Source organism: Micromonospora sp. MP36, from assembly GCF_008119785.1.
Lineage (GTDB): Bacteria > Actinomycetota > Actinomycetes > Mycobacteriales > Micromonosporaceae > Micromonospora.
In genome coordinates this window covers 1-57,671 of sequence record NZ_VSFA01000027.1, presented here as the reverse complement: position 1 = coordinate 57,671, position 57,671 = coordinate 1, and the positions used below count along the sequence as shown (strand labels likewise).

Genomic DNA, 57,671 nt, shown 5'->3' with positions numbered 1-57,671 from the left:
GCCGACGACGTCACCCCGGACGACCTGATCGCCACGGTGGAGAAGACCGGCTACACCGCCGCCGTGCCGCCGCCGCCCGCCCAGGCCGCGGCCGGGGCGGCCGCCGAGCCCGTGGACGAGCTGCGCGGGCTGCGTACCCGGCTGTGGGTCTCGGTCGCGCTGGCCGTGCCGGTGATCCTGCTCGCCATGGTGCCAGCCTGGCAGTTCACCTACTGGCAGTGGCTGTCGCTGACCCTGGCCGCCCCGGTCGTGGTCTACGGCGGGTTGCCGTTCCACCGGGCCGCCTGGATCAACCTGCGGCACGGCGCGGCGACCATGGACACCCTGGTGTCGCTCGGCACCCTCGCCGCGCTCGGCTGGTCGCTCTGGGCGCTCTTCCTGGGCGACGCTGGGATGCCCGGGATGACCCACCCGTTCCGCTTCGACATCACCCGCGGCGACGGGGCCGGCAACATCTACCTGGAGGCGGCGGCCGGGGTGACCGCCTTCATCCTCGCCGGCCGCTACTTCGAGGCCCGGTCCAAGCGGACCGCCGGTGCCGCCCTGCGCGCCCTGCTGGAGCTGGGTGCCAAGGACGTCGCGGTGCTCCGCGGCGACCGGGAGATCCGGATCCCGGTGGACCAGCTCGCGGTGGGCGACCGGTTCGTGGTCCGGCCCGGCGAGAAGATCGCCACCGACGGCCTCGTCGAGGAGGGCACCTCGGCGGTCGACGCCAGCATGCTCACCGGGGAGTCCGTCCCGGTCGAGGTCGGGCCGGGCGCCACCGTCGTCGGCGCCACCGTCAACGCCGGCGGCCGGCTGGTCGTCCGGGCCACCCGCATCGGCGGGGACACCCAGCTCGCCCAGATGGCGAAGCTGGTGGAGCAGGCGCAGACCGGCAAGGCGGCCGTGCAGCGGCTCGCCGACCGGATCTCCGGGGTCTTCGTGCCGATCGTGATCGCCCTAGCCGTCGGCACGCTGGGCTGGTGGCTCGGCACCGGGTCGGGGACGACGGCCGCGTTCACCGCCGCGGTGGCCGTGCTGATCATCGCCTGCCCGTGCGCCCTCGGCCTGGCCACCCCGACCGCGCTGCTGGTCGGCACCGGGCGGGGCGCCCAGCTCGGCATCCTGATCAAGGGTCCCGAGGTGCTGGAGTCCACCCGCCAGGTCGACACGGTGGTGCTGGACAAGACCGGCACCGTCACCACCGGGAAGATGACCCTGGTCGACGTGCTGCCGGCCGCCGGCCAGGACGCCGACGAGCTGCTCCGGCTGGCCGGCGCGCTGGAGGCGGCCTCCGAGCACCCGATCGCCCGGGCGATCGCCGACGGCGCGGCGGAGGCGGGGCCGGTGCCGCCGGTGACCGGCTTCGCCAACGTCGAAGGGCTCGGCGTGACCGGTTCGGTCGACGGCCGGGACGTGGTCGTCGGGCGGCTCCGGCTGCTGCGGGAGCGCGGTCTCGACGTACCCGAGGCGGTCCTGCGGGCGGCGACCGACGCGGAGGCCGCCGGCCGGACGGCGGTGCTGGCCGGTTGGGACGGCCGGGCCCGGGGTGTGCTCGCGGTGGCCGACGTGGTGAAGCCGACCAGCGCGGCGGCGGTCGCCCGGCTACGCGACCTCGGGCTCACCCCGGTGCTGCTCACCGGCGACAACACCACGGTCGCCCGGGCGGTGGCCGCCGAGGTCGGCATCGACCAGGTGATCGCCGAGGTGCTGCCGGCCGACAAGGTCGACGTGGTGCAGCGGCTCCAGGCCGAGGGGCGGACGGTGGCCATGGTCGGGGACGGCGTCAACGACGCCGCCGCGCTGGCCCAGGCCGACCTCGGGCTGGCCATGGGCACCGGCACCGACGTGGCGATCGAGGCGTCCGACCTGACCCTGGTCCGGGGTGACCTGATGGCCGCCGTGGACGCCATCCGGCTCTCCCGGCGGACCCTCGGCATCATCAAGGGCAACCTGTTCTGGGCGTTCGCCTACAACGTGGCCGCCCTGCCGCTGGCCGCCGCCGGCCTGCTCAACCCGATGATCGCGGGCGCGGCGATGGCCTTCTCGTCGGTGTTCGTGGTGGCGAACAGCCTCCGGCTGCGGCGCTTCCGGCCGGTCGGCTGACCTCCGCACCCGCCGGCGGTCCCGGGCGCGCCCGGGACCGGCCGGCGCCTTGCTCGCCGGGCCGGCCGATCGCCGGCCCGGCGTGCTGCGCGCGGACCGCGCGTCCGGCGGTCGGGCCGGATCCTTGGCACACTCGACTCCGTCGCCGCTCGATCTGCCGGGGCGCGGACGGCGGCCCAGGACGGAGCCCCGGTTGACCACGGGCCGTCACCGACGGCCGACAACCGTACGGGGAGAACCATGTCCGGTACCGCCGCGATCCGTGCCGCCGCCCTGGTGATCATGACGGCCCTCGCCACGGCCTGCCAGCCGTCCGCCGAGGAGGACACCGGAGCGCCGGCCGGCAACTGGGTGGGCACGCCGACCGCCACCGCACCGGCCCCGACCGTCACGGCGTCGCCGTCGCCGGTGACCGCCGCGAACACCGCCGCGGTCTGCGCCGAGGTCGACAAGCTCATCATCGCCAAGAGCAGGCAGATCGCCACCGACTCCGCCGCGGCGACCCGTCGCGACCTCACCCCCGAACAGCTCAACGACCAGGTCAAGGCGAGCCTCGCCGACCTGGCCACCGACGTACGCCGGCAGGCCGCCCGGGCGCAGGACCCGGAGATCAAGGCGCTGGTCACCGACGCCGCGCGGCGGATCGACGCCGGGGCGAGGTCGTCGGCCCCAGTCAAGTGGCTGAGTTCCAGCTTCGTGGCGATCCCGCAGCGGCTCGCTCGGGAGTGCCGCGCCTGACCGACGTCCGTCCCCTGTGACGTGTGCCACCGTCCGCATCGGAGGGTGGGCCCGAGCTCACCATGGGTCACCGCCGCTCGCATTCACCGCTTAGGATGCGAAGCGACCTCGACCCCGGAGGGAGCCACCCCATGGCCCACCCTGTCGACCCGTCCGGCCTCGACCGCGTGCTGTCCGAGACGATGTCCGCGCTCGGGCAGTTCACCGCCGGCGCCGAGACCGACGCACCACTCCCCGAGGGCCACGGCGAGGCGGCCGACGGCCTGGTCCAGGTGACGGTCGGCCCACCCGGCCGGATCACCGCGCTCACCCTCAACCCGCGGGTGATGCGCCTGGCGAGCGAGTCGCTCGCCGAGGAGATCACCCAGGCGGTCAACGCGGCGTTCGCCGACCTCCAGGAGAAGGCCACCGCCGCCGTCCCCGGGCAGGTCGACCTCGGGTCGCTGGGCGACCGGCTGCGCAAGATCCAGGAGGACGCCGGCCGGCAGCTCACCGCGTTCACCGACGCTCTGGTCGAGGCGCAGGATCGGCTCGCCCGGCAGGGCGGCAAATGACGGCGATCGAGGTCGACCCGGACGGGCTGAGCGGGTCCGGCCGCGCGCTGGAAGGGGCGGCCGTCCGTTTCGGCCAGGCGTTGGCCGCGTTCCAGGCCGAGCTGGCCGCCTTCGGCCGGCCCTGGGGCTCGGACGACATCGGCTCGCTGATCGGGGCCGCCCACGACGAGGTGTCCGCCTTCGCGTTCGAGTGCTTCGACAGCGCCCTCCAGGAGATCGCCGCCGCGGGGACGGACCTCACCGGCATGGCCACCCGCTACGCCGAGATCGAGGCCGCCATCAAGCAGGGCTTCGACGGTCTGCACCAGGCCCTGGGCGGCTGACCGTGGGCTTCGAACTCCCCGGCGAGCTGCGCTCGCTGCTCGGCATCCTCGGCTACACCTGGCCCGAGGCGGACGAGGTCAAGCTCTTCGAGATGGGCAACGCCTGGATCCGCTTCTCCGGCACCCTCGCCGGCGTCGTCAGCGAGGCCAACACCGGGGCCACCACCGTCTGGTCCAGCCACACCGGTCAGGACATCACCGCCTTCCAGTCCTGGTGGAACCGGGAGGACAGCCCGGCCGAAAGCCTGCGCGACGGGGTGACCGCGGCGGTGCTCACCGGCACCGGGCTGATCATCTGCGCGGCGATCGTCCTCGCCCTGAAGATCGCGGTGATCGTGCAACTGGTGCTGCTGGCCATCGAGATCGCGCAGGCGATCGCCACGGCGGCGGTCACCTTCGGCGCCTCGCTGCTGGAGATCCCGATCTTCCAGCAGCTCGCCCGGACCATCGTCGGCAACCTCATCCAAGAGGTCATCTGGAAGCTCATCGACGGGTGACGCGGGGATGAGCGGAGGTAAAGCGGGCGGCCGGTTGATGCGGGCCGCGTTGCGCTTCCTGAAGCGGACCAAGGGACGCAACCGCCCCGACCGGATGAATCCGCACTTCACTGAGCACGTGATCGGCGGGGGGCATGTCAAGCCGGGCATGCCCAAGGGAACCGGTTATCACTACCGCCCGGGTGGGCAGGACTTCCCGGGACGCAGGCTGAAGCCGGGGAGCATCGTCAAGGATCCGAAGACCGGGGCGTACACCGCCAAGCCGGAGTTCTTCGATCCGACGCTCAACCCCCCGCACGGGGCGTGGAAGCCGAAGAAGGGACCAAACGGTGGGGAGAGTTCCTTCTTTCCCGATGACTGGACGCCCGCACAGGTGGACAACGCGATCAGTGGCGCCTTCCAGAACGCGAGGCCCGTGCCGAACACCAACCTGTGGCGTGGGAAGCACAAGAACCTCGTGATCGAGGGTTTCTACAATGGCTCGGGCGGGTTCACCCACGGATGGCCTGTCGTCGTCCCCTGATCCGAAGGACCTCTGTTGGCGTTCATCAGTTTCTCGCTCGACGAGTACCGCCTGCCGCTGTTCGAGGTGACGGATCAGCGTTACCGAGCGCTCGGCGCGTGGTTGATCACCGACATCTCGGTCTATCACTCCGTGTGCCTGGACGCGTTGGCGATGATTGACGACGTGTCGCACGGCCGGGCGCTGGAGGACGAGTGGGACAGCGACAAGTACAACGTCAGCTTCACCGCCCAGGGCATCGAGTTTCAGAACGAGTGGGTTGAGGGTGAACGGGGCCACTACTCGCTCGACGAGGTACGCGAGGCGGTCGAGGCATACTGGCGGTTCCTGGCAAGCCGCCCGGAGAACCCCGATCTCATCCGCGAGTACCGGCCGGATCTGCCGCGGTGGCAGGCGGAGCTGTTGCAGTGGGAAGAGACCTGGGGGCGACCGCATCCGTATCGGGGGCGGCTCTTCTGATCAGTCGGCGGCGAGGCGGGCGGCGCGTACCTCCAGATAGCGCTGCTCCGGCAGGCTGGTGGTCGCCCGGGCGGCGGCCAGGTACGCCTCCCGCGCCTCGTCGCGGTCGCCGGCCAGCTCCAGCAGATGGGCGCGGACGGCGGCGAGCCGGTGGTGCCCGGCGGTGCGGTCGTCCGCGTCCAGCGGCGCGAGCAGGGCGAGCCCGGCCCGGGGGCCGTCCACCATGGCCACGGCGGCGGCCTGGTTGAGGGTCACCATCGGGTTCGGCGCGATCCGGGCGAGCACCCGGTAGAGCGCGACGATCTGCGGCCAGTCCGTCTCCGCCGCCGACGGCGCCTCGGCGTGCACCGCCGCGATCGCCGCCTGCACCTGGTACGGGCCCGGCGGCGACCAGGTCAGCGCCTCGGTCACCAGGGCGACCCCCTGCTCGATCTCGCTCCGGTCCCAGCGGGTGCGGTCCTGCTCGGCCAGCGGCACCAGCTCCCCGGCCGGGCCGGTCCGGGCGGCCCGGTGCGCGTCGGTGAGCAGCATCAACGCGAGCAGGCCGACGACCTCGCCGTCGTCCGGCAGCAGCCGGTGCAGCTCCCGGGCCAGCCGGATCGCCTCGCCGGTCAACTCCGCCCGGTGCAGCTCACCGCCGCTGGAGGCCGCGTAACCCTCGTTGAAGATCAGGTAGAGCACGTGCAGCACGGCACGCAGCCGCTCGTCGCGGTCGGCGGCCGAGGGCAGCGCGAAGCGGGCGCCGGCCGCCTCGATCCGCTGCTTGGCGCGGCGGATCCGCTGGCTCATCGTCGCCTCCGGCACCAGGTACGCCCGGGCGATCTCCGCGGTGTTCAGGCCGCCCACTGCGCGCAGCGTGAGCGCCACCTGGGCGGAGACGGTGAGCGCGGGATGGCAGCAGAGGAAGAGCAGCTTCAGCGTGTCGTCCCCGCTCGGCGGCTCCTCGTCGGCGGCCGGGGCGACCGCCCCGTACGCGGCTCGCGGACCGCCACGGCGACCTCGCGGTCCCGGCGGGCCCGTTCGCTGCGCCACTCGTCGGTGAGCCGGCGGGTCGCCACAGTGACCAGCCACGAGCGGGGGTGGTCCGGCACACCCTGCTCCGGCCACTGGGTGGCCGCGGCGAGCAGCGCCTCCTGCACGGCGTCCTCGCAGGCGTAGAACTGGCCGTGCCGGCGGACGAGCACGCCGAGGACCTGCGGCGCGAGGGTGCGCAGCAGGTCCTCGACGACGGGCGACGTCACATCTCCGCCCCGGCCTCGTCCATCACCGGACGCACCTCCAGCACCCCGACACCGCGCCGCACGTCCGGCCAGTTCGCCGCGATCTCGGCGGCCCGCTCCGGGGTCTCGCAGTCGACCATCAGGTAGCCCGCGAACTGCTCCTTGCTCTCCACGAACGGCCCGTCGGTGATCTCGACGCCGGCCGTGCCGGCCCGCACCGTCCGGGTCTGCGACGGGTGCGCCAGGGCCTCACCGCCGACCAGCTCCCCGGACTCGGACAGTTGCTTCATGATCTCGTCGACCTCGCCGAAGATCGCGTTCCGGTCCGCCTCGGACAGCTCCTCGACGAAGCCCGGCCGGTTCCAGATCAGCAGCATGTACTTCACGGTCCACTCCTCGGATACGGGCCACCGGCGGTGGCGCCTCTCGCAGACGGGTCGGAGCCGGGACGTCCGATCCGACATCCGCCCCGAGAAAAGTCAGCGACCCCGGCGTACCGACCGGCGCGCCGGGGCGCCGACGTCGAGCGAGGCCCGGTCGGCGGCCGACGTGCCCGAGGTCCAGCCCTCGGCGTCGCGCACCTGGAGCCGGTGCCGGGTGACGCCGGGAAAGAGCTGGTCGACGCGTTCCTGGACGGCCTCGGAGCGGGCGGCGAGCACCGGGAGCAGCGCGTCGCCAGTGCGCTCCTCGGCCGCCGCCCGGTCCGCCGCCGCGGTCACCGCCCGCAGCCGCTCGCCGATCCGCAGCGCGAACGCGTTGAGGAAGGACTCGTCGTAGCCCTTGGTGCGCCGGCCACTGCCCGCGCGCCGTTCGCCCCGGCCGCGCAGCATGGCCGCGGTGGCCTGCACCAGCAGCGAGGTATGCAGCAGCTCGACCGCCGCCAGGTCGGTGGGGAAGCCGAGCACGGTGGCGAAGCCGAGATCGTCGGACCACACCGACTCGCACCGGTTCGCCGCCGCCACCTCCTGGATCAGCAGCGCCTTCGCCGCCGCGTACGGGGCGTCGGTGCCGAGGCGGATCCCACCGGGCCGGTCCGGGCGCTCGGCGGTCGCGTCGAGCAGGGCGGCGTCGATGCTGTGCCGGGCCATCAGCTCCTGCGCCTTCCCGGTGAGCGCCTCCGCCTCGGCGGGGAAGGTGGTCGACTCGGCCTTGGCCAGCAGGGCGCGTACCCGGTCCAGCATCCGCGAGCCGGTGCCCGGCGCGGTGGTGCGCGGGGCGGCGGCCGGCCCGCCCGGCGGCGGGCGGAGCACCGCGATCGGCGGCAGCCCCTCGACCAGCGCGAGCGCGTCGACCGCGTCCCGCAGCGCGGTGATCCGGTCGCCCCCGGCCCGGCGGTCCAGCCAGCCCGCGTCGCCGTCCCAGCGCGCGTCCAGCTCGGCGAGCTGGTCGTCGAACCACTGCGGGACCGGGCCCGGCTGCTCCCGCCGCTGGGCCGCCAGCACGTCCCGGAGCAGCCGGCCGCCCCGGGGTTCGAGCCGCCGGGTCGCGATCCGGTCCAGGTCGGCCGGCTGCCAGCCCCGCGGCCAGAGCCGCCCGACGCCGCGGACCAGGCGGGCCAGCAGCGCCGCGTCCACCGCCGGGCCGTCGCCGACCACCAGCCGGTCGAGGGCGCGTTCGGCCGCCCGTACGTCGGTGCCGCGTGTCGCCGCGAGGGCGTCGGCGAGCAGCTGCTCGGCGTCCGGCACGGGTGGGCCCTCCTCTCCTCGCGGTCGTCGCGTGATCCACTCGGGGCGCGGCACTTTGCGCCGCCCGGTCCGTCCCCGAGGCGGCCCGGGCGTCCGGGCCCTCGCCGGTACCCGGACAGCGCGAGATGCCGCATCCGGTCGGCGCGGGCGGGTCGCGCCCCGAGGAGGGACGGTACCGGCGGTCCGGCTGCCGCCGCTCGTGAGCGCGCTCACCCGGGCGTGCGATCGAGCTGCTGGTGAAGCTCCGGCCGGGCGGCCGAAGCCCGGGCCTGACCAGCCGGTCAGCGGGGCAACGAGGCCCGCAGCGCGTTGCCACTGCACCTCGATCGAGTCCGCCGACCTCGAAGCGCGCCAGTTCGGTGGCGATCCGGACCACCACGCTGAGCCGCGCGAGTCGGACCGACCGGGGCGGAAGGGACGGCCGGGCCGGTCCCCCCGGTGAGGGGAACCGGCCCGGCGACGGTCACCGCCGGAGCAGGGCGAAGACTCCCCAGCCCAGGTACTCCCGCTGGTGGCGGACGTGCCGGAGCGGGTCCTCGGTCAGTTCCCGGCGCAGCTCCCCGGCCAGTTCGTCGTCGGGGTGGGCGTCCAGCCAGCGGCGCAGGTTGAGCCAGTGCGCCGCCGCGTACCGGTCCCAGCTGTCCTGGTCGGCGAGGACCATCTCCACCAGGTCCCAGCCGTACTCCCCGAAGAGGCCGACCAGCCCGGGGAGGTCCCGAAACTCGTCCCGGGACCGGGCGTGGCACCCGGCCACCGTCTCCTCGTCGGGCGGGTCGAGCCGCCAGTAGGGCTCCCCGACCAGCGCCATCCCGCCGGGGCGCAGGCTGCGCCGGAGGATCTCCAGGGTGCCGGGGACACCCCCGCCGATCCAGGTGGCGCCGACACAGGCGGCCAGGTCGACGGGCTCCTCGGGTACGAAGGTCGCGGCGTCGCCGTGCACGAACCGGACCCGGTCGGCGACGCCCAGCTCGACGGCGCGCTCCCGGGCCGCGGCGGTGAAGGCGGTGCTGATGTCCACGCCGGTGCCGGTCACCCCGTGGTCCCGGGCCCAGGTGCAGAGCAGCTCGCCCTTGCCGCTGCACAGGTCGAGGATCGACGTGCCGGGCGCGAGCTTGATCGCCCGACCCAGGGTGGCCAACTTGCCGGCGTCGAACGGATTGAGGATCCGGAGGTCGCCCTCGCGGATGACGAAGCTACGTGGCAGATCCAATGCGGTCACTCCTGAAGGTGGTCTGGTGGGGCAGGTCGATTCGCTTGATCGCGCTCGGCACGGGCACCAAAACACCCTCTTCGCATCTCGGAGTGACGTCGCGGCGACGTTAGCCGTCATCCGGCGGAGCACCAACCGAAATACCCGGTGGGCCGCCCACACCGGCGCCGGCCCCGAGGTGTCGGCCGTACGGATATCTGCTGTGGTCAATGTCACGTTAGCGTCTCCGCACGTCGGCAACCGCGCCGGCGCTCCGACGGGAGAACGCCATGAAGACACCATGGAAAGCCGCCGCCACCCTCGCCGCGGCCCTCCTCCTGGTCCTGCCCGGTGGCACCGCCGCCCGGGCGGCGGGCACGCCGTACACCAAGACCCCGGTCGCCGGCTCGCTCCGCAGCTATCCGGTCTCCGCCGTGTACGTCGCCGGGGTCTCCTCCGGCGGATACCTGGCCACCCAGTTGCAGGTCGCGTACTCGGCGCGGATCCGGGGCGCGGCCGTCTTCGCCGCCGGCCCGTACTACTGCGCCCAGAACAACGTCGCCCAGGCGCTCTACGGCTGCGGCGACAACATCTACCCGACGTACGTCTCCACCCTGGAGAGCTACACCCGCACCTGGGCGTCGTACGGCTGGATCGACGGGACCGGCAACCTCTCCGGCCAGCCGGTCTACGTCTACCACGGCGGCAACGACAACACCGTGAAGAAGTCCGTCACCGACGACCTGGTCCGCTACTACCAGGACTTCGGCGCCAGCGTCCGCTACGACAGCGGCAGCGCCGCGGGCCACGCCTGGGTCACCCCGTACGGCACCGTCGGCTGCACGGCGACCGCCTCGCCGTTCCTCAACGACTGCGGCACCGACCCGGAGGGCAGCTTCCTCGGCAAACTGCTCGGCTCGGTCTCCGCCCCGAACACCGGGCCGCTCGGCGGCACGCTCATCCGGTTCAGCCAAGACACCTTCGCCACCAACGGCTGGGCCAACGGGCTGAGCATGGACGCCAACGGCTTTGCGTACGTGCCGAGCGCCTGCGCCGCCGGCCAGACCTGCCGGCTGCTGGTCGCCCTGCACGGCTGCGCCCAGGGGTACGCGAAGGTCGGCACCGCGTTCGTCGACCGGGCGAACCTCAACCAGTACGCCGACACCAACCGGCTGATCGTGCTCTACCCGCAGGCCATCGCGACCGGGGTGAACCCGAACGGCTGCTGGGACTGGTGGGGCTACCTCGGCGCCACCAACTACCCGATCAAGGGCGGCTACCAGGTCGAGACGATCATGAACATGGTCCGCCGCCTGGACGGCTGACCCCGTCCCCGGCGCGCTCGGGCCGGACCGCCCGGATTCGCGGAAAGAGTGGCCATGGCACGTGCCATGGCCACTCTTTCGGCGAAAGTGCGGCCAACCGAGGCGGACCGGGCCTGCGTGAAGAGCGCGTCAAGAAATCGGGTGCCGCCGTCACGGTTCCGTTATGACCCCTGTCCGTCCGGCCGGTGTGGCGTTGTGATTGCCCGGCGCGACCGGGAGGCGGTCGCGGGGACGTCCGCAAGGGGAGTCAGCCGTGTCTGACCTGGTGTTCGTGCTGATCACGGTGGGGCTGTTCGCAGCGCTCGCCCTCGTCGTACGCGGGGTGGAGAAGCTGTGAGCGTGGTGAACGCGGTCGGTCTGGTGCTGGCGATCGGCCTCGGCGTGTTCCTGGTCGTCGCCCTGCTGTTCCCGGAGCGCTTCTGATGACCACGACAACAGCCGGTGTTGTCTTCCTGCTGTCCCTGGCGGCGGCGCTCGTCGCGGTCCACAAGCCGTTCGGCGACTACATGTTCCGGGTGGTCTCCGGCGCCCGGCAGTCCCGCGTCGAGCGGGGGATCTACCGCCTGGTCGGGGTGAACCCGGCCGCCGAGCAGACCTGGGCCGTGTACGCCCGCAGCCTGCTGGCCTTCTCCGCGGTGTCGATCCTGTTCCTGTACGCGTTCCTGCGGCTGCAGAACCACCTGTGGCTGTCGCTGGGTTTCCCGCCGGTGATGACCCACGGCGCCTGGAACACCGCGGTCTCGTTCGTGACCAACACGAACTGGCAGTGGTACTCGGGTGAGTCGACCATGGGCCACCTGGTGCAGATGGCCGGGCTGGCGGTGCAGAACTTCGTCTCCGCCGCGGTCGGCATCGCCGTGGCGGTCGCCCTGGTCCGCGGGTTCGCCCGCAGCCGGACCGGCGAACTCGGCAACTTCTGGGTCGACCTGACCCGGATCACGCTGCGGATCTTGCTGCCGATCGCGGTGCTCGGCGCGCTCGCCCTGATGTTCGGCGGGGCGGTGCAGAACCTCTCCGGCGGCACCGACGTCACCACGCTGACCGGCGGCACCCAGACGATCACCGGCGGGCCGGTGGCCAGCCAGGAAGTGATCAAGGAGCTGGGCACCAACGGCGGTGGCTTCTACAACACCAACAGCGCCCACCCGTTCGAGAACCCGACGACCTGGACGAACTGGCTGGAGATCTTCCTGATCCTGGTGATCCCGTTCAGCCTGCCCCGCGTCTTCGGGCGGATGGTCGGCCAGAGCCGGCAGGGCTACGCGATCGCGGCGGTCATGGCCATCCTGGCGCTGGCCAGCGTCACCCTGACCAACGTCTTCGAGTTGGCCGGGCACGGCACCGTCCCGCAGGCGGTCGCCGCCGCGATGGAGGGCAAGGACGTCCGGTTCGGCGTCTCGAACTCGGCGACCTTCGCCGCCGCCACCACGCTCACCTCGACCGGCGCGGTGAACTCCTTCCACGACTCGTACAGCGCGCTCGGCGGGATGATGACCCTGGGCAACATGATGCTCGGTGAGGTGGCTCCGGGTGGCGTCGGTGCCGGCCTCTACGGCCTGTTGATCCTCGCGGTGGTCACCGTGTTCGTGGCCGGCCTGATGGTGGGTCGCACCCCGGAATACCTGGGCAAGAAGATCGGCTCCCGCGAGATCAAGCTCGCCTCGCTGTACTTCCTGATCACGCCCGTCCTGGTGCTGGCCGGTACGGCGGCCGCCTTCGCCACCGGCAACAGCTCGACCGCGTCGAACGTCGGCCCGCACGGCCTGTCCGAGGTGCTCTACGCGTTCACCTCGGCGAGCAACAACAACGGCTCCGCGTTCGCCGGCATCACGGTGAACACGCCGTGGTGGAACACCGCGCTCGGGCTGTGCATGCTGCTCGGCCGGTTCCTGCCGATCATCTTCGTGCTCGCGCTGGCCGGCTCGCTGGCCCGCCAGAAACCCACCCCCGCCTCCGAGGGCACCCTGCCGACCCACCGACCGCTCTTCGTCGGGATGGTCGTCGGCGTCACCGTGATCCTTGTGGCGCTGACCTTCCTGCCCGCGCTCGCGCTCGGCCCCCTCGCGGAGGGGCTGTGACCACCATGAGGAACAAGGACATGTCCGTCACGCCCGTGACATCCGGCACCGGCGAGGAACCGGTCGCCGGTACCCCGGCCACCCAGGGCGACCGGGTGGGCGGGGGCCTGCTCGACCCGAAGCAGCTGATCCGGTCCCTGCCGGACGCGCTGCGCAAGCTGGACCCGCGCACCCTGTGGCGCAACCCGGTGATGCTGATCGTCGAGATCGGCGCGGTCTTCACCACCGTCCTGGCCGTGGCCGACCCGTCGGTGTTCGCCTGGGCCATCACGGTCTGGCTGTGGCTCACCGTGATCTTCGCGAACCTCGCCGAGGCGGTCGCCGAGGGGCGGGGCAAGGCGCAGGCCGCGACGCTGCGGCAGGCGAAGAAGGACACCATCGCCACCCGGCTGATCGGCTGGACCCCGGGCGCGCCGGCCAACCGCTACCGGGACGAGGCGGTGCCGGGGCCGGAGCTGAGGCAGGGCGACATCGTCCTGGTGGAGGCCGGGCAGATCATCCCGGGCGACGGCGACGTGGTCGAGGGCATCGCCAGCGTCGACGAGTCCGCCATCACCGGCGAGTCCGCGCCGGTGATCCGGGAGTCCGGCGGTGACCGCAGCGCGGTCACCGCCGGCACCAGGGTGCTCTCCGACCGGATCATCGTCAAGATCACCCAGAAGCCGGGCGAGAGCTTCGTCGACCGGATGATCGCCCTGGTCGAGGGCGCCAACCGGCAGAAGACCCCGAACGAGATCGCGCTGAACATCCTGCTCGCCGCGCTCACGATCATCTTCCTGCTGGCCGTCGTCACCCTCCAGCCGCTGGCGATCTTCGCCAAGGGCTACCAGGCGGCCGCCCCCGACACCGGCGCGATCACCGATGCCGGCGTCACCGGCGTGGTCCTGGTCTCCCTGCTGGTCTGCCTGATCCCGACCACCATCGGGGCGTTGCTGTCGGCGATCGGCATCGCCGGCATGGACCGGCTGGTGCAGCGCAACGTGTTGGCCGTGAGCGGCCGGGCGGTCGAGGCGGCCGGCGACGTGAACACCCTGCTGCTGGACAAGACCGGCACCATCACCCTGGGCAACCGGCAGGCGGACGAGTTCCTCCCGGTGACCGGCGTGACCGCGGGCGAGGTCGCCGACGCGGCGCAGCTGTCCAGCCTCGCCGACGAGACGCCCGAGGGCCGCTCGATCGTGGTGCTCGCGAAGAACGAGTTCGGGCTGCGCGAGCGGGAGTCGGGTCTGATCCCGCACGCCACGTTCGTGCCGTTCACCGCCCAGACCCGAATGAGCGGCGTCGACCTCGCCCCGGACGGCACCGCCGCCGGCGGTGCCACCGGGCCGACCCGGCGGATCCGCAAGGGCGCCGCCGCCGCCGTGATGAAGTGGGTCCGGGAGAACGGCGGCCATCCCACCGAGCAGGTGGGGCAACTCGTCGACGAGATCAGCGGCATCGGTGGCACCCCGCTCGTCGTCGCCGAGCACGTCGCGGGCGAACCGGCCCGGGCGCTCGGCATCGTCCACCTGAAGGACATCGTCAAGACGGGGATGCGGGAGCGGTTCGACGAGATGCGCCGGATGGGCATCCGGACCGTCATGATCACCGGCGACAACCCGCGTACCGCCAGGGCGATCGCGGAGGAGGCCGGGGTGGACGACTTCCTCGCGGAGGCCACTCCGGAGGACAAGCTGGCCCTGATCAAGAAGGAGCAGGAGGGCGGCCGGCTGGTCGCCATGACGGGGGACGGCACCAACGACGCACCCGCCCTCGCCCAGGCGGACGTCGGCGTGGCGATGAACACCGGCACGTCGGCCGCCAAGGAAGCCGGCAACATGGTCGACCTCGACTCCGACCCGACCAAGCTGATCGAGATCGTGGAGATTGGCAAGCAGTTGCTGATCACCCGGGGCGCGCTGACCACGTTCAGCATCGCGAACGACGTCGCGAAGTACTTCGCGATCATCCCGGCGATGTTCGCCGGCATCTACCCGAGCCTGGACGCGCTGAACATCATGCGCCTGGCCAGCCCGGAGTCGGCGATCCTGTCGGCGGTCATCTTCAACGCGATCGTCATCGTCGCGCTGATCCCGCTGGCCCTGCGCGGCGTGCGCTACCGGCCGGCGAGCGCGTCGCAGCTGCTCAGCCGCAACCTGTTGCGCTACGGCCTGGGCGGCATCATCGTGCCGTTCCTCGGCATCAAGCTCATCGACCTGCTCATCCAGTTCGTTCCGGGGATCTCGTGATGCGCCTCCCTAGCTGGCTCGCCCAGCATCTGGCCGCGCTGCGCGCGCTGCTTGTGTTCACCGTCCTGCTCGGCCTCGCGTACCCGTTGGCGCTGGTCGCCGTCGGCCGGATCCCCGGCCTCGCCGGCAGGGCCGACGGCTCGCTGGTGAGCGTCAACGGCAAGACCGTGGGCAGCTCGCTCATCGGGCAGTCCTTCACCGACGCGGACGGCAACCCCGTCCCGCGCTACTTCCAGTCCCGGCCGTCCGCGGCCGGCGACGGCTACGACCCCACCGCCACCGCGGCCAGCAACCTGGGCCCGGAGAGCGTGGTCGACACCATCGCCACCAACCCTGACGACGCCAGGCAGAGCCTGCTCACCCAGGTCTGCTCCCGCAGCAAGGCGATCGGCGACCTCGACGGGGTCGACGGGCGGCGCCCGTACTGCACCCCGGACGGGGTGGGCGCGGTCCTGGCCGTGTTCCGCGCCGACGGGCTGACCGGCCCGGTCACCCGGGTGGTGAGCGTCAACCAGGTCGCTCCGGCCACCCCGTTCGTCGCCAGCTATCAGGGGCTACCGGTGGAACTGGCCCAGCCCGGCCACGACTACGTCGCCGAGGGCGGCGTGATCACCCCCATCCGGGGTGACGCGCCCGCCGAGCCGGCGGTGCCGGCCGACGCGGTCACCGCCGGCGGCAGCGGCCTCGACCCGCACATCAGCCCGGCGTACGCGGAGATCCAGGTGGCCCGGGTGGCGCGCGAGCGGGGTGCGGACCCGGCGGCGGTCCGCCGCCTGGTGCGGGAACACATCAGCGGCCGGGCGCTCGGCTTCATGGGGGAGCCCGCGGTCAACGTGCTCGAGCTCAACCTCGCGCTCGACCGGGAGTTCCCCGCCCGCTGACACGATTGAGAAGGGGCTCGCCAGGCGCTGAGAAGGGCCCCTCCTTTCAGCAATCAGGGAGGATTGTTCCCGTGCCAAGGGGAGAGCTCCGCATCCACCTCGGGGCCGCCCCCGGCGTCGGCAAGACGTACGCGATGCTGGAGGAGGCCCAGCGGCGGGCCGACCGGGGCACCGACGTGGTGATCGGCCTGGTCGAGACCCACGGCCGGCCGCACACCGCGGCGATGATCGGCGATCTCGAGGTGGTGCCCCGGCGCACCGTCGGCTACCGGGGCGTCGAGTTCACCGAGATGGACCTCGCCGCGGTGCTGGCCCGCCGGCCGGAGGTCGCCGTGGTCGACGAGCTGGCGCACACCAACGTGCCCGGCTCCCGCCACGAGAAGCGCTGGCAGGACGTCCAGGAGCTGCTCGACGCCGGGATCAGCGTGCTGACCACCGTCAACATCCAGCACCTCGAGTCGCTCAACGACGTGGTCGCGCAGATCACCGGCATCACCCAGCAGGAGACGGTGCCGGACCAGGTGGTCCGGGCCGCGGAGCAGGTCGAGCTGGTCGACATGACCCCGGAGGCGTTGCGCCGGCGGATGGCCCACGGCAACATCTACCGCCCCGACAAGATCGACGCGGCCCTGGGCAACTACTTCCGGGTCGGCAACCTGACCGCCCTGCGGGAACTGGCCCTGCTCTGGCTCGCCGACAAGGTCGACGAGCAGCTCGACGCGTACCGCGCCCAGCAGGGCATCTCGGCCACCTGGGAGGCTCGGGAGCGGGTGGTGGTGGCGCTCACCGGGGGGCCGGAGGGGGAGACCCTGATCCGGCGGGCGGCCCGGATCGCGGCCCGCAGCAAGGGGGCGGACCTGCTCGCCGTGCACGTGGCCCGCAGCGACGGCCTGGCCGGGGCCGACCCGGCCCAGCTGGCCCGGCAGCGGGTGCTGGTGGAGAGCCTGGGCGGCACCTACCACCAGGTGCTCGGCACCGACATCCCGGCGGCGTTGCTGGACTTCGCCCGCGGCGTCAACGCCACCCAGCTCGTGCTCGGCGCGAGCCGGCGGGGACGGTTCGCCCAGGTGCTGTCCCGGGGCGTCGGCGTCACCACCACCGCGCTGTCCGGCCCGATCGACGTACACCTGGTCACGCACGCCGAGGCCGGGCGGGGTCGGCGCGGCGCGGCGGTGCCCGCCGCGCTGTCCCGCCGGCGCCGGCTGCTCGGGTTCGCGCTCGCCGTGCTCGGCATGCCCGCCCTGACCGGGCTGCTGTGGGTGCTGCCCGACCTCATGCTGACCAACGACATCCTGCTCTTCCTCGCCGGCGTGGTCGGCGTCGCGCTGGTGGGCGGCCGGTGGCCGGCGCTGGTCGCCGCCCTGGGCGGTTCCCTGCTGCTCAACTGGTTCTTCACCCCACCCTTCTTCACGCTCACCATCGCCGAGGCGGACAACCTGCTCGCGCTCGGCGTCTTCGTCGGCGTCGCGGTCGCGGTGAGCTGGGTGGTCGACGTGGCCGCCCGGCGTACCCGGGAGGCGGCGCGGGCCTCCGCCGACGCGCAGACCCTGGCCACCGTCGCCGGCGGGGTGCTGCGCGGCGAGCGGCCGCTGCGGGCCCTCCTGGACCGGCTGCGGGAGACCTTCGCGCTGCGCGCGGTGAGCGTGCTGGAGCTGGTCGCCGAGGCCGAGGGACGCCCCGGCCGGGCCCGGGAGGAGGCGGCCTGGCGGGTCGTGGCCGCCGTCGGCGACGCGCCGCCGGGCAGCCCCGGCGCCGGGGAGACCGCCGTGCCGGTGGACGAGCGGCTCACCGTGGTGCTCGCCGGCCGGCGGCTGGAGGCCGCCGACCGGCGGGTGGTCGAGGCGTTCGCCGCCCAGGCCGCCGTCGCGCTCCGCCAGGAACGCCTCGCCGAGGAGGCCGCCGCCGCCCGGCCGCTCGCCGAGGCCGACCGGATGCGCACGGCGCTGCTCGCCGCGGTCAGCCACGACCTGCGTACGCCGCTGGCCTCGGCGAAGGCGGCGGTGAGCAGCCTGCGCAGCCACGACGTGGAGTTCGGCGCGGAGGACCGCGAGGAGCTGCTGGCCACCGCCGACGAGTCCCTGGACCGGCTCGGCCGGCTGGTGGCGAACCTGCTCGACATGAGCCGGCTCCAGGCCGGCGTGCTCGGCGTGACCGCCACCGCGGTCGGGCTGGAGGACGTCGTACCCCGGTCCCTGGACGAGCTCGGGCCGGCGGCCGCCGACGTCGCCACCGACATACCCGCCGACCTGCCGGCGGTCACCGCCGACCCGGGCCTGCTGGAACGGGTGCTGGTCAACGTCGTGGCCAACGCCCTGCGGCACAGCCCGCCCGGGCAGCCGCCGACCATCACCGCCAGCGCCCATGCCGGCCAGGTCGAGCTGCGGGTCATCGACACCGGCCCGGGCATCCCCGAGGATCAGTGGGAGCACGTCTTCCTGCCGTTCCAGCGCCTCGGCGACCGGGACAACCAGACCGGGGTGGGGCTCGGGCTCGCGCTGTCCCGCGGACTGGCCGAGGCGATGGGTGGCAGCATCACCCCCGAGACCACCCCGGGCGGAGGGCTGACCATGGTGCTGCGGCTGCCCGCCGCCGAGGCTTCCGAAGGGGCGCGCCCATGACCCGGATCCTGGTCGTCGACGACGAACCGCAGATCCTGCGTGCCCTGCGGATCAACCTGCGAGCCCGCGGCTACGACGTCCAGGTCGCCGAGGACGGGGCCACCGCCCTCAAGGCCGCCGCCGGCCACCCGCCGGACCTGGTGGTGCTCGACCTCGGCCTGCCCGACCTGGACGGCGTCGAGGTGATCCGCGGCCTGCGCGGTTGGACCACGGTGCCGATCATCGTGCTCTCCGGCCGGGCCGGCAGCGAGGACAAGGTCTCCGCCCTGGACGCCGGCGCCGACGACTACGTCACCAAGCCGTTCGGGGTGGACGAGCTGCTCGCCCGCATCCGCGCCGTGACCCGCCGGCTCGGCGGCACCACGCCGGCCACCCCCGTGTTCCGGATCGGCCGGCACACCGTCGATCTGGCCGACCGGACGGTCACCCGGGACGACGGCGCCGAGGTCAAGCTCACCCCGACCCAGTGGGCCATGCTGGAGCAACTGCTCCGCAACCCGGGCAAGCTGATCAGCCAGCGGCAGCTGCTGCACGACGTCTGGGGTCCGGAGTACCACCACGAGACCAACTACCTGCGGCAGTTCATGGCACAGCTGCGCCGCAAGCTGGAGGACGACCCGGCCCGGCCCCGGCATCTGATCACCGAGCCGGGCATGGGCTACCGCTACCGCCCCTGACCGTGTCTGCCGCGAGTCAACTCGGGTCGGATGCCGCTCGCGCTCCGGGTTTCACCCACCCGGGCGGGGGAATCGGTGGCGGGACCAGGCCGGCGGGGCGGCGGCCGGCGGACGACCTTCGGGAGGACGATGGGCGACAACGGGTGGTCCGCCGATTCGGGAGGTTTCGGGCGCCGGCTGGACGAGCATGAGCCGGGCGGCATGCCGCCGGAGCCGACCGAGGGCCGGATGGTGGACAGCGCCGTCTACGCCGACGGCCGGCGCCATGCCTCCCCGGCCACCCTCGCCGACACCTATCGATGCCTGCAGGAACTCGACGGGGCGATGGCCTGGATCGGGCTCTACCGGCCGAGCACCGCGCAGATCCGATCGCTGGCCCGGGAGTTCGAGCTGCACGACCTGGCGGTCGAGGACGCCATCAACGCCCACCAGCGCCCCAAGCTGGAACGCTACGACCACACCCTGTTCGTGGTGCTCCGGGCCGCGCGCTACATCGACGAGCGCGAGGAGGTCGAGTTCAGCGAACTGCACCTGTTCATCGGGCCGGGCTTCGTCATCACGGTGCGCCACGGCGAGGCACCCGATCTGGCCGCGGTGCGCCGCCGGCTGGAAGCCGACCCACCGGTCCTGGCGCTCGGACCCGAGGCCGTCCTGTACGCGGTTCTCGACCAGGTCGTCGACGGCTACGCGCCGGTGGTCGCCGGACTGGAGAACGACATCGACGAGATCGAGACCCAGGTGTTCGGCGGCGACCCCAACGCCAGCCGCCGCATCTACGAACTCAGCCGCGAGGTCATCCAGTTCCAGCGAGCCGCCCGCCCGCTGGCCAAGGTGCTCGACGCCCTCACCGCCGGGTTCGACGCCTACGGCACGGACGAGGAGCTACGCCGTCGGCTGCGCGACGTCTCCGACCATCTCACCCAGGTCGTGGAACGGGTCGACGGGTTCCGGCACCTGCTGCAGAACGTCCTCGCGGTGAACACCACGCTCGTCAGCCAGGCGCAGAACGAGGAGATGCGCAGCCTCACCGCCGCCAGCTACGCCCAGAACGAGGAGATCAAGAAGGTGTCCTCTTGGGCGGCGATCCTGTTCGCGCCCACGCTGATCGGCACCGTCTACGGCATGAACTTCACGCACATGCCCGAGCTCACCTGGCGCTACGGCTATCTGTTCGCCCTCGCCCTGATGGCCCTGGTCTGTCTGACCCTGTACCTGGTCTTCAAGCGTCGCGGCTGGCTGTGAGGCGGGCAGAGATCATCCACTTCGGACGATAGGGAGCCGGTTCCACGCGTTCGGTCGGCTTGCCGCCAGTCGGACTGGTCGATCAGTCAGGCGACCGCCCCGGGACGGCCGAGCCGTGATCCGATCGGTGGAGCGGGCGTGGCTCCGACGGTGGTGGGGCCCGCCGGTGGGGCCGGAATTGATGTCGAGCGGTGGATTTCGGCGGCCCTCGATACCGCCGAAGACCGCTTCCTCCTACCGTGACGTCCGGCACGCCGGCGGGTGGACGTTGCCGGGAGTCGACCCGGTGGCGCGATTCCGGCGCCTACAGGGGGTTCTCGATGCACGTTCGGAGCCGCGCCGTCGCGGGTCTGGTTGCCGGGGCTGTGGTGCTGCTCGGCCTGCCGGCGGCTGCTGCGGGAACGGTGGCGGGTATGCGCGCCACCGGTGTCGCGAGCACCACCGCTCGCACCGCCGCGGAAGCAGCCGGCGGTGATGCCGCAACCGCTGCCGCCCGTACGGTCGCCCTCGCGGCCCAACCGGTGCCGGGGGACACCCGGCTGGTGCCGAGCACGCCGCGCACCGACGTGCCACGGATCACCAATGGCGAGATCACGGACATCGCCCTGATCGGCAACCGGGTCTTCATCGCCGGCACCTTCACCTCGATCGCCAACGTCGGCGGGACCGCGGTCGCCCAGCGCTCGCTGGCCTCGTACAACATCGACACCGGCAAGATCGACATGGGCTTCCGGCCGACGTTCGACGGATCCGTCGAGGCCGTCGAGGCCTCGCCCGACGGATCGTCGCTCTACGTCGCGGGATCGTTCAACACGGTCGGTGGGGTCGCGAAGCGGAAGATCGTCCGGCTCAACCCGACCACCGGTGCTCCCATCGCGGCGTTCACCGCAACCGCGAACGCCCGGGCGACCGCGCTGGCCGTGAGCAGGACCGCGGTGTACGTGGGTGGCCAGTTCACGACGGTGAACGGCGTGAGCCGCAGCGGCCTGGTAGCGCTCAACCCGACCACCGGCGCGGTGGACACCGGATTCAACCTGCCCCTCTCGGGCGGCATCGGCGTCGGCGGCATGCTCACCGTGCAGCAGCTCAAGCTGACCCGTGACGGCAGCAAGCTACTCGTCGTCCACACCGGTCGCCAGATCGCCGGTCAGGACCGCTACGGTGTCGCCCTCGTCAACACCGCCACCAAGGCCCTCCTGCCGTGGCGCACCCGGCTGTGGGAGGACAACCTCTCCTTCGTCGGCGGCATCCAGCGGGTCTTCGCCGGTGACATCGCGCCGGACGACTCGTACTTCGTCGTCACCAGCGGCTCGGGCGGCGACCGCCCACCGATCAACGACACCGCCATGGCGTTCGCGCTGACCGGCAACGACAACGTAGAGCCGCTCTGGGTGTCCCGGCACTTCGACAGCGTCTACTCGGTCGCCATCACCGCCACGGCCGTGTACGTGGGCGGCCACTTCAGCTGGCAGGAATCGCCGACCGCCAACGTCCCCTGGCCGGGGCTCGACAACGTCGGGTACGGCACGGGCCAGGGCCTGAGCGGTTACGGCCTCGGCGACCAGGTGGTCCGCCGGGACCACCTCGGCGCGCTCGACCCGAAGACCGGCACGGCGCTGGAGTGGAACCCCGGCTCCAACTCGTACGAGGGGGAGAAGTATCTCCTGGCCACCGCGCGCGGTCTCTTCGTCGGTGGCGACGGCAACATCAAGGGCGGCAAGACGGTCGGGCGGGTCGGATTCTTCGACATCGCCAAGGCCCCGGCGCCCGCGCCGGTCGACACGACGATCGTCACGCCCGTCGAGGGCGCGGTGAAGACCGCCAACAGCCCCTTCGTGATCGACGGCCAAGCGGTCGCGCCGACCGGCGTCACCCGGGTCCAGGTCGAGATCCTGAATGCGAAGAAGCAGTACCTGCAGGACGACCTGGTCACCTGGGGCGCCTCGAACAGCATCAACGCCACGATCGCCACGCCGAACGCCACCTCCACCAAGTGGTCGCTGTCGGTGTCGCTGCCCCCCGGCGCGTACCAGATCCAGGCGAAGACGTTCGCCAACGGCGGCGCGAGCGACGCCACCAAGGCCATCAAGAAGATCGAAACCTTCCGGTTCGACGACCTGCCCCCGGCGACGAGGATCGACTCGCCGATCGGTGGCCTGCTCGCCACGAAGAGCTTCATCGCCACCGGCACCGCCACCGACGACAAGGGCATCAGCTCGCTGATCTACTCGTTCCGCACCCCGAACAACCAGTACCTCCAGGACGACGGGACCGTCGCCCCGGTCTACAACACGTTCCGCGGCGAGCCGGACGTCATCGGCGCGCTGTCGACCACCTGGCAGTTCGAGGTGACCCTGCCCATCGAGGGCCAGTGGAAGATGACCGCCACGGCCGTCGACACCGCCGGTCAGAGTGACCTGCGCGGCGACACCCAGGACTGGACCATCTCGGCAACCGGCGTCCCGCCGACCGTGACCATCAGCAGCCCGGCGGCGATGACCCCGCCCACAGCGGCCGCGCCGGTCACCGTCGCGCCCGGCGCCGCGATCACCTTCTCCGGTACGGCCAGGGACGACGACAGCCTGAAGTCGGTCGAGATCTACCTGCGCAACACCGCCACCCGGGAGGCGCTGGCCGCCGACGGCACGTGGGGCGCCGACTCGATCGCCGCCTACTACCGGATCTCACCGACGAACCTCAACGCCACCTCGTACAACTGGTCCTACACCACCAAGCCGCTCACGCCCGGCGTGTACGACTTCCGGGTACGGGCCACCGACAACCTGGGCCTGACCACGACGAGCACCAACCTGGGCCGGCTCACCGTCACCGCCCAGGTGCCCGGTGACGCGTTCCCCAACGGTCTGCTGAACTTCACCGGCGTCGACCAGAACGTCGAGCAGTTGCACCTCGACCTGGCCGGCACGGCGACCGACGACAAGGGCGTGCAGGGCGTACGGGTGGCGTTGCGCGACCTGGACACCGGCCGGTACGTGCAGCCGAACGGCACCATGGCGGCGAGCTTCGCCACGGTGAACGCCAAGCTCGCCTCGCCCGGCGCGACGAGCACCACGTTCACCCTGTCGATCGACCTGCCGACCAAGGGCGAGTACAGCGTCGAGGCGTGGGCGGTCGACACGGCGGGCCAGCAGGACGGCTCGACCGCCGGTGCCACCGCCAAGTACCTCGTGTATCCGGGCGACCTCGACCCGCGGCTGGAGCCGAGCCTCACCCCGCAGGACGGGGCGGCCTACACCGGCCAGCGGATCGTGGTCAGCGGACGGGCTGTGGACGACGTCGGGATGCTCCGGGTGGAGATCCAGATCGTCAACAGCGCGGGCCAGGGCATGAACGCCGCCGGTGGGTTCGGCGGTCTCCCCTGGATCTCCGCTTTCCTCACCAGCCCGGGTTCGCCGGGGTCGAACTTCGCGTACACGTCGCCGGTGATCCCGGCCGGCGCCTACACCGTGTCGATCAGGGCGGTCGACAACTACGGCCAGCTGCAACAGCCGCCGAAGACCGTCGCCGTGACCGTCAAGTAGGCCGATCGGCCGCAGACCGATCCGTCGGGGTCCAGGCCCCGCGACGGATCGGTCTGCGGCCGCCGGGGCTGCGGGCCCATATCGGTCGTGCTCATGAACCGATGGCGTCCAGCTCGACCAGCTCGTCCCGCGGAAGGGTCAGCGCGGCGGCGGCAACGTTCTCGCGCAGGTGCGCGACGGATGAGGTACCGGGAATGAGCAGGATGTTCGGGGAGCGCTGCAGCAGCCACGCCAGCGCGACGGCCATCGGCGTGGCGTCGAGACGTGCGGCGACCGCGGTCAGCTCCTCCGACTGGAGTGGGGAGAAGCCACCGAGCGGGAAGTAGGGCACGTAGGCGATGCCCTGCGCGGCGAGCGAGTCGATCAGATCGTCGTCGTCCCGGTTCGCGATGTTGTAGAAGTTCTGCACGCACACGATCGGCGCGATGGACTGCGCCTCGGCAACCTGGTCGGCGTTGACGGTGCTGAGACCCAGGTGCTTGATCAACCCCTCCTGCTGCAACTGCGCGAGCACCGTGAACGGCTCGGCGATCGACCCGGGAGTGGGCCGGTCGAACCCGCCGACGCGCAGGTTGACGACATCGAGCACGTCGAGTCCGAGGTGATCCAGGTTGTCGTGCACGGCCTGGCGCAACTGCTCGGGAGCCAGCGCCTGCGGCCAGTTCCCCTCGGCGTCGCGCAACGCCCCGACCTTCGTCACGATGTGCAGACCATCCGGATATGGGTGCAGAGCCTCCCTGATGATCTGATTGGTGACGTACGGGCCGTAGAAGTCGGCGGTGTCGATGTGGTTGATCCCCAGCTCGACGGCCTCGCGCAGCACGGCCACGGCAGCGTCGCGGTCGGCCGGTGGGCCGAAGACGTGCGGGCCGGCCAACTGCATCGCCCCGTACCCCATCCGGCTGACGGTGAGATCCCCCATCCGGAACGTTCCGCCGGAAGGCATGGTCGGTGTCACGAAAAGTCCTCTCCGTTGTCGCGAATCCCGCGGGCATCCCCGCCGACGCGGCCACGAAACCGCGGCGGCGTCAGCACGTCCTGACTACACCACCCCGCCACGCCCGCGCGTAACAGAGCTGTGGACGCGGCGGAAGCTGCTCGGCAGTGAGCTGGCTTGACCTGCGCCGCCACGCTGGCTGTCACGTCCAGGAGTTGACCGCCGTTGACCGCCTTCGCCCATCCCAACGGGCACGCAGCGGGCACGGCGACCGAGGCATTATGAGATCAAAACTGCCCGTCCCGCCGACCTGGGCACCATGGTCGTCTAGCAGCGGAAAGGTCCAACATCTCTCATCGCTCCCCACCGTCCGTGGGCCTCTCGCGGACTGGACGCGGACCGCTGCCCGTCACGGCAGCGCGAAAGGTCAGTGCGGTTGGCGGCATAGCGGGAACCGCAACGTGACGATCCCCGTCATAGAGCCGACGGTGTGACGGTCGGGAGGGCGCTAGATGCGTCGTAAGTTTGTCGTCGTGGTTGTCGCCGGAATGCTCACCGGTATTGCGGGCAGCGCTGCGGGCTGCGCCCGCAACACTTCCGCCGGTTCGCCGGTCACCAGCTTGCCGGTCAGCGTAGCGCCGGTTGGAGACTGGCCGGCCGGCGTTAAGGAGGCCGAGGTCTACGTAGAGGTGTTACGCAGGTATCTCGGCACGCCTGCGGAGAACTCTTTCCCTGCGCGGACCCTCAAGACGGTCTACGTGCTCGATCAGGCCCATCCGGACGCAGGAGATCCTCTCGGGAAGCATGAGCGGGGCACTCCAATTGCGCGGAACACCCAGCAGCAGGTAACGGCCTCTCTGGCGGCGGTAGCAAATGTGACTTTCATCGACGACGGGGAGGCAGTGATCGAGACGAGGGACGGCTGCCCACAAGTCAAGGACGGCGGCATCTTGATCACGCTGGGCACGGTGAACGGCGACGATCAGAAGGTGCAGGTCCCGATCACCGGCTTTGTCGCCTGCCTCGGCGCCACCTGGCTGACCTACGTGGTGCAGAACAGACCTGGTACCGGGTGGCGGGTGACGGGCACGACCGGCCCGAGTGCAATCTCATAAACCCGCGAACGATCCCGCCGCGACTCCTCACCCCGTCTCACAGCCCTGGGACCGCCCAGTTGCGCGGTCTTGACGAGTAGTGACCGGCGACGCGGGTCACGCCGCTGAGCAGGTCGGCGATGGGTCGCCGCCGCCATCGGGATGAGGTTGTGGAATTGGCCCAGCGGGGACTGCCCAGCGCCGCCAGCGTGTGATGCTGCTTGTCATGGCGACACCGCCCGGGCGGGAGCTGTTCGACTGGTACGTCGGATAGCCGGCCCACGTTTCCCTACAACCATTTGGACGCGAGCCGGGCGAAGCTGGCGAGGCGATCGGGCACGCAGCGGGCACGGAAGCCCCGGAAGGCAGACCAGTGATCGTTGATCAAGGCGATGACCTGGTGCCCCCGGCAGGATTCGAACCTGCGACACACGGTTTAGGAAACCGTTGCTCTATCCCCTGAGCTACGAGGGCGCGAGGGCTCAGTCTAGCGACCTGCGCGTTGATCCGGGATGGCAGGGAGCGGCCTGCGTTGACCTGGGTTGATCGGCCCGCACGGGCGGGGCGATGACCACACGTCGACCACACGGATCACGTCGACGACCGGAACCCGTGGCCCGGGTTGGCGGTTGATGATACTGGTTGACCCGGGTTGGCACCTGCTGGAGAGCACACATCCCACACATCATCGAAGATCAGCAACAGCCGGGTCGCCGAGCGTGGCGTAGCGGGAAGCGCGAGAGTCCAGGCCCCCTGGACGCAATCCTCAACGACGCTGCCAACCAGGTAAAAGCGTCTCGGTCGCTTCAACCACGGTCGCCATGGCTGCCTAGCCACTCGCTACTCGAAGCATCTGATCGTAGACCGATGCTTGTCTATGGACGCCGATCCAGCGAGCCAGCCGGCGCCCCAGTCCCGCATGATCCGTGTGGGTCTCCATAGGTATCAGCAGGTCCAGGCTCTTTACCGGCTCTTGTCGATTGCCTCTTGCCGCCAGACGTGGCCCCAGAATCCGAGCGAGCCCCGGCACGTCCGCGTCAGTCCCCGACGTCCGAGCAGCCACCGATCAGCCACGGATCGTCGCCCACTCCAGTGCCAGGGCCGGCCAGCGCGGTGACCGCTACAACTGTCGGACGCTATCGCGCCACTGCAGCGACCGCACACGGCATAGCCTTGCCGGGACGCGCAATGTCTCCACCTTTCGCCGCCTGGGCTTTGGCTGCGCTCAGCCCGGTGACCTACCCCAGCGGGTCGTTCGCATGGTTGCGTCTGTTCGCTATGAGACACAGGCAGGGTGCGGCACAAAGGCCGACGCTCAGTTTGTGTAAGCAACAAGCGTGTAGACGAACTCCTTGCCACCGCGGTTCGAGACCGCCGCTTGACGCCGTTTCAGCGCCGCAGCGTCGACGAGGCGTTTTAGTCGGTTGTTCGCGTTCTGAGCCGTGATCGAGAGCTGCGCCGCCAGGTCTGCGGCTCGAAATTCGTGCAGTTGCAACACAGCCTCAAAGGTCTCGAGGAGCGGCTCGGTACGACCAACGAGTGTTGGTACGTTGCCTTCGAGGGCCAGCGCGACGAGGTCCCGGCGCTCGAGGCAGATGGCAACTGCCTCCCGAGTCTCTTCGTTCAGCCCGGCGAGCCGCACGCCCGCTGTTGTCAGGTCGCCGGCCCCAAGTGCGGTGTAGAACTTGCCGAGGAATTCGTCAGCGAAGCTGATCGTCATCGCCTCGACCCCGTCGAAGTCGATGGTCACGACGGAGCCTGCGATCGCCGCCTGGATTGCTCCTGCGAGATCCTCGCGCGCCTGCCGTGCCTTGCTTCTGGTCGCCAGGAAGGCGCCGAACCGGCGTACTGGGAAGTCAAGAGCAGCGGAATCCATCGTTATCTCCAGTTTCAGTGAAACCATTGAAACATAGGGTCAGGGGTCGCGCACCCTGAGCCACGCCCATGTTCCTGTGATCTCGTCCGCCGTAGCCGCATAGTCGCGGCGTCGATCATCGCGGCGGGCTGCCACGCTGGCAAGCCCTGTTCCGCTGCGCAGCACGAGGATCGAGTATCCGGCGTTGTCGGTGACGTTGAATAAGTCGGCGAGCCCGTTGCCCCGCTTGTCGCTCGTGCCGGTCACGCCCGGCTGCAAGGCGTGGGCGAGAGCGCCCTTGTCGTCTCGTAGGCCACGGTACGCGGGGTTCTTTCGCAGGTGCTTCAGGATGCCGATGCCGGTATCGCAGATCGCGAACTCCAGGCCCCGGCGCTTCGAGGTTCTGCCGGTGTATGTCTGCGCGGCGGCGAACGCGCCGATGGGGCTCGCGCCGTGGCTGACGGCATTGTCGACCAGTTCGCCGATGCTCTGCACGGCGCGACGGCCGAAGGCGGGATCGAGCTGTGCGAGCGCGACGCGTCCGATGCGGTCCATGAGTTCGTCCTCGGTCTCCGCCGACACCCGCATCACCTCCACCAGCTTGTCGGAGCGATCCAGGCGCCGATGCTCCGGTGCCGAACCGACGACCCGACTCCCGGGCGGAAGGGCAGCTCGAAGATCCATCCGCGCCAAATAAGACGAGATATCGCTTTCACCCGGCATGTGCAGTGTCGTGGGGACGTCGAGCGACTCAAAGGTCTGTGCGAGAGCGGCAACAGCCGCCAGTTCGAGCGGGCTGGCGAACGTAAGCTGCCGCATGTCGAGCACCAGGTGCCCGGGGTCCTCGGTTCGGTGGACAGGGGTGCCACGGCGCAGGAGCGGCCGCCGGCCGACGAACTCGATCCGCATCCGTTCACCTTGGCAGGCCAGTTCGATGACGTCACGTCACGCGCCGGGGGCGCACGAGCCAGACCAGTTTCATGGGATACAGTGAAACCGAAGACACGGTTCCTTGCAGGAGTTCGACATGCCGCACGTCCCATATGTGGACCACGAGGCGCTGGCCCGCCATGCCAACAGCGCCGTCAACGTTCCGAGTGCCGAGGCCGCCAAGCGACGCGAGCAGGTGAGGTACCTGCGCGAGCGGCTGGAGGCGCACATCGCCGCGCACCCCGATTACGACCTAGTGAAGCTGCGTGGGTCGGGCAGCACCGCGAAGCACACGGCGATCCGGCGGCGGCGCGGCGAGGGCTCGGACGCCGACGTCGCGGCGTATGTCCGGGCCGGCCAGGTCGGCGGCTTGGACGTCAACGAGGCGGACTTGCTGAACTGGCTGCTGGAGCGCTGCAAGGAGGTCTACGGCAGGACCAAGGTCGCTGAGGACTTCCAAGTCTCAGACCACGCGGTCGGCATCACCATGCACGGCACGAAGCTGAAGATCGACGTTGTCCCTGTGTTGTACGTGGGCGACGCCGACGACAAGGGCTACCTCGTCACTCGCGACGGCACGCGGGTGCTCACCTCGGTCACGCAGCACCTGCAGTTCATCCGCTCGCGGCGCCAGACGGCCGGTGCCGAGTACCTCGAACTCATCCGCCTGCTCAAGGCGTTCATCCGCGAGGCGAAGCGCAACGACGAGCAGCTGCGGTGCAAGAGCTTCCTGATCGAGCTGATCGTCGCGCACCTGTGGGACCACGGCTGGCTTGGCGCGCCGCTGGCGGTAAATGACTACCCGCGGGCGTTCGAGCAGGTGCTGGGCTACATCGTGAACACCGAGCTGCGCTCGCCGATCATCTTCACTGACTTCTACGACCGCTCCGCGATCGGGCCCAGCAATGACGCCATGCAGGTCTGGGACCCGGTCAACCCCGACAACAACATCGTCAGCAGCTACACCGAATACCACCGGGCCCGGCTCGTTGACGTGGCGAAGTCCGCGTTCGAGGAGATCAATTGGGCCGCGCTCGCGCCGACCAAGGGCGACGCCGTGGCGGCGTGGTGCAACCTGCTCGGCCCGTCGTTCGGGGTGGCCTGATGACGTACGCGCTGACCCGGTCGGCCTCCGACTCTCTCACGATTACCCAGGCGCGCTACGTCGGCGCGAAGGTCGGTGCGGACCTGCGGATGCTGGCGAACCTGTACGGCAAGCCATCCCTGGACCGTATCGACGACTACGTCGAGGAGGTGGCGCTGCTGCTACGGGACGGCTACCTCGGCACCGTCGACTTCGGGTTCAAGGAGCTGAACTCGAACGCGTGGCGCCTGCGGCTGCGATACACCGCTACGACCGGCGGCCATCTCGTGGACAGCCGCCCCGGCAGCTTCCCGTCCTCGGTCGTCGTCGCGGGGATGCCCTTCTACAGCTTCCTCAACTACTCGACGAAGTTCCTGCTGCTCGCGGCCAGCGAGCGGCAGCGGATCAAGGCCGGGCTTCCGGTGCAGCGGAGCGACGCCGACGAGCCTGCGGCCATCGCCGGAACGTCCACGTCCGGGCACGGCTACGCGCGCAACGGTATCGGTGTCGACCGCAGCGTGTACGTGGCCTGGTAAGCACCTCAAGGAGATCATGTTGACCACGCAGGATGACCTGTTCCAGCCCGTCATCGAGCTGCCCGAGCCCGTGCGGGCCGACCGGTATCGGCGCCTCCTCGGGCTTGACGACGTCAAGAACCGGCTCCGCAAGGAGGCGATGCTGCTCGCCGACCCGCATCGCTTGCAGCTGTGGGCGGAGAAGTTCCACGGCCTCGAGGTCGCCGCCACCACACTGTTCGCAGACCGGGCTCCCCTCTTCGTGTTCGCCGGCGACGTCGGGTGCGGCAAGAGTGCCCTGGCCGAGTCGTTCGGATGCGACCTCGCCGACGAACTGGACCTGCCCGTGTACCTGTACCGGCTCAAGCTCGCCACCCGGGGCAGCGGCCTGGTCGGCGAGATGACCGGGCTCATCGGCGCCGCGTTCGAACACCTCCACCTGCAGGGCGCGAAGTCCCGGACGCCCCGCGGGATCAACGCCGTGTCGGTACTTGTCGTCGACGAAGCCGACGCCCTCGTGCAGTCCCGGGCAAACCAGCAGATGCACCATGAGGACCGCGCCGGCGTCGACGCGTTCCTCGCCGGCGTCGACGGACTTGCTGGCGCGCGGGTCCCCGTGCTGGTCGTGCTCTGCACGAACCGCCTCGGGGCACTCGACCCGGCGATCATGCGTCGCGCGGCCGCCACCTTCGTCTTCGACCGCCCGGACACGGCGCAGCGCCTCACCGCGTTGCGCCACGCGCTGCGCGGCATCGACGTTGCGGGGTCGACCCTCGACCGGCTGGCCGATCTGACGGGACCGGACGGTGAGCGCGTCGGCTATACCTACTCAGACCTGACCCAGCGACTCGTTCCGGCGGCGATCATGGACGCGTTCCCCGACGGCGCGCTGACTGACGAGATCCTCCTGCGCACCGCCCGCGCGATCGAGCCAACGCCCATCTTCGAGGAGCATGGCGCGACCCCGTGAGCCGATCCGCTGCCAGGATCCGTGAGCGACGTCAGGCACCTCCCCTGCAAGCTGGACGAGGTGCCCTGGACGCGGCACAGAGGGCTGGCGTTGCCGTACCGAAGCGCAGGCCGAACCGCTCGCCAAATGCTAGCCCGTCGATGCGATTGTTCTGCTTCGACTGCCATTTTCGATGCTCGAACTTGGTCCCGGGAGGAGTGTCGCACCCCCCGGCGGGCTTGCCGGCGACCCAAGAATGCGCACGTCGGAATGCAAGCCGCTACGTCACGGTTGCGCTGATTGGGCTCCCCTCGGCTCCCGGGCGAGAGGTCGGCGCGCACCATCATCGCGAATTGAATAGGTAACTTTATTAGTCGGAGGGGATGGGATGGGTGTCGAGAAGGCATTCGACGACTTCCAGGACGTGGTCAACGCCGACAAGGAACACGTAGACCTCGCGCGCGAGCGGCGGGACGTTTTCAAGAAGGCGTTCAAGGCCGAGTCGGACGTCGCCGAGGTGTTCGGGTCGGGATCGCTTGCCCGCAGCACCCAGCTCGACCCGGTACACGACGTCGATCTCGTGATCGTCTACCGGTGGGAGGATCACCCTGACTGGGGCCAGCCGGGCGAGTCGGCCAGCGAGGCGCTGGAGCACGCGCGCGAGCGCGTGAAGTACCTGCTGGGCGCTACGGACGGCACTGTCGACCAGCTGGTCCGCTACACGCTGCCCCGTGACCGTGCGGTGAAGTGCTTCATCGACCCGCCCGAGTTCGAGGACGCGTTCACCGTTGACGTGATGCCGGTGCTGCGTCAGGCCAACGGGACGCTGCTCATCCCGTCGAAGCGCTCCAACGAGTGGACCACGGCCGACCCGGAGTACCTGATCGAGGCGGTCGCCGACCACCAGCGGGACTGGGAGCACTTCCGGGCAATGGTCCGGGTGCTGAAGCGGTGGCGGCTCTCGGTGCCGACGAAGGTCAAGTCACTGGTGATGGAGGTGCTCGCGCTGCAGTGCATGCCGCGCAGCGGCACCCGGCCCGAGGCGCTGCGGGCGTTCTTCACCGCTGCGGCCATCCAGGTGAACTGGGGCGTCAACGACCCTGCGGGACATTGCGGAGCGATTCAGGTCGATCTCGATATTCCGGTACTACGGGAAGCACTGGAGGAAGCTCGGGATGCCGCGACCCGGGCGTGCGCGCTCGACGCCGACGGCGACGCCGACGAGGCCCAGCGCACGTGGCAGGAGGTCTTCGGGTCGGACTTCCCGGCGCCGGAGAAGAAGGTCTCGCCTACCGTCACCGGCCCGGCGTTGATCACCGGCCGCCCGATTCGCGACGCGCCGCAGGGCTGAATCCCGTGAAGGATGTACGTCCCGTGCCGGTGACCTGGTGGCAGTGTGAGCCACGGCGCCTGAAGCGCGATCAGGAGGAGGTCCGGCAGCGGTTCCCGGACCTGGAGTGGCAGAACGAGGGAGCTGGCGGCTGGATAGGGCACCTGCCGCGCTGGCCGTTCGCTCGTCCTGAGCCACCCGGTCTCGTCAAGGCGATCGGCGAGAGGGGTCTCCTCGTCGCGGTCGTCTATGGGCACGCGTACCCGATGGTGCCGCCAGCCATCTTCCCCGACGACCCGCAGCCGCCCCTCATCGCGCGCACTGACCAGCGGTGGCACGTGATGGGCGATGGCAGCTTGTGCCTGTTGCAGGACGACGCGACATGGACCGGGCGCGACTCGGTGGTGGAGCTGCTGCTGAAGGCCGCAGGGTGGCGCGTGGAGTTCGAGTTGATGCGCCGCGGCCTGATCGGCGCGATGACGATCGACGGCATCGTCGATGACGATCAACTCGACCATCTACTTGGTCAACCGGAAGCGGGCGAGAGCAACACGACGGCCGGCACGGATGCCAGACTGAGCGATGGCGCCTGATGCGTGAGCTGATCGTTCTTGTCCCCCACGAGGCCGCCAGCCGCATTCGCGGTAGCGGCTCCTGGGGCAACGTCACGTTCAAGGTCTCCGCGGCCCAGAACGCCGGATACGTCCACCAGATCTCTTCCGGGCCCGACACGGTGATGCTTCCGGTGGAGCTGCAGCCGGTGCGTCGGCACTTCCTCAACTCGGGCGAGATCCACTGCGGCGGGCGGTGGTACCGAGTCGGGGCCGACCTGCACGTCTTGTGGTACTTGGGCCGCCGCCGGACGACGACGCTCAAGCTGGAGTCGTTCAAGGCGTTCGTGAAGTCCGGCTTCGTGCACCCGGGCAAGGCCGCGTACATCGCGATCACCCATGCCCCCGACGCGGTCGACCGCATACCCGGTGAGCGCCTGCCTGCTCTGGCGGCATGGCACGTTGGAGCTGACGGTGCCGCTCCGCTGGACATCGACTGCGAGCCAGAGGTGCTCGGCAACGAGCAGCTGGTCCAGTCTTGGCCTCTGGAGTATCTGAAGCCGTCGACCGTGATGGTGGTCGGCGCGGGCAGCATCGGCGGTGCCGCCGCGCACGCGCTCGCCACGTATGGTGCCGGCCGGCTATACCTCGTCGACCCCGACCGCTTGCGGTGGCACAACTTGGTCCGGCACATGTGCGGTCCCGAGCACGTCGGGCGATCCAAGGTCTCAGCGGTTCGCCAAGATCTAGAATTGCTCCGGCCCGGAGTCGAGGTGCGAGACTTCGAGCTCGACGTGGCGCAGGATGCCAACCAGATCCGCGCCCTGCTCATGAGCACCGACATTGTCGTGGGAGCAACGGATGGCGTCGCGTCCCGTCGGGTGATCAGCCACCTGGCCCGCCGCGCTCGCCTCGACGCGGTGCTGGCGTGCGTGCTCGAGGACGGAGCCCTCGGTGAAATCCTGCGCCTACGCCCCTGGCCCGACCGGGGCTGCCTGACCTGCCAGCGGCACGCCCTTCGCGGGGCCGGCGCGATCGACCCAGAGCCGGGCATCGACGCCGGATACGGCACCGGCAGCCGCCACCGCCCCATGACCGCCGTCGGCGCCGACCTTCACCTAGTTGGCCAGCTCGCGGCCAAGGCGGCCGTAGCGACGCTCCTCGAGCGCCGCGGATTCCCCGACCAGCAACTGCCCGGCGATCACGCCGTCATCGCCCTGCGACCCCAGCCAGGCAGAGCAGCCCCGTTCGACCTGACGCACACGGAAACCATCCGATGGCGGCCAGGGACACCGCCGATTCCCGGTTGCCCCACCTGCGAGGATCCGTGACAGCCCGGGTAGGCCGGGTCGTCCTCTCTCCGGCCGCGGCCACGACCATACGAGACGAAGCCGCGCGGTCCGACGATGGCAACGAAACCGGCGGGCTCCTCCTCGGCCACATCGAGCCCACCGGGACGGCCCAGGTTCGGTACGCGGGAGGGCCCGGTCCGGCCGCCGTCCGCAGGCCAGCGTTCTTCCTCCGCGACCTACATCACGCGCAACGCGTCGCCGCGGACGCGTTCGCGCGCGACCGCAGCATGTGGATCGGGGAATGGCACACCCATCCACGCGCAGCGCCAACACCCAGCGATCAGGATCTGCGCACGTATCTCGGGTTCCTCGACGACCCGGAGCTGGGCCTCGACGCCTTCATCACGATCATCCTGACCAGCCGGACCGGAGCATGGGACCGGCCCGAAGCGCACGCATGGATCTGCTACCGACACGCTGCCGAGCACGTCCCGCTCATCCTCGCGCCCCACAAGCACAGTGCGCCCGCCGACCCGAACACGCCGCTTCCCACGACGAGGACTCGCCCATGACGCTTCCCGCTCGGGCCGCCGCACTCCGCGGTGACGACTACCAGCACATCATTGGCTGGTACTGGGCATGCCGCGCCCTGACCGACGCTGACATCACCTCCGTGAGCATCGAGGACGTCGGCGGCGGTGCGTTCGACGACCTCGTCGTCCTGCGGAACAGCGGCGCCGACTGCTACTACCAGATCAAGAGCTCAAACACGGACGAAACCGTCGTCAACGCCGAGTGGTTGACCACCGCAACCGCCACCAAGGGCAAAAGCCCTCTTCAGCACTTCCACACGACCTGGGCGGCCAACCGGCACGATAATCCCCGCCCGCATTTCCAGCTGATCACCAACCGGGCCTTCGATCCCGACGACCCGATCCTCAAGCTGCACGACAAGTACACGAACACGGTCGGCCGCCTCCTCCGGCCAAAAACCCCCCGCAGCGCCGCCGGCAAGCAACGCAAAATCTGGGCCAACCACCTCGGCATCACTGAGGCCGAACTGCTGGACTTCCTCGACGAATTCGAGTTGCACCACGAAGGCGGCGAGACGTCCTGGACCCGGCAGGCGCGCGACGCGATGCGCGCCGCCGGTCTCCGGGTTGACGACGACGCCGTGCTCCGGGGCCGCGACCTCGTCCGCGACTGGGTCAAGACCGGAGCCGGGCCGCAGACACGCGATGCCATCCGCGAGCAGGTCGCCCAAGCGGATCTCCTCGCCCGCCAGGGGACGCTCATCTTCGCGGTGCACGCGGTCGACCGTCCTGCGCACAGCCTGCAGCCCGTCGTGACCCTTGACTTCGTCGACCTTTACGACGGCGCCACCGACCGGGAGCGACGACAGCTACGCAACCCCGACGACTGGCAGGCGGTCGTCATGCCGTCCCTCACCAGCAAGATCCGCGACCTCGAAGCATTCGGTGTCAGGCGGGTGCACATCACCGGTGCCATGCGACTGCCCATGTGGTTCGCGACCGGAGTCCGGCTTCCGGATATCCGAGGATGGGTGGTGTCGGCGGACCAACGCAACGTCGAATGGTGCAGCGACGCACCACCCGCCGACGTCGAAGCCCAGGAACTCCGCCGCGTCGAACTCGGCCAAGGCGAGGACCTTGCCGTCGCCATTGCCCTGACGCACAACGTGGCCAAGGACGTCGAGGACTACCTGCGCCGAGGTGCCCTTCCCGTGTGCGACTTCCTCACCCTCGGACCTCCGGACGGACCGGGCCAGACCGCCGTACCGGACGCGGCGTTCGCCGTCGGCTGGGCGCACGCCGCTCGCGCCCGCATCGTCGACGTCGTCCGGCAGTCGCGCGCACCCCGGCTGCACCTGTTCTTTGCCGCGCCCGCAGGCGCGGCGCTGATGATCGGCCACCACTGGAACCTCTTGCCGCCCACGACCGTGTACGAACACCTCGGCACGACGTACACGCCAACCATGACGATCAGTTGAGGAAGGCATCGGCGGATCAAACGTCGGGCACCGCTGGCTCGGAGGGCACGCCGACGAGGTGCCCTCCGCACTACGCCAACACCCGCGCGCCGAATCGGTCGCAGAGCGGTACGGAAGTAGCGGCGATCGACGAGATTTGGACGAACAGATTGAGCCTGGTGCCGCGCCTGTCGGACCTTTTCGAGATGGCGGTGCCAGGTCGAGTTGAGTGTGGCGGAGTTCGAGGGGACTCCGCGGCTCGGGGGTTGGCAGTGAGTCATACCAGCCGCCTGCATCCGCCGATGATGCAGGAAACCCAGCTTCCGTTGCGAGATCTGGCCCATGAGGTCTTCAAGCGGCGGGGGCGGAGTTTCCCTGGCCGGTCGGAGGGCCTGCGCAACGCACACTTCTACGACATGCGCGGGCAGAAGCAATACGGTCTCGACATCGTCGGCACGGCACGGAGCGGGACGACGGGGCCTACCAGGCCAAACGCTTCCAAGAGATCACCATGGACGATGTGCATGGCGCGTCGAGGCCTACGCGGGCCAGCCGGACAGCGCCATGAAGCTCCCACCACGGCGGATTGACGTCCGCCGCAGCGGCTGTTCACCGTCGTAGTTCCTGACGGGCGGCCACGAAGGCCGCGCCGAGGCACCGGCGCCACGAGCGGCGGGGCACCGCGCCGGTGGGGGTAGCAAGAGCGGAGCGGACCGCCGCGACGTCACGCTCGGCCGCGGGTCCGGCGGTAAGCAGGATCAGCAGGGCACCGGCCCGGATCGCCAGGGCGGCCTCGACCGGGCCGGTGTCGTGGGCGTATCCATGCGCCACCAGGTTGCGGACGTTGCAGCCATCGTTGAGCAGGAAGGTGCGCAGGAACCTTTCCCAGTCCGGGTCGAAGTCGTTGTCGACCAGCAGGGGCAGAAGACTTCCCAGGCCCGGAAACTGTCCTATCGCGTCGCCGACGGCGCTGCGATAGACCGGCTCGTTCAGCTCAAGGAGCAGCCCCCGCGCCGCGGCCTCAACCTTGGGGACGATCAGGTGGCTGCAGGCGTCGTACTCGCCGACCCAGTAAAGGTGGATGGCGTCGGCCAGCGCTCTAACCAAAGTGGGCGCCGCATTGAACGTGTCGCCGAAAAAGGCCTCGAGCTCGTCGCGGGCCGGCAACGCAAATCGCTCCGGAATCTGCTGCAGCGCTCCGGCGAGAAATCTCCCCTTCATGTTCATGTCGTACGTCTCCAAGCGGACGAGCTCCCTGTCCAGCACCGCGTCGTCGCCAACGATGTCCCGGGCCGGCAGGTCGCCGTCGCGGAACTCCACCTGTCTGCCTATCCGCGAGAAGACCAACTGGCGCACGATCTGCCGAGCGTGGGCCTCGTTGGCTTGCAGGCTTCCCGTCGGCGGGCTCGTGTGCAACCAGATCCAGAGGGCGTGACGCCAATCGGCGGCCTGCTCGAACCCACGAAGGTACCGGCGAAAGTAGGCAGGCGGAATCGTGACCGACTGCTCGAATACCGACCAGGAGACTCGCGGTGCCGATTGCAGCCGGGTGACGGCCACCTGTTCCAGGTCGGTCAGGCCCAAGCGCCGTGCGGCTGCGGCCGCGTCGTTGAACCTCGTACGGATGATCAACGGATCGGTGGCGGCCTCGGCTTCGGCGAGCATCGCGCCGACCTCGTGGCGGCCGGCCTGCTCGGCGCGCGGCGAACCGGCACCAGCACTCTTGCGGACTAGAGTGGCAAGGTCTTTGATGACGTGGATCTGCGGATAGGCGGCCAGCGCCCGATCCAGCAGGTCGTCGGCCGCCGAGTCGGCGGCGCGTGGCGTGCCGCGCGGAGCCGGGGCGGTCAGCGCGCCGAGGACGAGGATCGCGGCGTACGGATCATCCTGATGGGTCACCGCGTCCTCGGCGAGCAACAGCATCGCCCGGATGATCTCGGCGGTCAGCTCGTCGTACTTCACCGACCGAGCCAAGGTCCACGCCCGCAGCAGGCCGATTGCCTTGTCCCGGCGGTCTGCGGACACGCCGGCGGTGCCGGCGACGTCCAGGTAGGCACGGATAGCCTGTCCAGCGCTGGTCCGGCCATTCGGCACGAGTTTGAGCGTGAACACGATGTCCCAGCACCGCGCCCGCGCGACGGGATGGCGCACCTCGTCGGCCAGGTCACGCCATAGCTGGCGGAGGTCGTCGTTCGCGTCGCGCAGGGCCGCGGGAAACGCGGACGGGCCGTCGAGCGGCTCGAGCCTGGCATCCGGGAGCGCTCCGACCGGAGCAGGCTGGAGGACGTAGGTAAACGCGCGGAAGAGGCCCTCCACGCCCGGCTGATCGATCGGCGGATCTTCTTGCGCGGCCAACTTTTCGACCCGCAGACCCGCCTCGTTGGGGTCTGTCACACCCTCACAGGCGGCATTGGCCAGCCGGGCCAGCGTGGGCACCAGTGCGGGATCGTGCCGGTACGACGCGCGACGCCCATCCTGGCCCCGCATGCCGGTGCCCCCATTCACGATCTCGGTGTTGTTCTCCGACCCGCTCACATCGACCCTTTTCACCGGCGCGTTAAACCGGCCCAGTCAACCAGTCGGTGACGAGATCACCCAATCGGCTTCTCCGGCAATCCCGTAGCACCCTCCCCGAGGCGGAGCGTGGGCGTGGCGCCTGGTACTTCCACGCGGCTCGGTTGGCCTTCCGCACTCGGCCGATCTCTGTCGGCCAGTGGTGCTTGACCTCCCTCAGTTGACTGGGGCGCATGGACGATGAAGACCGCCGGACCTCGGTCTAGGCACAGGCAAACCGACCGACTACGTTTCGATCCGTGGCAGCTACGGGGGGTGATGGAAGCCCGTTCTTCGATGCGATCCGGCTTCTGTTGCTCCTGGATGCTGCTGTCCAGCTGATCGCCCGGGATCGTGCCCAGTCCGCGCGCAGTCGGCGTGCTCAATACTCAGACGCTGCTGCAGAAGCTTGACTTCTGGCTGTGGTATCCCGATTACCTGGCGGACGAGTTGCTAAACGAGTTTGAGCGCAGTCGGGAGCCGGTGTTGCTGGAGTATGCGGGTCGGATCCTGGACTCGGAGGAGCCGGAGCTTCGTGCGATCCCCATGCTGCGGTACAAGTTCGGCGCTTACGAGCCGTTGGACATGGCGATGAGCATCCTGGCCACCAGTGGGCTGGTCGTTGTCCGCTCGACTCGTATCGAGAGTCGCGTGCGTCAGCATGCCTACAGCCTGACGCAGCGGGGGCGCGAGACGGCACGGTCGGCGGTGACCGACTTTCCGCAACTGGGCTGGTATGGGCAGTGTACGAGGCTGTGGTTGGGCTGGCGCAGGGCACTGGGATGAGCGGGACAAAGCGCACGTGCAACGTAGCCTCGACGAGGAAGCCCGACGCATCGTCGTCGCCAGACTTCCCGGCAATAGCCCCACGCCACACTCCACGCTCGCCCCGCCCCGCACGCCTTCGCCGTGAGCAGGTCCCTTATCTGCCAAATCGGGTGGCGATGTCGCCATTCTTGCGCCCAACGGCGAGGTGTGATTTCCAGCTTCCGCTTAAAAGGATAGTGCCGCTCAAGCCCATTGCACCGCGAACTGAAAGATGACCGCAGGCCTCAGGAAAACTCCGGGACATAGCGACTGAACTAGGTGGGGAAACGAGCTCAAGCTCCAGCCGCATCCGCCTTCATTGCCAGTCCACCTTGGAAGGCCTTTGCCAAAATCGCCCGTGATGCTTGTTGTGCACTGAAGGAGGTGCGATCGACCCGACCAAGTAACGAGCTTGCGAAGCCAAGAAGGCGAGATGCTCGCCTTACGATCTCCTGCTGCTCGGCAAGAGGGGGTAGCGGAACGGGCATCAGAGCGAGTTTGCTCCCGTTGATGTTCGACTGGCTAACCCCGTCCGTCTTGGCCTGCCAGGCCCATGCCCGACCCCAAGCAGAGTTGATCCAGTAGTTAACGTAGTCAGGATCAGCGACGCTCGAATCGAACCTGACGCGGATAAGATACGATGCGAAGCTGGTCGCCTGATCGCCATGGAAAACCGCCGCCTTTCCAACCAGCTCCGGACTGTTTGTGCGGTTGAACAACAAGTCGCCATCTGCGAGTAGCAAGCGTTCAAGCTCGGAGTCGAGAGCCCGGTACTTCAGGTCGGATAGGTTCAGTCGACCTTCCTGAATGTTGCCCATGCGAAGAACAGGGATGCCGCTGTGCGCAGTCGCATCGGTTCGACGCGACGTTCCGTACTCGATAAGAACTGCGATGTCTCCGAGGGGGGAAACTCGGTAAGCGCTGGGCAAGTCCGGCAGATCGAGCTCTACTGGCTGTTCGCCACGCACCTTTCGAGGCTTATTAACCGGGAGTCTTGGTCCTTGGTCGATCGCCGAGGCTTCGGGGTTCCCGTCCCGCCAGTCATCCGTCAAACGGCCTGAGCAGGCAGCGGCGAGAATGGCTCCTCGGAGGCGGTAGACAGATTTTCGGGCTACTTTCAAGTGGGGAAGAATGGACGCTTGCTTGCTTAGGGCATTCTCGATGGAGGCGAGCACGAGTTGGCGCTCGTCAAGCGGCGGCACGGGGATGACGGTGTTCTTGAGAAGGGGGTATTGAATACTCTGCACTGTTGTGCCGTCTCGGCGACTGGAGGCCAGCAGCTGCGGTCCGCTCATGCGCAAGAAGTACGCAAGCCACTCATTCATGAGCGGTTCTTCCGAGAAGAACGCCTTGACGTCCTGATTAATGGTCACGGGCATTGTGGTTACGGCGACCGGGAGGGTGTGCGCCAAGATTCCGCTTCGGACGACAACAAGGACCGAGCCCGTCGGACAGATTCTAAGCCCTGTCTCGTCGATCGCCTTCCGCGTGACAGTATGGGTGCTCGTATGGAGACGGGCTCCCTTAACCTCCTTTGACGAGATCCAGGGCAGACCCTCTCCCCAGTAGTCTCGGTTGGCCTTCGACGGTGTGAGGCCGCCCCAAGAGTCGAAGATTTCCCCGATCCTTGCCTGTTTCCAGCTTGCCGGAAAGGCCCACTCACTCATCGCGTGGTCCCTTCGCCCTCCAAGAGGCGCTGAATGTCGGCAAGCTCATCGAGAGCAAGTTGGAGCTCCTCCATGGCTTCAGTGACAAGTTCCTCCGGTTCTGGGATGTCGTCGGGATCGTCCAGTGATTCATCCCGAATCCACTTGAATGAGTCGAGCTTGAAGCGGCGATCCCGAACCTCATCCAGCGTGAAACTGCGCCATCGGCCGGCGGGGGAGTCCTCTTCGTTCCGCTCGCTGCGGCCGTTCGGGTCGTCGCCGAAGCACCGCTCAAATTCGGCGAAGTATTCGGCTGTGAGCGGACGCCTCTTCTTGGTGATCTTGGGGACGTTTGCTCTACCGTCGTAGATCCATGTTCGCTCGGTGGGGCGACCCTTTGTGAAGAATATTACGTTGGTCTTCGTGCCCTCGGTGTAGGGGCTGAAGGTTCCGCGCGGGCACCGCAGCACGGTGTGAACGTCGCAATCCTCCATCAGTACTTCAAAGACTTCACCTGCCTGACCAGCGAAGAGCACGTTGTCCGGAACAACGACCGCCGCCCGCCCCCCAGGCTTCAAGATGGTGAGGACATGCTGCAGGAAGTTGAGTTGCTTGTTGCTCGTCTCAACTACGAAGTCCTCTCGGCCAGGTGACTGATTGGCGCCCTTGGTGCCAAACGGAGGATTCGTGAGGACAACGTCGTAACGCTGGCTGCTGGGCACCTCGTAGATCGAGTCACCGAGAGCGATGTGAGGCTCGACTTGGTGGAGATACATGTTCATAAGAGCAAGCCGCCGGGGACGCGCAACCAACTCTTGGCCAAAGTAGGTCTGCTTGCGTATCCGCGGGGCGGTCTCGCGGTCAATGACGCCCCGCGACTCATCCTTCAGCCACTCGTACGCGGCGACAAGGAACCCTCCAGTGCCGCAGGCCGGGTCGCTGATGGTGAAGTCCTTGCTCACCCGGGGATCTGGCTTCATGCAGCGGACCATGCTTTGTATCAGCAGCCGCGGTGTGAAGTACTGGCCTGCGCCCTTCTTCCCCTCGGCGGCAGCCTTCTCCAGCAGGCCCTCGAAGGCGGCGGCCTTCACGTCCGTTTCGAGCTCTGTCCACTCGGTTTCGTCGATTACAACGATGAGCTTCTGGAGGTTCACAGGGTTGGTAAAACGGCTTTGTGCTCCGCTGAAGATGTCACCGAGGATGCCCGGCTGCCTGCCCAGGACGCGGAGAGTCTCTACGTACGTGTCCTGAAGCTCCGTTCCGCTCTGCTTCCGGAGGTACGGCCAGTCTGTGCTGTCGGGCAGCCGTACACCACGCTCGTCCGCCATCTTGAGGAACAGCAGGTACGTGAGCTGCTCAATGTAGTCGCCGTAGTCGATGCCGTCGTGGCGGAGCGTGTGGCAGAAGCCCCAGAGTTTCCCTACGACGTCTGTCATGCCGCCACCAGCCCCTCGTTCAACTCTTCAAGCAGCTGCGCCAGCCGCCCATCAAACACACGGTTCGCACGCCCCCACCCACCGTGGTCGGACAGCACCGGAATTACCTCAAAGTCCTCTCGGTCCACCGAGAGGTTCTGAACCAGGTGCTGCCTGATGTACTCGATCCACTTGGCTTGGGCGTCCGTAAGCGTACGGCCAGCGATCACGCGATCCACCGCGAGGTTGACCCTCTCTTCGGACGTGAGCAGAGGTGACGTGTCCGTAGCTGCGCGCTTCACCATCGAGATGATGTCGACCAGGGCCTTGTGGTGCGCGGCATTGAAGGCCCGCTGGAGGTTGGCCTCGGTGAAGTGCTCCGGGGCGCGCGTTAGCGCCTGCCGTAGCTGGGACAGTGGTGCCGCACCCCAGGCCTGCGGCCGCGAGAGCAGGATCGAGATGGCTTCAACCTGGTCCCGATGCTTGCGCACGAAAGATGCGAACGCCTCCAAGTACTCCGAGGGCTTATACTCTTGGCCCGTTGCACCGCGTATGAGCCACTCCGAGGACACCTCGTCCACCACGCCTGGCGCGACTACGAACGTACGTGGGCTGCGGGGGTAGTCAACGAGCAGCTTCTGGAAGTCCGGATCGCGGAGGATCCGCATCGTCTCGGTGAACGCCCCTCGCAACAAGCCTGGCAACTCGTCTGCAAATCGTCCAACGTCCCCGTCAGGAATGAAGCGGGCGAACAGCTCTCGGGCATCGCCCGACATCTGCCGGTCGACGCGTCGAAGCCGCTTGACCAGCCGAGAAGTGTTGTACGCCCGGTCCTTGTTCTGCCAGATGTCGTCGATGATCTCCGGCAGGCCCTTTCCGTCGCCCTCCGGAGGCTCCACGGTCATGCCCGTGGTGTTGCGGAAGTACTCCAGCAGGGTCCCGTCGAAACAGTCGAACACCACAAAGTGCGACTTGTCCGGGTGCCGCTCGCCCTTGCGGGTTCCCCGTCCGAGCATCTGCTCGAACAGGATTCGTGACTTCACGGGGCGGAGGAAGACGATGAACTCCAGGTCCGGGATGTCCACCCCGGTCGTCAGGAGGTCAACGGTCACGACGACCCCAGGCTTGGGACGGTTGCGGAACTCCCGAATGCGCTGGAGCGACCTGTCCACACGGCCTGTGATCTTGGAGACAAAGGCGTCGCCGCGCCCGAAGATGTCGCGGGCTTGGTCGACCAGCTGATCGGCGTGGGACGTGTGCGGCAGATCGTTGGCGGCAAAGATGAGGGTCTTGGGGAAGCGGCCGTGCTCGCGCTCATGCTCGTCGCAATACGCCTTCAGTTCCTCCAGGATCTTGCGGTTCGAGTCCGGTGCCGTGATCTTGCGCTCGACATCGGCCGCATCGTATGTCCGTTCGTCCTCGAGAAGGTCGAGCTGACGCGTGCCGGTCGACGGGTCGACCAAGTCGATCTGCTCGCCCTCGTTCAGGAAGACCCCGTTCATCCGCACGTTCGAGCGGATCCGCACCACGTCGTAGTCGACAAGATGTCCCTCACGTACTGCGCGCTCGTACTCGTACCGATAGACGAGGTTGTCGAAGTACGCCATGGTGTGGGCCGCCGGCGTGGCCGTAAGACCCACCTTGATCGCATCGAAGTGGTCAAGCGTGTTTCGCCAGACTGACAAGTCGCGGGAGGAGTAGCCCCTGTGGCACTCGTCAGCGATGATCAGATCGAACGCGTGGATAGGGATGTTCAGCTGGCGCACGTCAGCGTCGGCGGCCTCCTCGCCGAAGGCCAAGGCGCCCTCACCGCCAAATAGTTGCATCGCGAGGCGCTGGATAGTGCAGACGAACACGTAGGCGTCGCCGAGCTTGGGGTTCTCCAGTTGGGCGTCGGGCAGGACGTTCGGGTCCCACTCCCCCTCGTCCCCCACGTCCGATCTCTGAATCTTCTGCGAGTAGACCGAGTAGATCTTGTCGAACTTCAACCCTGGCTCCGCCTCGAAGGAGGCGAAGGCACGGACGGCTTGGGCAGCAAGAGCCCGACGGTCGACCAGGAACAGGATCCGGCGGGCAACGCCCGACTTCATGAGCCGATAGACCTCGTTCACCATCGTCAAGGTCTTCCCGGTGCCCGTCGCCATCGTGAGCAGCATCTTGCGCTTGCGTTCGCGGATGGCCTTCTCGATGGCGGCGGCCGCCTCAATCTGGTACGGCCGCATCCGCAGGTTCTCTGGGACTGCCGCAAGGGCAGCCAGCTCCGCGTCAAAGTCGCGGGTCAGCATCTCCCTGAGGGCCGTCGGCGTGTGGAAGCCAGAGACGCGCCGAGATCGGTTGAACTCATCGCGGACGTCGTGGAACCAGGTCACCTCACCGTTGGTCGCGTAGAGGAAGGGCACCCCGTACTCGCCCTGATACCGCGGTGCCTGGTGGACGCCCTTGGCATACCGCTCCGCCTGGACGAGCACGCCCTGTGGGCCGACACTCAACTTCTTCGCCTCAACGACGGCCTGCACCCTGCCTTCATCAACCAAGGCGTAGTCCGCCGGGCCGAGCCCAGTCTCGTACTCTTCGACGGCCATGCGGTCGTAGTCGCCTACCGCACGTCCGATCCTGGAGGGGGTAACCTGCCACCCTGCTCGCTGGAGGCGGGGATTAATGCGAGTCCTTCGGGTTACACGCTCGGATTCTGCCGCCATGACCCGGAGATTAGCAGGCTGGTCGATGTGTCGATCTCTACAAAGGAGACTTGGGCGGGTCTTCCGAGGTGCAGTCACCCGTCGGGTGGCGGACTCAGTCCAAGCGGACCCGAGGCTGAGACCGGTCATTTCCCTAGAAGTGGCGTAGATGCCAATGATAGTCGGCCGATCGGCGCTAGGGGCTGGGGCGCCATGCCCATGCTCGCCGAGTGGGCTACCACGAACCGGGGCCCTCGGCCCCGGAGAGGCTCCCCCGATCATCGGCCACGCGATCGACCTTGCTCACCTCACACGACACCCCCGAAGAGTTCGCCCTCCGCGCAGCCCTGCCAACGGAGCTCCTCCCCAAACCATCGTCGCGCCTGGGACCGAACCACACATGCTCGAGAGCCATCAGGACGGCTCCAGGCGGAGCTGACCCTGGCTGCGACACTGCCGGGAGCATGGCCTAGCGTGCCGGGTGTACCAATAATTGCCATTCGGCGTCCGGCGCTCACGAGGGGACGAGCTGGGCCGAGTCGACGCAGGCCCCCGCTGCTGGCTGGCGCGGCAGTCGAGTCGCCGAGCCGGGGCTGAGACGCGATCGCAGACGCTGGCTGGCGGGCGATGCTGAACGTGGCAGTTCGTCGATCACGTGCCGCGGTGGTACTGCGGTGACCGGTACCCGGCGTCAACGTCTCACACCACCTGGCCTGGGCGCAGCTGGCGAGCGGCTTGAAGTCCCCGACCCCGGCTGACCAGCACAGCCGCTGCCCCAACAACCCGGAGGACGCCAGGAGACCACGCCCGCCGCGCGACAGACGGCCCACCACCATGCCCGAAACCGCACCGGCATCGATCAACAGCAATCAGGCCTGTCGGGCCGAAGGAGCCGGCGTCAGGGGCGAATCATCGAGGTTAGCCTTCGCATCCGATGACCTACTCGCGGATGTACTGAGCGGCAAGCTCAATGGTCACCCCCTCAGCATGAGTTCGCTGTACCGGCAACGGCTCGGAGCGTGATGGACCCATCGGGGACGGTAATGGTCTGGTCGGCATGGGTCGGGTCGAGTAGCACCGTCACCCCGTTGCCGCTGCCGAAACGCCACAAGGGTCGGTCTTGAGGAAGGTCCTTGACCCAATCGTCGGCTCCGGTGACGCACACGGGTTTGGGGGTCAACTGCCCCCAGCCGGCAGGAGGTGCATCGGTTGAGCCTGCTCGGGCGGCAGGCGTCCGGGCGAGCGCAGCGCCGGCCCGCTCGGCCGCCTGTACCTCGTCGGCGACCTGGCCGATGAACAGGGCGGTGAACACCACAGTTGCGATGGAGAGCCAGAAGATCTTTCCGGTGACCCGGAACATGCGTCCCAGCGCGTACAGCAGGAGCAGCACGTTGATGGACACAACGGCGAGCATCGCGGTCGGCAGCACCGTGACGACGAGATCCGTTCGGGTCATTCCCACATCACCAGAATTCAGCCCCCATGGTGACAGGAACATCCCGTAGAGGAGTTCACCGTAGAAGATCATCAAGGGCCCGGCGACCACGAAAAGCGCGGGAAGGACGACCTGCACGAACCACGGCGCGTGCGCCCGATAGAGCAGCGGTACGACCGCGACACCGATGATGATCCCGGCCGCGGCGAGAGTCACCAGGTCCGCGTGCCAGAAGTTGCGCACGAAGCGGCCCGTCAAATAGACGATTACGGTGAACGCACTGACGAGCAAAACATTGTCCAACCGCTTTCCCACAATCGGGCGGGACGCCGCTGCGCACACCGCCGCCGTCATGCCGAGTCCGATGACCCACGCCCAGGGCTCGGCTGGCTGCCCTGGAACGGCGACGATGACGAGGATGGCCAGCAGCAGGATCGCGCAGACGGCGGCGGACCGGGTGGAGTGCACCCGGGGCGGAAAGCGCATGTCCCGCATCGGGTCGACGTGGCGTACCAGTTGCAGTTCGAGGTCGCTCGGCGGCCAGCCGGTGGACTCCGCGATAACGGGCAACTCCTGTCGAGCTTGCTGCTCGTCGCTCCCGTAGACCCGGACGCCCAGCGACTGGCTGCGGACGGCGTGCCGCCAGCGTTCCCGGTAGCGGGGCGGAAGGAGGGACAGGCAAAGGGTCGGAACGGGCACTGCCCACCAGGGACGAGTGGTACGTCGCACCCGAACCAGATAGCTGCCGACTTTCTGAGGAGGCGACAGCAACCGGGTGGCCACCGAGCGCACCCGATGATGCACGATCCTGCCGAGGATGTCGTCGATTCTTCGGCGCACGTATTCGTGCACCTCGGCCGGTATTCCTTCGTAGGGCACCAGCACCTCCAGCACAGTCCGGCCGGGTTCCGCAGGGCTCGGGTCGGTGCCGCAGATCTGGATGCCGTTCGCCTCGAGCAGCACGGTGGCGACGCTGCTGTCGACGGTCGGGACTTCGACTCGGGTCCGGCTCATCCGGTCCGGTCGACCTCGTGTAGGCGGGGACGCCTCCTCAGGCACAGGTTTCTCCCTCCAAACGACTGCCACGCCAGCTGCCGGGTCACCGGCTCCGGTGCGGACTCCCGATACCGACACACCACACCATCGCCGACGCCGTCATGCAGGCCCGACCCTGAGCGACACAGTGCGCCCGAGGCGCAGCAATGATCCGGGGCGCAGGTCGACGGTGGTGCCGGGAGGCACCGGTACGTCGTCGACGAAGGTTCCGTTCAGCGAGTCCAGATCCGTGACCCTCGCCCGTCGGTCCTGGTCCACGGCAACCCGGGCGTGTCGCCGGGACACGGTGTCGTACCGGCCGAGGACCGCTGCCGCCGGCGAGTGCCGGGGGTCGCGCCCCAGGACGAGTTCGGTGCCGGGCAGGACGACCCGGCGCCAGCGGCCGTGCGGGGTGGCCGCGTCGAGCTCCAGCACGAGCGCACCGGCGAGCGGCGTCAGGCAGGCCGGGCAGACCGGCGGGTCGGCGGCCGGCAGCACCCCGTCGCAGCTCGGGCAGGTGGCCGCGGCCTCCAAGCCGGTACCCGGGCCGTCCGCGCCACCAGCGCCGGGCCGGTTGTCCGCGCCCGGCGGCGGACCGAACTCGGCGGCGGACACCAGCCCGGACGACATCGCCGACGCGGCGTCGGCCGCCAGGTCGGCGCCGTCCACCACCGCGTCAACGAGGTTCGCCTGACAGCCAAGACAGATCAGGTCGCCCGGCGAGACGGGCCGGTGGCACCACCGGCAGATCAGCTCCGCCATGAGGCCCCCTCGATCCGTACCCCGCGCGCGGCCAGGCCCTCGCGCATCCGGCGGAGGTCGCCGGCGCGGGGGATGCCCACCATCCAGATCCGGTCGCCGGTGACGGTGGCCTGGAGACCGCGTCCGGGCAGTGCGGCGTCCAGCCCGTATCGGCGCTGGCCGAGCTCGGTGAGCGGCACGATCCGCTGGTTGGCAGAGCCGCGCAGGGGAAGGTCCCCGACGTTGCGCCGCTCGACGTACGGGCCGGCTACGACCGCGTCGCAGCCAGCGACAACAGCCGTGTGCCGGCGCGCCCGGGTCCACGGGTAGCCGGTGTATAGCAGGACGTCGATCTCGCGGTCGCCGCGCCAGCGCAGCACGCCGGCGATCAGCTCGGCGACCGGTCCCGGCTGTTGCAGCGGTTCGCCGCCGGAGATCGTCACCCCGTCCACTGGCCCGGGTAGGCCGGCGAGCCATTCGAGTACGGACCGGACTGGTACGGCGCGGTCGGTCCGGCGGTCCCAGGTGTCCCGGGCAAGGCAGCCGGCGCAGCCGATGGTGCAGCCCTGCACCCAGATCCCGGCCCGGGTGCCCGGCCCGAGCACGGTGACCGGATGGTGCAGCCGGCTGATCTCGATCGTGCCGGGTCCGGCCGGCCCGGTGGTCACGCCAGCTCCAGCGAGGTCAGGTCGCCCTCGTGCCGCAGGCTCTTGACCAGGACGGCTGAGCCGGCCGGCGGCGCGTCCGCGAACAGGGCCCGGGCCAGCGGATTGACCAGCGCGGTCTCCAGTGCGGAGCCGATGCCCCGGCCACCGTGTACCAGGTCTGCGGTGCAGCGCTCGCGCAGCCGTACGCGCACGTCGTCGGCGAGCGTGACCTGCACGTCGTGCTCGTCGCGCAGCCGGCCGAGGATGTTGCCCAGTTGCAGCTCGAAGATGCTCTCCGCGGCCTCCGGGCTGATGAAGTTGAACACCACGATGTTGTCGCCGAGGCGGTTCAGCAGTTCCGGTCGGCCCAGCTCGCGGTTGAAGTGGTCCTCGATGGCGGCCCGGACCTTCGCCTCGACCTGGTGGTACGGGGTGCCCGGGGTGACCGTCGGCCGGGAGCCGCCGGCGGCGTCGGCCACGTACATCCCGAGGTTCGAGGTGAAGATGAGGATGCTCTCCGAGAAGTGCACCGTCCCGCCCCGTCCGTCGGTGAGCCGGCCGTCCTCGAGGATCTGGAGGAACTTGTCGAGGATGCGGCCATGCGCCTTCTCGATCTCGTCGAACAGGATGACCCGGAACGGCTGCTGCCGTACCGCATTGGTCAGTTCGCCGCCCGCCTCGAACCCCACGTACCCGGGCGGAGCGCCGATCAGCCGGTCACCCGAGTGTTCCGACGAGAACTCGCTCATGTCGAAGCGCAGGTACGCGCTCTGGTCCCCGAACACCAGCTCGGCGACGGCCTTGGCCAGCTCGGTCTTGCCGACACCGGTGGGCCCGGCGAAGAACAGCACCCCGCGCGGGCGGGACGATGCCCGGGACGCCTGCGCACCGGACAGGCCCAGGGCCGCGCGCTTGAGGATGTCGAGGGTCTTGGTGACCGCCTGCGGCTGGCCGATGACGCTGCTCGGCAACGACCGCTCGCCGTCGAGGATTCGGGTACGCAGGAACTCCCGCCGCCACGGGTTGTCCAGTACGCCGAGCTTGTACATCCGGGCCGCGTCCGGCAGTTCCCGGCTGGTCAAGCCCCGGTCGTGAGCGAGCCGGGTGGTCTCGATCATGGCTTGCAGGGTCAGCCCTGCGGCGTGCTCGGCGAACGACCGTGCCAGTTCGGCGAGTTCCGGCTCGGGGTGTTGCTCGGGGCGCAGCAGCAGCCGGGCGGTGCGCTCGCGGTCGCCGTAGTCCGGCGGTGGCAGGGCGATCGAACGGACCCGGTCGTTCGTCGCACTGAACCAGGCGGGCAGCTCGCCCTCTTGGTTGAGCAGCCAGATCACCGGGTTGTAGAGGCTGCCGGTCCGGCCCTGCGACGCCGGTACGGGCTGGGCGGTACGGGCGAGCTTGTCCATCCGGCGCATAAACGCGCGTTCGGCGTCCTGTGGATCGGTGGGTGAGCGCAGCAGTTGGGACGCCCGCAGCAGCACGGCCGCGCGCACCGGCTGTTTCGGCCGGGCGACCGCCTCCAGCTGGATGGCCAGCGTGGGCAGGTCGGGTGTCCGCCCACCGGGACGGAACCCGTCGCCGAGCAGCGCCTTTGCCGCGGCGGTGGCGTCGGCCGTACCGATCTTGCGTAGTTCCGGCCCGTCCACGCAGTCATGCATCAGTAGGAAGGTGTAGCCGCTGGTCGCCAGCACCCGGGCGAGCAGTTCGGGCAGCGGTACCAGCTGAGTCTGGTTGCCCTCGCCCACCAGGTACGAGTCGTTCGCGTTGCCCCACAACACGTACTGCGCGTGCGTGGGCAGGGTCGCGTGGATCTCCCGCGCGAATGCGGGCCAGCCGTTCGGGTCGGCGTGCATCGTCACTCCGCTCGCTGGTGGGTGTGGTGCCGCTGCCTGGTCGTGGACCGGCCCTCGGCTTCGGCGGCGACCACCGCAACCGGTCGGGCACCGGGCGCGGTGAGGACGACGGGGGTGAGCTCCATCCCGGAGCCGGCGAGCTGGGTGACCGCTCGGTCGAGGTCGCCGCACCAGGCCGCCTCGGCGGCGGCGTCCGCCTCCGCGTCCTCCGCGCCCGCCCCGGCGCGGTACACCATCGCCACCAGCTGCCGCTGCTCGGCGTCGACCCGCATCCGGATCAGGTGTTCGGGCTGGGCCGGGTGGCACACCTCGAGCATGCCCTCGGTCGCCTCGCCGACGGAGAAGTCCGGTCCGACCAGGTATCCCAGTTCGCCGAGCACATCGGCGACCGCGTCGGTCACCGTCGCCGCGCTGGCCCTGGCCTCCACCTGTCCCCGTAGCTTCGCGACCAGGTCGAGCAGCGCGTCGTCCAGCTCCCGCCGGCCGGCCACCACCTCATCGAGGGCCCCACGGGCATCGCCCAGGCGGTCCGGGTCCAGCCCGTGTTCCGGGCGGTACGGCTCCATCGCGTCGAGCAGCTGCGCCGCGGTAACCGCGTCGTCATGCCGGCGGCCGACCCGGTCGTTCGCCTCCTGGATGCGCAGCCGCAGCTCGACCAGGTGGGCTGCCCGGTCCGTACGTTGCGCCGCCGCCTCGGCGGCCTCCTCGACGAGGTCCCGGTCGCCGGCGTCGGCACGGGCGTCGAGCGTGGCCAGCATCCGCGCCAGCACGGCCACGGCGTCCGATCCGGAACCGGGCGCCGGCCCCGGCTCGTCCGGTCGGAGCAGGTCGACCGCGCTGACCAGCGGCCCGGCGGGGTGGGCGGCCAACAGCGCCGCCAGCCGGGGTACGGCCTGCGCGGCGATCGCCGCACCGGCGCGCGCGTGCGCCGCGCGGACCAGCGCGGGCACCGCCGCACACCACTGCTCGGCTGCCGGACAGGGTATGGGTGGTTCGAGCCCGGGGTCCGGGGGGAGCCCGGCGGCGGCGAGTGCGGCAGCGGCCCCGGCGGCCTCGACGCGGGCCCGGACGAGCCGCTGCGTGAGCCGTTCCCGCTCGTCGGCCGCCCGTGCCTCGGCGGCCTCCAGCGCCGCGCGTCGGCTACGCCGCTCCTCGGTGAGTTGCCGGATCCGGGCGTTCCGCGCGGCGGCCTCGGCCGGGTCCAGCGCCAGCAACTCACCGAGGCCGGTGGCGAGGCGCATGCCCGCGACCCCGTACCCGACGATGCTGATCCCGCTCACGGTTGTCCACCTCCAAAGTTGTGACCGACCGGGGGGTGACCGGCGGGAGCCCACCGGGTGTCCTCGTCCAGCAACGCCCGTCGCCGATTGCCGTGCAGCTGGTTGAAGCGGAGGATCCGGACCAGTGCCCAGGTCAGGTGGCCGGCCGCCCCGCCCAGGATGACGATCGCGTACAGGCCACTACCGAGGCCGATCAGCGGTCCGATGACGCAGAGGCCGACGCAGCAGAGGCCGACGGAGGCGACGCCGAGAAGCGGCCCCGGCACCCGCGCGCGGACCGTGTTGCCGGCACGCCGGATGAACGCCCACACGTCCGGCACCCACCGCCAGAGCCGCCACAACGCGGACAGCGCCGACCACCCGGGGTGGTAGTAGGCGCCGACACGGCCCGCCACGACCAACTCGGCCGCGGTGTTGGTGAGCCAGGCCAGCCCGTACGCCACCATGACCGCGGTGGCCCTGGCCGGAGTGCCGCTGGCAGGGCCGAACGGGCTGATCGCGACGATGGCGGCGGCCACGCCGGTGAGCATCACCACGGCCCAGATCCCGGCGGCCGCGGCGGCGTACCAGAGCGCCCTGCCCACGCCCGCGGTCCGGGTCTGCTCCTCCTGCTCCCAGGTCCGCCGGCCCCGGTTGCGTTCGGCGAGCAGCCGGGCGTACTCGGCCTCGGCGACCGGCGCAACGGTCAGCACGGCCAGCGCGACCGCCGGGCCCTGCCCCGGGTGCAACGCGTCGAACCAGGGCGGTCGCTCCAGGACCGCCTCGCGGGCCGCGGTCGCGCGCTGTGCGAGCAGCGGCGGCAGGTCGGGGTCGGCCGCCGCGCGGAGTAGGGCCGCGAGATGGGTGCCGGCGGTGCGGGCCAACGCGTCCTGGGCCGGTGCCGGCAGGTCGTGCATCGAGCGAATCGCGTCGAGCTGGGCCAGGGAGTCGCGCCAGCGGCGGTCGACCTCGACCAGTCCGGCGCCCCCGGCGAACTGCGCCAGCAGGCCCAGCAGCTGGTACCGCCACAGATCCTCGGCGATCCCGGCGGCGGCACCGGTTCCGGCTTCGGCCGCCGCGGCGACGTCGGCCACGTGTTCGGGCAGCAGTGACGTATTCCGGTAGGTCGGCGGCATGGCCGGGTCCAGCCAGCGCAGCAGGTGCACCATGCGTACCTCGGGCGGTACGTCGGCGGTGAGCACCTGGTCGATCAGCCGGATGCGCTGCTCGACGTCCTCGTCGAACTGTTCGAGCCACGTGCGCAGCAGCCGCCAGCCCTCGCCCGGCTCGGCGGCCGTGCCGATGCGCTCGAGGAACGTCTGCCGTGCTCGGTCCCAGTGCGTCGCGAACGCGCGCGCCGCCTCGGCACGGGTCCAACAGGTCCGGTCCGCCACGACCAGCGGTCGGCCGGCCCGTACGTCGGTGACGGCGTGCACCTTCGGGGTCCCGCCGGCGAGCCAGGACCGCACCTGGGGCTCGGCCCACCGGTGGTCGGGGTCGCGCACGAGCAGGCCACGGCAGAGCAGCCGGAGCCGGTCGTCGGCGATGCCGTCCAGCGGTACGTCGCGTACCAGCAGTTCGTGCATGGCGACCTGCTCGCTGAGGCCGGCGAACGGTGCCTCACCGGTGGCCAGTTGCCGGACGATCATGCCGAGCGCCCACCAGTCCTGGGCCGGGGAGAAGCGGCCGGAGAAGGACTCCGGTGCGGCGTAGGCGATCGTGTGCGCCCGCCGGGTGAACCGCTTGGACGCGTCACCGAGGTACTTGCTCAACCCGAAGTCGCTGAGCGCCAGCGAGAGCGGCGCGACCCGGCGGACCAGGATGTTCGACGGCTTGAGGTCGCTGTGCGTGAGGTGTGCGCGGTGCAGCTCGCCCAGGGCCTCGGTGATCTGCCGGATCGCCTCGACGACGTCCACCCCGGACAGCGGGGTCGCCCCGGCCGCGTCGAGCTGCTCGGCCAGGCTGCCGCCGGGCACGTACTCCATCAGCTCCCAGTGCCGGCCGTGGTCGTACCCGGTCCGGTGCGGCGCCGTGAGATGAGTACGGTCGAGTGTGGTCAACCGGCGGGACACCTCGGCGTCGACCACGACGTACCGACGGTAGATCTTGACGATGCGTTCCCGGCCCTCGGCGTCCCGCACGAGCACGACGTCCGCCTCACCGCCTCCGGGCAGGTCGCGGACGATCTGCCAGGTACCGCGCAGCGGCTCGGGCAGCCTGATCAGGCCAGCGGTCCAGTCGTCGGTGTGCGGTCCCGCCGCCGGCCCGGTCCCGTTAGGCATTGGCTCGCGCCGGGTCGCGGACAGGCCCAGATCACCGGTCGGGTCCTCCCGGCGCGTCGGCGGCGGGCCGGGCACGTGCTCCTGCGGCGACGGGCCCGACTCGGACACCGGGTTCTCAACGCTCATGGCCGGCCCCGAAAGGAACGCTCCGCCAACCTGGCGCGGTCACTGTCCACTTCCTCCGTCCACCTGCTAACGAGACGAGGTCCAGGGGCCCGGAGACCGACCTCCGGCCCGGCTGCCACCAGCGTCAGCGTGCCCCCGGCGGCGAGCCGGCCGATATGTCTGGATCGCGTCGTCATGGGGTGTCCCTTCACCGCAGCCGCTCGCGAGGGCAGGAGGGCGTGTGATTAGCTGGCAGCGCTCCGAAACAACAAGTAACAGAGTGAAGACCCTTCACTATATAAGGAAGCTTCACTGCGGTCTACCATGCCCCGACATGCGTCGATGGCTCAGCCGTAGCGGAAGCCGTAGGAAGAGGTAGGAATGCCACCATCCGTCGAGGACGCCACTGCCCGGTCGGCCTCGCGTCGCGATCGCCTGCGGGCCGAGTTGCACCGCGATGCGCTCATGGCAGCCCGCAAGCTCATCGCCGAGCAGGGCATAGAGGCGCTGAGCGTGTCGACGGTCGCCCGCGAGGTTGGGGTGACACCACCGGCGCTCTACCGCTACTTCGAGGGAAAGCTGGGCCTGACCCATGCCGTCTACGAAGCGGTCACGCGCGACTTCGTGGCGGTCGTCGCGGAGACCGTAGGCACGGTGGACCCGGAAGACTTCGGCGGCAAGCTCTACGCGGCCACCCGAGCTGTGCTGGACTGGTCGGTCGCGAACCCCGGCGAGTTCGATCTGCTCATGGGAGCCGGCTACCGGCGGCTGGTCGCATCCGGACGCCACACCGACCAGGTGCTGCTCCAGGAACTGGGTGGCCTGTTCGGGCAGACCTTCGTGCAACTGTGGCGCCGGGGCATCCTGCCGTACCCGGCCGACGAGGCAATCGAACCGGAACTACGGCCGCAGATGGCCACCTACCGGGACCACCTGGGGCACGACCTCCCGATCGGGGTCGCCATGGTGATGATCACCTGCTGGCGGCAGATCTACGGACTGCTCTGCATGGCCGTCTACGGACACTTCGCTGCGATGTTCGACGACCACCTACCCCTGTTCGAGAACATGATGGACGACCTGCTCGCCCTGTGCGGCGTACCGCGCAAGCGGTGAGCATCTGCGTCCCCGGTGGGCTCTGCGCTGACCGAGTGGTCCAGCAGCCAGGCGTCGCGAGAGCCGCCGGCTTCAGGTGCGAGCATGCCAGGGCTCCTCATACCGGCTGGCGAATACAGCAGGTAGCGAATACCGCGCACCGCCAGGTCACCGAGCGGACATGTCGGTCTATGGCGTGCCGCTGCTGCTCGGCGAGGAGGAGGGCTACTTCGGCGACCTGGGGTGAGCATCCGTGGGCCTGCCGATGAGCAGCAGGTGCTGGAGGACCTGCTGCAGGCACGTCTTGAACAGTCACCTGGGCCGCGCTCCACTTGCATCCGCAACTGTCGATGAGAGTGCACCCCCATTACCTTCTTGGTGGCCCTGCAATGGGGCGCCCGGCCTCCGGTCCGGCATGACTGCTCCCCCCTGTTGAACGTATGGCCTGGGGGGTGGTGTCACCGGCCCGGAGGCATCGACAGACCGCTGATTAGGGGCATGACCACCGGCTTGTCCGCAGGCCGGGAGGCTCTTCGTAATGTGGATGTGGCGATCGGTGCCGTGGGACGGCCGGGCGGGGACGACCGAAGGACGCACGTGATCGACGTCAGCGACATTGGAGTCTTCCTCGGCCTAGACGTTGGCAAGGGCGAACACCACGCCACCGCCGTAACCCCGGCCGGGAAGAAGGCTTTCGACAGGCGGCTGCCCAACAGCGAACCCAAGCTCCGCGAGCTCCTCGGCAAGCTCCAGGCCAAGCACGGAACCGTGCTTGTTGTGGTCGACCAGCCGGCCTCCATCGGCGCCCTGCCGCTCGCGGTCGCCCGTGACATGGGCTGCCCGGTTGCCTACCTGCCCGGACTGACCATGCGTCGGATCGCCGACCTCTACCCGGGCGAGGCGAAGACCGACGCTCGCGACGCGTTCATCATCGCGGACGCAGCCCGCCTCATGCCCCACACGCTCCGCTCGGTCGAGCTCGAAGACGAGACCATCGCCGAGATGGAGATGCTCGTCGGCTTCGACGACGATCTGGCCGGCGAGGCAACCCGCGTCAGCAACCGGCTCCGCGGCCTGCTCACCCAGATCCACCCACACCTGGAACGCGTCCTGGGCCCGCGCCTCCAGCACCCGGCCGTCCTCGCGCTGCTGGAGCGTTTCGGCTCCCCAGCCCAGATCCGAAAGGCAGGACGCCGACGCCTGGTCAGTCTGCTGCGGCCGAAGGCCCCGCGGATGGCCGAGCGCCTGGTCGAGGACATCTTCACCGCTCTGGACGAGCAGACCGTCGTCGTCCCCGGCACGGACGCGGCCGCGCTCATCGTCCCGAGCCTGGCCGGCTCACTGGCAACCGTCCTGGACCAGCGCAACGTACTGGCCGTCCGGATCCAGGAACTGCTGGACAGCCACCCTCTTTCGAAGGTCCTGACGTCGATGCCGGGGATCGGCGTCAGGACCGGAGCCAGGATCCTCATCGACGTCGGCGACGGCAGCAGCTTCCCCACCGCCGCCCACCTCGCAGCCTACGCAGGCCTCACCCCGGCCACCCGCTCCTCCGGCTCCTCCATCCGCGGCGAACAACCCTCCAGACGCGGCAACAAGCAGCTCAAACGCGCCTTCTTCCTGTCCTCGTTCGCGTCCCTGGCCGACCCCGTCTCACGGGCCTACTACGACAAGAAGATCACCCAGGGCAAGCACCATACCCAAGCCCTGCTCTGCCTCGCACGACGCC

At 69.6% G+C, this 57,671-nt stretch carries 44 protein-coding genes, 1 tRNA gene and 1 pseudogene (1 of these 46 running past the window's edge); 28 read left to right on the top strand and 18 right to left on the bottom strand.

What is annotated here, in order from left to right; translation table 11 throughout:
- The 7 genes from FXF52_RS19495 to FXF52_RS19465 form a co-directional block, all read left to right on the top strand.
- Positions 1-2,088, top strand: the 3' portion of a protein-coding gene (locus FXF52_RS19495; protein WP_148798575.1) for a cation-translocating P-type ATPase. It extends 168 nt beyond the left edge of the window; only the last 2,088 of its 2,256 coding nucleotides appear in the window; its start codon lies off the left edge, out of view; the stop codon is at positions 2,086-2,088.
- 240 nt (positions 2,089-2,328) lie between these two features.
- On the top strand, positions 2,329-2,826 hold the full coding sequence (locus FXF52_RS19490) for a hypothetical protein (protein WP_148798573.1): 498 nt from the start codon (positions 2,329-2,331) through the stop codon (positions 2,824-2,826).
- A 131-nt stretch (positions 2,827-2,957) separates the two neighbouring features.
- Entirely contained in the window at positions 2,958-3,380 is a 423-nt protein-coding gene (locus tag FXF52_RS19485) for a YbaB/EbfC family nucleoid-associated protein (protein ID WP_148798571.1), read from the top strand.
- Entirely contained in the window at positions 3,377-3,703 is a 327-nt protein-coding gene (locus FXF52_RS19480; RefSeq protein ID WP_148798569.1) for a hypothetical protein, read from the top strand. Before FXF52_RS19485 ends, FXF52_RS19480 begins: the two co-directional genes overlap by 4 nt.
- A gap of 2 nt (positions 3,704-3,705) precedes the next feature.
- Positions 3,706-4,200, top strand: coding sequence for a hypothetical protein (locus FXF52_RS19475; RefSeq protein ID WP_148798567.1), 495 nt, complete (start codon positions 3,706-3,708; stop codon positions 4,198-4,200).
- Between the two features lie 7 nt (positions 4,201-4,207).
- A complete protein-coding gene (locus tag FXF52_RS19470) occupies positions 4,208-4,723 on the top strand; it encodes an EndoU domain-containing protein (RefSeq protein ID WP_255472121.1) in 516 nt (171 codons plus the stop codon).
- A 15-nt stretch (positions 4,724-4,738) separates the two neighbouring features.
- The gene (locus FXF52_RS19465) at positions 4,739-5,182 is read left to right on the top strand and encodes a hypothetical protein (protein ID WP_148798565.1); all 444 of its coding nucleotides are present in this window, start codon (positions 4,739-4,741) and stop codon (positions 5,180-5,182) included.
- Here the strand turns inward: FXF52_RS19465 and FXF52_RS19460 are convergent.
- The 4 genes and pseudogenes from FXF52_RS19460 to FXF52_RS19445 form a co-directional block, all read right to left on the bottom strand.
- Positions 5,183-6,423: pseudogene (locus FXF52_RS19460) on the bottom strand (RNA polymerase sigma factor). It lies immediately after the preceding gene.
- Positions 6,420-6,779: a YciI family protein gene (locus tag FXF52_RS19455; protein ID WP_255472126.1), complete on the bottom strand. Its 360-nt coding sequence runs from the start codon at positions 6,777-6,779 to the stop codon at positions 6,420-6,422. Before FXF52_RS19455 ends, FXF52_RS19460 begins: the two are co-directional and overlap by 4 nt.
- A gap of 102 nt (positions 6,780-6,881) precedes the next feature.
- Positions 6,882-8,087, bottom strand: coding sequence for a DUF2786 domain-containing protein (locus FXF52_RS19450; RefSeq protein WP_148798560.1), 1,206 nt, complete (start codon positions 8,085-8,087; stop codon positions 6,882-6,884).
- A gap of 463 nt (positions 8,088-8,550) precedes the next feature.
- Positions 8,551-9,306, bottom strand: a complete 756-nt coding sequence (locus tag FXF52_RS19445; RefSeq protein ID WP_222870578.1) for a cyclopropane-fatty-acyl-phospholipid synthase family protein — start codon at positions 9,304-9,306, stop codon at positions 8,551-8,553.
- A 260-nt stretch (positions 9,307-9,566) separates the two neighbouring features.
- On the opposite strand from FXF52_RS19445, the gene FXF52_RS19440 reads away from it, so the two are divergent.
- From FXF52_RS19440 to FXF52_RS19400, 9 genes are all read left to right on the top strand, one after another.
- Positions 9,567-10,601 (top strand): PHB depolymerase family esterase, encoded by a 1,035-nt coding sequence (locus FXF52_RS19440; RefSeq protein WP_148798556.1) that lies wholly within the window; start codon positions 9,567-9,569, stop codon positions 10,599-10,601.
- 333 nt (positions 10,602-10,934) lie between these two features.
- The gene (gene kdpF / locus FXF52_RS19435; protein ID WP_148798554.1) at positions 10,935-11,024 is read left to right on the top strand and encodes a K(+)-transporting ATPase subunit F; all 90 of its coding nucleotides are present in this window, start codon (positions 10,935-10,937) and stop codon (positions 11,022-11,024) included.
- Entirely contained in the window at positions 11,024-12,679 is a 1,656-nt protein-coding gene (gene kdpA, locus FXF52_RS19430) for a potassium-transporting ATPase subunit KdpA (RefSeq protein ID WP_148798552.1), read from the top strand. The genes kdpF and kdpA overlap by 1 nt, the downstream gene beginning before the upstream one ends.
- A gap of 20 nt (positions 12,680-12,699) precedes the next feature.
- Positions 12,700-14,907 carry a potassium-transporting ATPase subunit KdpB gene (kdpB, locus tag FXF52_RS19425; RefSeq protein WP_255472120.1) on the top strand — a complete coding sequence of 736 codons (2,208 nt, stop codon included), beginning with the start codon at positions 12,700-12,702 and terminating at the stop codon, positions 14,905-14,907.
- Positions 14,907-15,788, top strand: a complete 882-nt coding sequence (locus FXF52_RS19420) for a potassium-transporting ATPase subunit C (protein WP_148798550.1) — start codon at positions 14,907-14,909, stop codon at positions 15,786-15,788. Before kdpB ends, FXF52_RS19420 begins: the two co-directional genes overlap by 1 nt.
- A gap of 71 nt (positions 15,789-15,859) precedes the next feature.
- Entirely contained in the window at positions 15,860-18,406 is a 2,547-nt protein-coding gene (locus FXF52_RS19415) for a DUF4118 domain-containing protein (protein WP_148798548.1), read from the top strand.
- Positions 18,403-19,083, top strand: coding sequence for a response regulator (locus FXF52_RS19410; RefSeq protein ID WP_148798546.1), 681 nt, complete (start codon positions 18,403-18,405; stop codon positions 19,081-19,083). The genes FXF52_RS19415 and FXF52_RS19410 overlap by 4 nt, the downstream gene beginning before the upstream one ends.
- A 129-nt stretch (positions 19,084-19,212) precedes the next feature.
- A complete protein-coding gene (corA, locus tag FXF52_RS19405; RefSeq protein ID WP_148798544.1) occupies positions 19,213-20,325 on the top strand; it encodes a magnesium/cobalt transporter CorA in 1,113 nt (370 codons plus the stop codon).
- A 320-nt stretch (positions 20,326-20,645) separates the two neighbouring features.
- On the top strand, positions 20,646-23,867 hold the full coding sequence (locus tag FXF52_RS19400) for a delta-60 repeat domain-containing protein (protein ID WP_148798542.1): 3,222 nt from the start codon (positions 20,646-20,648) through the stop codon (positions 23,865-23,867).
- 91 nt (positions 23,868-23,958) lie between these two features.
- Here FXF52_RS19400 and FXF52_RS19395 read toward each other — a convergent pair whose 3' ends face one another.
- A complete protein-coding gene (locus FXF52_RS19395; protein ID WP_148798625.1) occupies positions 23,959-24,813 on the bottom strand; it encodes an aldo/keto reductase family oxidoreductase in 855 nt (284 codons plus the stop codon).
- 503 nt (positions 24,814-25,316) lie between these two features.
- Between FXF52_RS19395 and FXF52_RS19390 the strand changes: the two genes are divergently transcribed.
- Positions 25,317-25,919, top strand: coding sequence for a hypothetical protein (locus FXF52_RS19390; RefSeq protein WP_148798540.1), 603 nt, complete (start codon positions 25,317-25,319; stop codon positions 25,917-25,919).
- 377 nt (positions 25,920-26,296) lie between these two features.
- Here the strand turns inward: FXF52_RS19390 and FXF52_RS19385 are convergent.
- The 3 genes from FXF52_RS19385 to FXF52_RS19375 all read right to left on the bottom strand — a co-directional run bounded on the left by FXF52_RS19385 (position 26,297) and on the right by FXF52_RS19375 (position 28,662).
- A tRNA-Arg gene (locus tag FXF52_RS19385) sits at positions 26,297-26,372 on the bottom strand.
- 841 nt (positions 26,373-27,213) lie between these two features.
- Complete coding sequence (locus tag FXF52_RS19380; protein ID WP_148798538.1) at positions 27,214-27,801, bottom strand: STAS-like domain-containing protein; 588 nt, start codon at positions 27,799-27,801, stop codon at positions 27,214-27,216.
- Positions 27,802-27,813: 12 nt separating this feature from the next.
- Entirely contained in the window at positions 27,814-28,662 is an 849-nt protein-coding gene (locus tag FXF52_RS19375; RefSeq protein ID WP_148798536.1) for a hypothetical protein, read from the bottom strand.
- Between the two features lie 118 nt (positions 28,663-28,780).
- Here FXF52_RS19375 and FXF52_RS19370 point away from each other — a divergent pair, with 118 nt between their 5' ends.
- From FXF52_RS19370 to FXF52_RS19335, 8 genes are all read left to right on the top strand, one after another.
- Positions 28,781-29,788, top strand: coding sequence for a CBASS oligonucleotide cyclase (locus FXF52_RS19370; protein ID WP_222870577.1), 1,008 nt, complete (start codon positions 28,781-28,783; stop codon positions 29,786-29,788).
- A complete protein-coding gene (locus FXF52_RS19365) occupies positions 29,788-30,303 on the top strand; it encodes a hypothetical protein (RefSeq protein ID WP_148798534.1) in 516 nt (171 codons plus the stop codon). Before FXF52_RS19370 ends, FXF52_RS19365 begins: the two co-directional genes overlap by 1 nt.
- 19 nt (positions 30,304-30,322) lie before the next feature.
- Positions 30,323-31,252 carry an ATP-binding protein gene (locus tag FXF52_RS19360; protein WP_148798621.1) on the top strand — a complete coding sequence of 310 codons (930 nt, stop codon included), beginning with the start codon at positions 30,323-30,325 and terminating at the stop codon, positions 31,250-31,252.
- A 367-nt stretch (positions 31,253-31,619) separates the two neighbouring features.
- Positions 31,620-32,582 (top strand): nucleotidyltransferase domain-containing protein, encoded by a 963-nt coding sequence (locus tag FXF52_RS19355; RefSeq protein ID WP_148798532.1) that lies wholly within the window; start codon positions 31,620-31,622, stop codon positions 32,580-32,582.
- Positions 32,583-32,605: 23 nt separating this feature from the next.
- Positions 32,606-33,154 (top strand): hypothetical protein, encoded by a 549-nt coding sequence (locus tag FXF52_RS19350; protein ID WP_222870576.1) that lies wholly within the window; start codon positions 32,606-32,608, stop codon positions 33,152-33,154.
- Positions 33,154-34,443, top strand: coding sequence for a ThiF family adenylyltransferase (locus FXF52_RS19345; RefSeq protein WP_222870575.1), 1,290 nt, complete (start codon positions 33,154-33,156; stop codon positions 34,441-34,443). Before FXF52_RS19350 ends, FXF52_RS19345 begins: the two co-directional genes overlap by 1 nt.
- The gene (locus FXF52_RS19340) at positions 34,440-34,976 is read left to right on the top strand and encodes a Mov34/MPN/PAD-1 family protein (RefSeq protein WP_222870574.1); all 537 of its coding nucleotides are present in this window, start codon (positions 34,440-34,442) and stop codon (positions 34,974-34,976) included. Before FXF52_RS19345 ends, FXF52_RS19340 begins: the two co-directional genes overlap by 4 nt.
- Before the next feature lie 101 nt (positions 34,977-35,077).
- The gene (locus FXF52_RS19335) at positions 35,078-36,415 is read left to right on the top strand and encodes an SAVED domain-containing protein (protein ID WP_187413595.1); all 1,338 of its coding nucleotides are present in this window, start codon (positions 35,078-35,080) and stop codon (positions 36,413-36,415) included.
- Positions 36,416-37,003: 588 nt separating this feature from the next.
- Here FXF52_RS19335 and FXF52_RS43180 read toward each other — a convergent pair.
- Entirely contained in the window at positions 37,004-38,944 is a 1,941-nt protein-coding gene (locus tag FXF52_RS43180; RefSeq protein ID WP_255472119.1) for a hypothetical protein, read from the bottom strand.
- A gap of 381 nt (positions 38,945-39,325) precedes the next feature.
- Between FXF52_RS43180 and FXF52_RS19325 the strand changes: the two genes are divergently transcribed.
- Complete coding sequence (locus tag FXF52_RS19325) at positions 39,326-39,733, top strand: hypothetical protein (protein ID WP_148798524.1); 408 nt, start codon at positions 39,326-39,328, stop codon at positions 39,731-39,733.
- A 314-nt stretch (positions 39,734-40,047) separates the two neighbouring features.
- Here the strand turns inward: FXF52_RS19325 and FXF52_RS19320 are convergent, their stop codons facing one another.
- From FXF52_RS19320 to FXF52_RS19280, 9 genes are all read right to left on the bottom strand, one after another.
- Positions 40,048-41,421 (bottom strand): restriction endonuclease subunit S, encoded by a 1,374-nt coding sequence (locus FXF52_RS19320; RefSeq protein ID WP_148798522.1) that lies wholly within the window; start codon positions 41,419-41,421, stop codon positions 40,048-40,050.
- The gene (locus FXF52_RS19315) at positions 41,418-42,836 is read right to left on the bottom strand and encodes a class I SAM-dependent DNA methyltransferase (protein ID WP_148798520.1); all 1,419 of its coding nucleotides are present in this window, start codon (positions 42,834-42,836) and stop codon (positions 41,418-41,420) included. The genes FXF52_RS19320 and FXF52_RS19315 overlap by 4 nt, the downstream gene beginning before the upstream one ends.
- Entirely contained in the window at positions 42,833-45,397 is a 2,565-nt protein-coding gene (locus FXF52_RS19310; protein ID WP_222870573.1) for a DEAD/DEAH box helicase family protein, read from the bottom strand. The genes FXF52_RS19315 and FXF52_RS19310 overlap by 4 nt, the downstream gene beginning before the upstream one ends.
- Positions 45,398-46,475: 1,078 nt before the next feature.
- Positions 46,476-47,942 carry a hypothetical protein gene (locus FXF52_RS19305; RefSeq protein ID WP_148798516.1) on the bottom strand — a complete coding sequence of 489 codons (1,467 nt, stop codon included), beginning with the start codon at positions 47,940-47,942 and terminating at the stop codon, positions 46,476-46,478.
- A gap of 141 nt (positions 47,943-48,083) precedes the next feature.
- Positions 48,084-48,725 (bottom strand): FHA domain-containing protein, encoded by a 642-nt coding sequence (locus FXF52_RS19300; protein WP_148798514.1) that lies wholly within the window; start codon positions 48,723-48,725, stop codon positions 48,084-48,086.
- Positions 48,713-49,372, bottom strand: a complete 660-nt coding sequence (locus FXF52_RS19295; RefSeq protein ID WP_148798512.1) for a 4Fe-4S single cluster domain-containing protein — start codon at positions 49,370-49,372, stop codon at positions 48,713-48,715. The genes FXF52_RS19300 and FXF52_RS19295 overlap by 13 nt, the downstream gene beginning before the upstream one ends.
- A complete protein-coding gene (locus FXF52_RS19290; RefSeq protein ID WP_148798510.1) occupies positions 49,369-51,201 on the bottom strand; it encodes an AAA family ATPase in 1,833 nt (610 codons plus the stop codon). Before FXF52_RS19290 ends, FXF52_RS19295 begins: the two co-directional genes overlap by 4 nt.
- Positions 51,202-51,203: 2 nt before the next feature.
- A complete protein-coding gene (locus FXF52_RS19285; RefSeq protein WP_148798508.1) occupies positions 51,204-52,481 on the bottom strand; it encodes a hypothetical protein in 1,278 nt (425 codons plus the stop codon).
- A complete protein-coding gene (locus tag FXF52_RS19280; protein WP_148798506.1) occupies positions 52,478-54,868 on the bottom strand; it encodes a serine/threonine-protein kinase in 2,391 nt (796 codons plus the stop codon). The genes FXF52_RS19285 and FXF52_RS19280 overlap by 4 nt, the downstream gene beginning before the upstream one ends.
- Before the next feature lie 444 nt (positions 54,869-55,312).
- Here FXF52_RS19280 and FXF52_RS19275 point away from each other — a divergent pair, with 444 nt between their 5' ends.
- The gene (locus tag FXF52_RS19275) at positions 55,313-55,963 is read left to right on the top strand and encodes a TetR/AcrR family transcriptional regulator (RefSeq protein WP_222870572.1); all 651 of its coding nucleotides are present in this window, start codon (positions 55,313-55,315) and stop codon (positions 55,961-55,963) included.
- A 576-nt stretch (positions 55,964-56,539) separates the two neighbouring features.
- Positions 56,540-57,671, top strand: a 1,132-nt coding sequence (locus tag FXF52_RS19270; RefSeq protein ID WP_148798502.1) for an IS110 family transposase, incomplete at its 3' end; no start/stop codon positions are given.

Bases quoted from the DNA above. Each gene is read 5' to 3' on its own strand.
- FXF52_RS19490 (WP_148798573.1), top strand. From the start codon at position 2,329: ATGTCCGGTACCGCCGCGATCCGTGCCGCCGCCCTGGTGATCATGACG.
- FXF52_RS19485 (WP_148798571.1), top strand. From the start codon at position 2,958: ATGGCCCACCCTGTCGACCCGTCCGGCCTCGACCGCGTGCTGTCCGAG.
- FXF52_RS19480 (WP_148798569.1), top strand. From the start codon at position 3,377: ATGACGGCGATCGAGGTCGACCCGGACGGGCTGAGCGGGTCCGGCCGC.
- FXF52_RS19470 (WP_255472121.1), top strand. From the start codon at position 4,208: ATGAGCGGAGGTAAAGCGGGCGGCCGGTTGATGCGGGCCGCGTTGCGC.
- FXF52_RS19455 (WP_255472126.1), bottom strand. From the start codon at position 6,779: ATGCTGCTGATCTGGAACCGGCCGGGCTTCGTCGAGGAGCTGTCCGAG.
- FXF52_RS19440 (WP_148798556.1), top strand. From the start codon at position 9,567: ATGAAGACACCATGGAAAGCCGCCGCCACCCTCGCCGCGGCCCTCCTC.
- kdpA (WP_148798552.1), top strand. From the start codon at position 11,024: ATGACCACGACAACAGCCGGTGTTGTCTTCCTGCTGTCCCTGGCGGCG.
- kdpB (WP_255472120.1), top strand. From the start codon at position 12,700: ATGTCCGTCACGCCCGTGACATCCGGCACCGGCGAGGAACCGGTCGCC.
- FXF52_RS19420 (WP_148798550.1), top strand. From the start codon at position 14,907: ATGCGCCTCCCTAGCTGGCTCGCCCAGCATCTGGCCGCGCTGCGCGCG.
- FXF52_RS19410 (WP_148798546.1), top strand. From the start codon at position 18,403: ATGACCCGGATCCTGGTCGTCGACGACGAACCGCAGATCCTGCGTGCC.
- corA (WP_148798544.1), top strand. From the start codon at position 19,213: ATGGGCGACAACGGGTGGTCCGCCGATTCGGGAGGTTTCGGGCGCCGG.
- FXF52_RS19400 (WP_148798542.1), top strand. From the start codon at position 20,646: ATGCACGTTCGGAGCCGCGCCGTCGCGGGTCTGGTTGCCGGGGCTGTG.
- FXF52_RS19395 (WP_148798625.1), bottom strand. From the start codon at position 24,813: ATGCCTTCCGGCGGAACGTTCCGGATGGGGGATCTCACCGTCAGCCGG.
- FXF52_RS19390 (WP_148798540.1), top strand. From the start codon at position 25,317: ATGCGTCGTAAGTTTGTCGTCGTGGTTGTCGCCGGAATGCTCACCGGT.
- FXF52_RS19380 (WP_148798538.1), bottom strand. From the start codon at position 27,801: ATGGTTTCACTGAAACTGGAGATAACGATGGATTCCGCTGCTCTTGAC.
- FXF52_RS19375 (WP_148798536.1), bottom strand. From the start codon at position 28,662: ATGCGGATCGAGTTCGTCGGCCGGCGGCCGCTCCTGCGCCGTGGCACC.
- FXF52_RS19370 (WP_222870577.1), top strand. From the start codon at position 28,781: ATGCCGCACGTCCCATATGTGGACCACGAGGCGCTGGCCCGCCATGCC.
- FXF52_RS19365 (WP_148798534.1), top strand. From the start codon at position 29,788: ATGACGTACGCGCTGACCCGGTCGGCCTCCGACTCTCTCACGATTACC.
- FXF52_RS19355 (WP_148798532.1), top strand. From the start codon at position 31,620: ATGGGTGTCGAGAAGGCATTCGACGACTTCCAGGACGTGGTCAACGCC.
- FXF52_RS19345 (WP_222870575.1), top strand. From the start codon at position 33,154: ATGCGTGAGCTGATCGTTCTTGTCCCCCACGAGGCCGCCAGCCGCATT.
- FXF52_RS19320 (WP_148798522.1), bottom strand. From the start codon at position 41,421: ATGAGTGAGTGGGCCTTTCCGGCAAGCTGGAAACAGGCAAGGATCGGG.
- FXF52_RS19315 (WP_148798520.1), bottom strand. From the start codon at position 42,836: ATGACAGACGTCGTAGGGAAACTCTGGGGCTTCTGCCACACGCTCCGC.
- FXF52_RS19310 (WP_222870573.1), bottom strand. From the start codon at position 45,397: ATGGCCGTCGAAGAGTACGAGACTGGGCTCGGCCCGGCGGACTACGCC.
- FXF52_RS19305 (WP_148798516.1), bottom strand. From the start codon at position 47,942: ATGAGCCGGACCCGAGTCGAAGTCCCGACCGTCGACAGCAGCGTCGCC.
- FXF52_RS19300 (WP_148798514.1), bottom strand. From the start codon at position 48,725: ATGGCGGAGCTGATCTGCCGGTGGTGCCACCGGCCCGTCTCGCCGGGC.
- FXF52_RS19290 (WP_148798510.1), bottom strand. From the start codon at position 51,201: ATGCACGCCGACCCGAACGGCTGGCCCGCATTCGCGCGGGAGATCCAC.
- FXF52_RS19280 (WP_148798506.1), bottom strand. From the start codon at position 54,868: ATGAGCGTTGAGAACCCGGTGTCCGAGTCGGGCCCGTCGCCGCAGGAG.
- FXF52_RS19275 (WP_222870572.1), top strand. From the start codon at position 55,313: ATGGCAGCCCGCAAGCTCATCGCCGAGCAGGGCATAGAGGCGCTGAGC.